This window comes from Nocardia sp. NPDC006630, assembly GCF_040611495.1.
Classification (GTDB): domain Bacteria; phylum Actinomycetota; class Actinomycetes; order Mycobacteriales; family Mycobacteriaceae; genus Nocardia.
Genome location: NZ_JBEXOK010000001.1, coordinates 173,015 through 229,557 on the forward strand (window position 1 = coordinate 173,015; position 56,543 = coordinate 229,557).

General features: G+C 66.5%; 52 protein-coding genes and 1 tRNA gene (2 of these 53 running past the window's edge). 22 read left to right on the forward strand and 31 right to left on the reverse strand.

What is annotated here, in order from left to right:
* Positions 1 to 183, reverse strand: the 5' portion of a protein-coding gene (locus tag ABZX86_RS00815) for an AraC family transcriptional regulator (RefSeq protein ID WP_355118698.1). The gene continues 663 nt to the left of window position 1, outside the view; the window shows 183 of its 846 coding nt (coding positions 1–183); its start codon is at positions 181 to 183; its stop codon lies off the left edge, out of view.
* 75 nt (positions 184 to 258) lie between these two features.
* Between ABZX86_RS00815 and ABZX86_RS00820 the strand changes: the two genes are divergently transcribed.
* Positions 259 to 1,071: an alpha/beta hydrolase gene (locus ABZX86_RS00820; RefSeq protein WP_355118700.1), complete on the forward strand. Its 813-nt coding sequence runs from the start codon at positions 259 to 261 to the stop codon at positions 1,069 to 1,071.
* Positions 1,072 to 1,775: 704 nt separating this feature from the next.
* Here ABZX86_RS00820 and ABZX86_RS00825 read toward each other — a convergent pair.
* A complete protein-coding gene (locus ABZX86_RS00825) occupies positions 1,776 to 3,656 on the reverse strand; it encodes a DUF222 domain-containing protein (RefSeq protein ID WP_355118701.1) in 1,881 nt (626 codons plus the stop codon).
* A 4-nt stretch (positions 3,657 to 3,660) separates the two neighbouring features.
* Entirely contained in the window at positions 3,661 to 3,858 is a 198-nt protein-coding gene (locus tag ABZX86_RS00830) for a hypothetical protein (protein ID WP_355118703.1), read from the reverse strand.
* A 279-nt stretch (positions 3,859 to 4,137) separates the two neighbouring features.
* On the opposite strand from ABZX86_RS00830, the gene ABZX86_RS00835 reads away from it, so the two are divergent.
* Positions 4,138 to 7,269, forward strand: coding sequence for an arabinosyltransferase domain-containing protein (locus ABZX86_RS00835; protein ID WP_355119771.1), 3,132 nt, complete (start codon positions 4,138 to 4,140; stop codon positions 7,267 to 7,269).
* Between the two features lie 87 nt (positions 7,270 to 7,356).
* Entirely contained in the window at positions 7,357 to 8,502 is a 1,146-nt protein-coding gene (locus tag ABZX86_RS00840) for a pyridoxal phosphate-dependent aminotransferase (RefSeq protein WP_355118705.1), read from the forward strand.
* A gap of 7 nt (positions 8,503 to 8,509) precedes the next feature.
* Here the strand turns inward: ABZX86_RS00840 and ABZX86_RS00845 are convergent, their stop codons facing one another.
* Positions 8,510 to 9,730: a trypsin-like peptidase domain-containing protein gene (locus tag ABZX86_RS00845; RefSeq protein WP_355118707.1), complete on the reverse strand. Its 1,221-nt coding sequence runs from the start codon at positions 9,728 to 9,730 to the stop codon at positions 8,510 to 8,512.
* Positions 9,731 to 10,110: 380 nt separating this feature from the next.
* Here ABZX86_RS00845 and ABZX86_RS00850 point away from each other — a divergent pair, with 380 nt between their 5' ends.
* Entirely contained in the window at positions 10,111 to 11,106 is a 996-nt protein-coding gene (locus ABZX86_RS00850; protein ID WP_355118709.1) for a helix-turn-helix transcriptional regulator, read from the forward strand.
* Positions 11,103 to 11,492, forward strand: coding sequence for a hypothetical protein (locus ABZX86_RS00855; protein WP_355118710.1), 390 nt, complete (start codon positions 11,103 to 11,105; stop codon positions 11,490 to 11,492). Before ABZX86_RS00850 ends, ABZX86_RS00855 begins: the two co-directional genes overlap by 4 nt.
* A gap of 24 nt (positions 11,493 to 11,516) precedes the next feature.
* Here the strand turns inward: ABZX86_RS00855 and ABZX86_RS00860 are convergent, their stop codons facing one another.
* Both ABZX86_RS00860 and ABZX86_RS00865 read right to left on the reverse strand, forming a co-directional pair.
* Complete coding sequence (locus ABZX86_RS00860; protein WP_355118712.1) at positions 11,517 to 11,888, reverse strand: DoxX family protein; 372 nt, start codon at positions 11,886 to 11,888, stop codon at positions 11,517 to 11,519.
* Positions 11,885 to 12,412 (reverse strand): nuclear transport factor 2 family protein, encoded by a 528-nt coding sequence (locus tag ABZX86_RS00865; RefSeq protein ID WP_355118714.1) that lies wholly within the window; start codon positions 12,410 to 12,412, stop codon positions 11,885 to 11,887. Before ABZX86_RS00865 ends, ABZX86_RS00860 begins: the two co-directional genes overlap by 4 nt.
* Before the next feature lie 106 nt (positions 12,413 to 12,518).
* On the opposite strand from ABZX86_RS00865, the gene sigJ reads away from it, so the two are divergent.
* Positions 12,519 to 13,409 (forward strand): RNA polymerase sigma factor SigJ, encoded by an 891-nt coding sequence (sigJ, locus tag ABZX86_RS00870; RefSeq protein WP_355118716.1) that lies wholly within the window; start codon positions 12,519 to 12,521, stop codon positions 13,407 to 13,409.
* A 92-nt stretch (positions 13,410 to 13,501) separates the two neighbouring features.
* On the opposite strand, the gene ABZX86_RS00875 is transcribed toward sigJ, so the two are convergent.
* A tRNA-Met gene (locus ABZX86_RS00875) sits at positions 13,502 to 13,575 on the reverse strand.
* A gap of 116 nt (positions 13,576 to 13,691) precedes the next feature.
* Here ABZX86_RS00875 and ABZX86_RS00880 point away from each other — a divergent pair.
* From ABZX86_RS00880 to ABZX86_RS00890, 3 genes are all read left to right on the forward strand, one after another.
* Positions 13,692 to 14,696 (forward strand): AraC family transcriptional regulator, encoded by a 1,005-nt coding sequence (locus tag ABZX86_RS00880; RefSeq protein WP_355118718.1) that lies wholly within the window; start codon positions 13,692 to 13,694, stop codon positions 14,694 to 14,696.
* A 142-nt stretch (positions 14,697 to 14,838) separates the two neighbouring features.
* Positions 14,839 to 15,960: an acyl-CoA dehydrogenase family protein gene (locus ABZX86_RS00885; RefSeq protein ID WP_355119773.1), complete on the forward strand. Its 1,122-nt coding sequence runs from the start codon at positions 14,839 to 14,841 to the stop codon at positions 15,958 to 15,960.
* 95 nt (positions 15,961 to 16,055) lie between these two features.
* A complete protein-coding gene (locus ABZX86_RS00890) occupies positions 16,056 to 16,709 on the forward strand; it encodes an SDR family oxidoreductase (protein ID WP_355118720.1) in 654 nt (217 codons plus the stop codon).
* Positions 16,710 to 16,885: 176 nt separating this feature from the next.
* On the opposite strand, the gene ABZX86_RS00895 is transcribed toward ABZX86_RS00890, so the two are convergent.
* From ABZX86_RS00895 to ABZX86_RS00930, 8 genes are all read right to left on the reverse strand, one after another.
* Positions 16,886 to 20,662 carry an ABC transporter ATP-binding protein gene (locus ABZX86_RS00895; RefSeq protein ID WP_355118722.1) on the reverse strand — a complete coding sequence of 1,259 codons (3,777 nt, stop codon included), beginning with the start codon at positions 20,660 to 20,662 and terminating at the stop codon, positions 16,886 to 16,888.
* A complete protein-coding gene (locus tag ABZX86_RS00900; RefSeq protein WP_355118723.1) occupies positions 20,659 to 22,011 on the reverse strand; it encodes an LLM class flavin-dependent oxidoreductase in 1,353 nt (450 codons plus the stop codon). The genes ABZX86_RS00895 and ABZX86_RS00900 overlap by 4 nt, the downstream gene beginning before the upstream one ends.
* A gap of 10 nt (positions 22,012 to 22,021) precedes the next feature.
* Positions 22,022 to 22,744, reverse strand: coding sequence for an ABC transporter ATP-binding protein (locus ABZX86_RS00905; protein ID WP_355118725.1), 723 nt, complete (start codon positions 22,742 to 22,744; stop codon positions 22,022 to 22,024).
* Positions 22,720 to 23,577: an ABC transporter permease gene (locus ABZX86_RS00910; RefSeq protein ID WP_355118727.1), complete on the reverse strand. Its 858-nt coding sequence runs from the start codon at positions 23,575 to 23,577 to the stop codon at positions 22,720 to 22,722. The genes ABZX86_RS00905 and ABZX86_RS00910 overlap by 25 nt, the downstream gene beginning before the upstream one ends.
* Positions 23,574 to 24,614, reverse strand: a complete 1,041-nt coding sequence (locus tag ABZX86_RS00915; protein WP_355118729.1) for an ABC transporter substrate-binding protein — start codon at positions 24,612 to 24,614, stop codon at positions 23,574 to 23,576. Before ABZX86_RS00915 ends, ABZX86_RS00910 begins: the two co-directional genes overlap by 4 nt.
* Positions 24,615 to 24,769: 155 nt before the next feature.
* Positions 24,770 to 25,921: an ROK family transcriptional regulator gene (locus ABZX86_RS00920; protein WP_355118731.1), complete on the reverse strand. Its 1,152-nt coding sequence runs from the start codon at positions 25,919 to 25,921 to the stop codon at positions 24,770 to 24,772.
* A gap of 67 nt (positions 25,922 to 25,988) precedes the next feature.
* Complete coding sequence (locus ABZX86_RS00925) at positions 25,989 to 27,488, reverse strand: sodium:solute symporter family protein (RefSeq protein ID WP_355118733.1); 1,500 nt, start codon at positions 27,486 to 27,488, stop codon at positions 25,989 to 25,991.
* Positions 27,485 to 27,781 carry a DUF3311 domain-containing protein gene (locus ABZX86_RS00930; RefSeq protein ID WP_355118735.1) on the reverse strand — a complete coding sequence of 99 codons (297 nt, stop codon included), beginning with the start codon at positions 27,779 to 27,781 and terminating at the stop codon, positions 27,485 to 27,487. The genes ABZX86_RS00925 and ABZX86_RS00930 overlap by 4 nt, the downstream gene beginning before the upstream one ends.
* A 210-nt stretch (positions 27,782 to 27,991) precedes the next feature.
* On the opposite strand from ABZX86_RS00930, the gene ABZX86_RS00935 reads away from it, so the two are divergent.
* Complete coding sequence (locus ABZX86_RS00935) at positions 27,992 to 29,584, forward strand: FAD-binding protein (RefSeq protein ID WP_355118737.1); 1,593 nt, start codon at positions 27,992 to 27,994, stop codon at positions 29,582 to 29,584.
* Positions 29,581 to 29,922, forward strand: coding sequence for a ferredoxin family protein (locus tag ABZX86_RS00940; RefSeq protein ID WP_355118739.1), 342 nt, complete (start codon positions 29,581 to 29,583; stop codon positions 29,920 to 29,922). The genes ABZX86_RS00935 and ABZX86_RS00940 overlap by 4 nt, the downstream gene beginning before the upstream one ends.
* A gap of 136 nt (positions 29,923 to 30,058) precedes the next feature.
* On the opposite strand, the gene ABZX86_RS00945 is transcribed toward ABZX86_RS00940, so the two are convergent.
* Positions 30,059 to 30,961, reverse strand: a complete 903-nt coding sequence (locus ABZX86_RS00945) for a LysR family transcriptional regulator (RefSeq protein WP_355118741.1) — start codon at positions 30,959 to 30,961, stop codon at positions 30,059 to 30,061.
* A 75-nt stretch (positions 30,962 to 31,036) separates the two neighbouring features.
* Between ABZX86_RS00945 and ABZX86_RS00950 the strand changes: the two genes are divergently transcribed.
* Positions 31,037 to 32,545 (forward strand): MFS transporter, encoded by a 1,509-nt coding sequence (locus tag ABZX86_RS00950; RefSeq protein WP_355118743.1) that lies wholly within the window; start codon positions 31,037 to 31,039, stop codon positions 32,543 to 32,545.
* A 76-nt stretch (positions 32,546 to 32,621) separates the two neighbouring features.
* Here the strand turns inward: ABZX86_RS00950 and ABZX86_RS00955 are convergent, their stop codons facing one another.
* Together ABZX86_RS00955 and ABZX86_RS00960 are read right to left on the reverse strand one after the other, a co-directional pair.
* Positions 32,622 to 33,041 (reverse strand): nitroreductase/quinone reductase family protein, encoded by a 420-nt coding sequence (locus ABZX86_RS00955; RefSeq protein WP_355118745.1) that lies wholly within the window; start codon positions 33,039 to 33,041, stop codon positions 32,622 to 32,624.
* 128 nt (positions 33,042 to 33,169) lie between these two features.
* A complete protein-coding gene (locus tag ABZX86_RS00960; protein ID WP_355118747.1) occupies positions 33,170 to 34,165 on the reverse strand; it encodes an endonuclease/exonuclease/phosphatase family protein in 996 nt (331 codons plus the stop codon).
* 357 nt (positions 34,166 to 34,522) lie between these two features.
* On the opposite strand from ABZX86_RS00960, the gene ABZX86_RS00965 reads away from it, so the two are divergent.
* From ABZX86_RS00965 to ABZX86_RS00975, 3 genes are all read left to right on the forward strand, one after another.
* Positions 34,523 to 34,783: a hypothetical protein gene (locus ABZX86_RS00965; protein ID WP_355118749.1), complete on the forward strand. Its 261-nt coding sequence runs from the start codon at positions 34,523 to 34,525 to the stop codon at positions 34,781 to 34,783.
* A gap of 165 nt (positions 34,784 to 34,948) precedes the next feature.
* Positions 34,949 to 35,932, forward strand: coding sequence for an NADP-dependent oxidoreductase (locus ABZX86_RS00970; protein WP_355119775.1), 984 nt, complete (start codon positions 34,949 to 34,951; stop codon positions 35,930 to 35,932).
* A complete protein-coding gene (locus ABZX86_RS00975) occupies positions 35,929 to 36,519 on the forward strand; it encodes a helix-turn-helix domain-containing protein (RefSeq protein WP_355118751.1) in 591 nt (196 codons plus the stop codon). Before ABZX86_RS00970 ends, ABZX86_RS00975 begins: the two co-directional genes overlap by 4 nt.
* On the opposite strand, the gene ABZX86_RS00980 is transcribed toward ABZX86_RS00975, so the two are convergent.
* A complete protein-coding gene (locus ABZX86_RS00980) occupies positions 36,516 to 37,133 on the reverse strand; it encodes a helix-turn-helix domain-containing protein (RefSeq protein WP_355118753.1) in 618 nt (205 codons plus the stop codon). The genes ABZX86_RS00975 and ABZX86_RS00980 overlap by 4 nt on opposite strands.
* Complete coding sequence (locus ABZX86_RS00985; RefSeq protein WP_355118755.1) at positions 37,120 to 38,592, reverse strand: MFS transporter; 1,473 nt, start codon at positions 38,590 to 38,592, stop codon at positions 37,120 to 37,122. Before ABZX86_RS00985 ends, ABZX86_RS00980 begins: the two co-directional genes overlap by 14 nt.
* On the opposite strand from ABZX86_RS00985, the gene ABZX86_RS00990 reads away from it, so the two are divergent.
* Positions 38,569 to 39,069, forward strand: coding sequence for a hypothetical protein (locus ABZX86_RS00990; RefSeq protein WP_355118757.1), 501 nt, complete (start codon positions 38,569 to 38,571; stop codon positions 39,067 to 39,069). The two genes, ABZX86_RS00985 and ABZX86_RS00990, sit on opposite strands and share 24 nt — an antisense overlap.
* A gap of 76 nt (positions 39,070 to 39,145) precedes the next feature.
* Here ABZX86_RS00990 and ABZX86_RS00995 read toward each other — a convergent pair whose 3' ends face one another.
* Genes ABZX86_RS00995 through ABZX86_RS01040 form a run of 10 tightly spaced genes read right to left on the reverse strand, consistent with a single transcriptional unit; the run spans position 39,146 to position 49,095 of the window.
* Complete coding sequence (locus ABZX86_RS00995; protein WP_355118759.1) at positions 39,146 to 40,483, reverse strand: lipase family protein; 1,338 nt, start codon at positions 40,481 to 40,483, stop codon at positions 39,146 to 39,148.
* A 52-nt stretch (positions 40,484 to 40,535) separates the two neighbouring features.
* The gene (locus ABZX86_RS01000) at positions 40,536 to 41,177 is read right to left on the reverse strand and encodes a hypothetical protein (RefSeq protein WP_355118761.1); all 642 of its coding nucleotides are present in this window, start codon (positions 41,175 to 41,177) and stop codon (positions 40,536 to 40,538) included.
* Between the two features lie 24 nt (positions 41,178 to 41,201).
* The gene (locus tag ABZX86_RS01005; protein WP_355118763.1) at positions 41,202 to 42,161 is read right to left on the reverse strand and encodes an MlaD family protein; all 960 of its coding nucleotides are present in this window, start codon (positions 42,159 to 42,161) and stop codon (positions 41,202 to 41,204) included.
* Positions 42,158 to 43,210, reverse strand: coding sequence for an MlaD family protein (locus tag ABZX86_RS01010; RefSeq protein WP_355118765.1), 1,053 nt, complete (start codon positions 43,208 to 43,210; stop codon positions 42,158 to 42,160). Before ABZX86_RS01010 ends, ABZX86_RS01005 begins: the two co-directional genes overlap by 4 nt.
* Positions 43,207 to 44,298 (reverse strand): MlaD family protein, encoded by a 1,092-nt coding sequence (locus ABZX86_RS01015; RefSeq protein ID WP_355118767.1) that lies wholly within the window; start codon positions 44,296 to 44,298, stop codon positions 43,207 to 43,209. Before ABZX86_RS01015 ends, ABZX86_RS01010 begins: the two co-directional genes overlap by 4 nt.
* Positions 44,299 to 44,309: 11 nt before the next feature.
* Entirely contained in the window at positions 44,310 to 45,371 is a 1,062-nt protein-coding gene (locus tag ABZX86_RS01020; protein WP_355118769.1) for an MlaD family protein, read from the reverse strand.
* Positions 45,359 to 46,363: an MCE family protein gene (locus ABZX86_RS01025; RefSeq protein ID WP_355118771.1), complete on the reverse strand. Its 1,005-nt coding sequence runs from the start codon at positions 46,361 to 46,363 to the stop codon at positions 45,359 to 45,361. Before ABZX86_RS01025 ends, ABZX86_RS01020 begins: the two co-directional genes overlap by 13 nt.
* Positions 46,360 to 47,370, reverse strand: a complete 1,011-nt coding sequence (locus tag ABZX86_RS01030) for an MlaD family protein (protein ID WP_355119777.1) — start codon at positions 47,368 to 47,370, stop codon at positions 46,360 to 46,362. The genes ABZX86_RS01025 and ABZX86_RS01030 overlap by 4 nt, the downstream gene beginning before the upstream one ends.
* Before the next feature lie 19 nt (positions 47,371 to 47,389).
* The gene (locus ABZX86_RS01035; protein ID WP_355118773.1) at positions 47,390 to 48,250 is read right to left on the reverse strand and encodes an ABC transporter permease; all 861 of its coding nucleotides are present in this window, start codon (positions 48,248 to 48,250) and stop codon (positions 47,390 to 47,392) included.
* Entirely contained in the window at positions 48,250 to 49,095 is an 846-nt protein-coding gene (locus tag ABZX86_RS01040) for an ABC transporter permease (protein WP_355118775.1), read from the reverse strand. The genes ABZX86_RS01035 and ABZX86_RS01040 overlap by 1 nt, the downstream gene beginning before the upstream one ends.
* Positions 49,096 to 49,414: 319 nt before the next feature.
* Between ABZX86_RS01040 and ABZX86_RS01045 the strand changes: the two genes are divergently transcribed.
* From ABZX86_RS01045 to ABZX86_RS01070, 6 genes are all read left to right on the forward strand, one after another.
* Positions 49,415 to 50,650 (forward strand): helix-turn-helix domain-containing protein, encoded by a 1,236-nt coding sequence (locus ABZX86_RS01045; protein ID WP_355118777.1) that lies wholly within the window; start codon positions 49,415 to 49,417, stop codon positions 50,648 to 50,650.
* A gap of 227 nt (positions 50,651 to 50,877) precedes the next feature.
* Positions 50,878 to 51,861 carry an alpha/beta hydrolase gene (locus tag ABZX86_RS01050; protein ID WP_355118779.1) on the forward strand — a complete coding sequence of 328 codons (984 nt, stop codon included), beginning with the start codon at positions 50,878 to 50,880 and terminating at the stop codon, positions 51,859 to 51,861.
* Positions 51,862 to 51,898: 37 nt separating this feature from the next.
* On the forward strand, positions 51,899 to 52,114 hold the full coding sequence (locus tag ABZX86_RS01055) for a hypothetical protein (RefSeq protein ID WP_355118781.1): 216 nt from the start codon (positions 51,899 to 51,901) through the stop codon (positions 52,112 to 52,114).
* A 7-nt stretch (positions 52,115 to 52,121) separates the two neighbouring features.
* The gene (locus tag ABZX86_RS01060; protein WP_355118783.1) at positions 52,122 to 53,096 is read left to right on the forward strand and encodes a hypothetical protein; all 975 of its coding nucleotides are present in this window, start codon (positions 52,122 to 52,124) and stop codon (positions 53,094 to 53,096) included.
* Between the two features lie 162 nt (positions 53,097 to 53,258).
* Entirely contained in the window at positions 53,259 to 54,836 is a 1,578-nt protein-coding gene (locus ABZX86_RS01065; protein ID WP_355119778.1) for an acyl-CoA synthetase, read from the forward strand.
* 18 nt (positions 54,837 to 54,854) lie between these two features.
* The gene (locus ABZX86_RS01070; RefSeq protein WP_355118785.1) at positions 54,855 to 56,099 is read left to right on the forward strand and encodes a serine hydrolase domain-containing protein; all 1,245 of its coding nucleotides are present in this window, start codon (positions 54,855 to 54,857) and stop codon (positions 56,097 to 56,099) included.
* A gap of 47 nt (positions 56,100 to 56,146) precedes the next feature.
* Here the strand turns inward: ABZX86_RS01070 and ABZX86_RS01075 are convergent, their stop codons facing one another.
* On the reverse strand, positions 56,147 to 56,543 hold the 3' portion of the coding sequence (locus tag ABZX86_RS01075; protein WP_355118787.1) for a Uma2 family endonuclease. Its footprint extends 95 nt past the window's final position; 397 of the gene's 492 nt are visible here — the last part of the coding sequence; the start codon falls outside the window, past its right edge; the stop codon is at positions 56,147 to 56,149.

Below are 56,543 nucleotides of genomic sequence, written 5' to 3' on the forward strand. Positions count from 1 at the left end.
GTTGCCGTCGGTACAGCTCGCCAGTACATGGAAGTCAGCCCTGATCACTGGGGAGGATTCAGTACCCGCGCGCATAGTGCGCAGCTCCTCGAAGGTCAGTATCTCGAGGCCCAGGGCAGATAGCGCACCGGACTCATACCGCATCGGCAGGATCTGCCGTTCCTGTCCATTTTTGACCGTCATCAGTCATGAATGTACCTCGTCGGGATCACACTTTCCGAATAGCGTCGACATAGAGCGAAAAGAGAGGTCGACACCATGATCATCAAGACTGAAACTATTGTGGTACAGGGTGGTTCACTGGAAATCCAGTTGCAAACCGGTGATCCCGAGGTACCGACACTGATCTTCCTGCACTACTGGGGCGGCTCCCACCGCACCTGGCGCCCGCTGATCGGGGAACTGAACTGGGCAGGCCCGGTGGTAACTTATGACCATCGCGGCTGGGGCCGATCCCGAGACCTTCCCGGCCCCTACGAAATCGACCAGCTGACAGACGATCTGGAACGCATAGTCACCGAACTCGGTGCGCGCCAGTACGTCCTGATAGGCCACTCGATGGGCGGAAAAGTCGTGCAGCTCTTCGCCGCCCGCAGGCCCGCAGGATTGATCGGCGTCATATTGATCGCCCCGGCTCCCGCGCACCCGGCCATCAGCGAGCCGGAGCAGCAGGGACTCTCACACGCCTACGACAGCGAAGACACCATCACAGCAGCCCTCACCCACGTACTCACCCACCACCCACTCCCCCCTGACCTGCAAGCCCAGGTAGTCACCGACAGCCTCGCCACCACCCCACCCGCCCGCTCCGCCTGGCCCCTACATTCGATCGCCCAGGACATCACCACAACCGTGGCCTCCACAGCAGCGCCCGTCCTGATCCTCGCAGGCGAACACGACCAGGTAGACCCACCCGCAACACTTCTCGAACACCTCCTCCCCCACCTCCCCACCGCCGAACTCGAAACACTCCCCGAAACCGGCCACCTCTCCCCCCTGGAAGTCCCCACCACCCTCGCCACCCGCCTACACAAGTTCCTCAGCGAAAAAGCCAGTCCCGCAACCCCCTAACTCCCGAGCGACCATCACAAAGACCGCCGGGAAGGCGGCCATCGACAGGCAGTAGCGGGAGATGTTCAGCGCTCGACCACCAGCAGTCTTCATCGTTGTGTTCTATCTCGAGAACGCAACCACAGCCGGTCGACCCAGCTGGAACCGCAGGTACCCCTCCCAACCGCGGAAGGTAACTCGGGTACCCCTCCCAACGCGCCCAGCACGGCCATCTCGGGCTTTGCCCGCACCCCCTGCTGACCAACCCTGTCCGGGAAGCAAGAAACCCAGGTGCACCGACCGTTTCGGCATAGAAACCGTCGGCCACCGAGGACGGAATAGCGGGTGTCTCTGCGGCACAGCGGATATGGGGTCTGTTGCCGTGCGGACACCTGTTGTGTGGTCGCGGAGAAGGGTGGTGTGGTGCCCGCTTCGGGGGAGAGATTCGAGGCCGAGGCGAGCCGGTGCACCTGGGTTGCTTGCGCCGAGGAGAGGTGTTGGGTCACCGGGTGCGGGCAGGGCCCGAGATGGCCGTGCTGGTGACGTCGGGTGGGGTACCCGACCTTGGCTCCCCAGCAGGGGAGGAACCTGCGGTCCCGGACGGGGTGACCGGCTGTGGTCCCGTTTCAAAGACAAACCCCGAAATACCCACCCGCGCAACGACCTGTAGCACCGGCGGGCAGGAGCCCCGGCGGTGGAACAGGTGTTAGCGGGTGGGTGGCGGCCTATTGTCGGTTGTGCTGCCACTCTCGTTCATTGCGGTCCCGGATCCGCACCAGTGCAGCAGCTTTCAGCTCGAGCGGGTGGTGCAGGTGGTTCACCTGTGGTTCCCCGGTCGGGTTGATGTGCGGGGGCCCGATCCACCCGGTCCTGCCCGCGAACTCCGAATCCGGTCCCATCACCACCGTTTTCCACCCACCGGGCCCGTCGTGAACCTGCGCATGGCAGTGATCGCAGGCCAGGGTGAGGTTGTCGATATCGGTCGGCCCACCCTGAGCCCACTCATCGATATGGTGCACCGCGCACATCGTCGCGGGCATATCACACCCGGGCCGGGTACAACCCCGCTCCGAGGCGATGAGTGCCAGTCGTTGTGCGGCACTGGCCAACCGGGGAACCCGGTCGGTACCGACCGTGCGCGGACCGAACACCAAGCACGGGGGTCGAGTGCCTGCGCCGAGGCTCGCCGACCCAGACCTGAGCTGGATGCCACTCTCGGTGCTCGAGGCGTGGGAGTCGTGGTCGAGGGTGGCCGAGCCGGACTCGCGCTCGGTGCCGGTCGAGCGGAAGCCATTGCTGGAACCGGCCGGACGTGAACCGAACTCGGGACCGGCAGGGCCAGGCCCGTCGCTGAAGCTCGCCGACACGCAATCACCCTCGTCGCCGAACAAGCACAGGTCGAGATCGGAACCGCCTGCCTGCGAAACAGGCTCGGGGCTCGCGGAGCGAGCGCCGGAATCGAGGCTCCCCGAACGGGACTCACACACGAGGCCGCTCTCGATACCCGAGGAGCTGCGGAGGTGGTCCAGATCCGCCGACCGCTCACCCCGACCCAGATACAGGGGCAACCCCACCGGATTCAACACCGCCAGATACTTGTTCGACTTCACCGCCAACTCCAGAGCCTCGGGGATCGACACGATCCCACCCGAAGCCTTCGTCGCCACACCGGCTTCGGCTTCCAGATCGGCCACGCTCATCGTCACGATCACCGACACCGGCAACCCCCGATGCTTACCCAGCTTGGCCGGGCCACCGAACTCCGGCCGCAAAAACGCCAGCAACGCATCATGATTACGCTGCGCGGGGGTACGGGTATCACGCTCGACACACGCCGCCAACTCCTGCGCGGTGAGCTTGTGGTCCGACACCCACGGACTCTGCGGGTCCTTCGGGTTGCACATGCCCGGGCGGGCCAGCTTGGCGAACACCGGCTCGAGGACCGAGCGCAGTTTGCGGTTGATCTCCCCGTTCCACGGCGACATCCCGTCGGCGCGCTCGGCACCGAGGGTGAGTCCGCGCATGCGTTCGCGGTCGGCGTCGGAACTCAACGAACCGTCCGGGTCGAGGCCTGCGAGCAGCACTTCGCCCATGACGGGCAGCCCTTCGGGGTAGCCGGTGGGGGCGAATTCGGTCAACTGCAACTCCGTGGCCTCGCGCACGTCCAGGTCGAGGCTGCCGGGCAACCGGTTCATCACCGTCATGATCCGACGCACATGATCGACACCGATCACCCCGTCGCGATGCGCGGCGGCCACGTGCGCGAGGGTGGGTTCGAGTTCGACCCCGGACACGATGCGCGGACCGGTCTCTACCGCGACGCTGACCCGGGAGGCGGCATCGGCGCGGGAGATGCCCAGGGTTTGACGCAGGAACACCTTCGGAGAGGCGACACCACCACGCTGGGCCAGGCCGCGGCTGGTGGTTTCCACGACGAAACGGGTTTTGACTGCTTCGAGCTTGCGCGTGCAGGTCTCCACTTCCCGCATGAGGGCAATGAATTCATCATCCTGCAACGGAACCAAGGACGCGTTCAGGAGGTGATCGACCGCCACCGACAGTGCGCGGGCACTGTCGGTATTCGCGGATTCTCCCCCTGAATTCATACCCCTATTCTACCGCCGCAACATAGGTCGGGAAAGGCGAATCATGTTGTGATATCAGGATATTCAGACTGGCGAACCGACCAGCCTCTTTCACATCCTTGTTCTTTTCTTGTTTTGTTCTTTTGTCGTTTTCTCTTCTTCTCGTCCAGGCGTCTTTTATCTCTTGCACTTCGCTCTTCTTGTTTCTGTAGAACGGGACCACAGCCAACCTTCCCGCCGGAAGCCCGGCCCCGCCTCCCAGGCCGGCGGCAGCGTAAGCCGGGTACGACTCCCAGGGTTCTCACACCTCTTCCCGGTCTTGCATGCCACCACCGAACCAACACCGTTGCTAGTATCCGAAAGCGTGACCTTGGTGCTCAGCCGAAGACAGCCGCCCGACGATCAACCACTGGATTCCCAAGTCGAGCAACAAAATTCTGCCCGATTATGGCGAATTGTCGCGATCGTTGCGGGTATTTTCGGTGCGCTACTAGCGGTGGCAGTGCCACTGCTCCCGGTTCAGCAGCAGCAAGCGTCGTTCTCTTGGCCGCAAGGCGGACAGGCAACAGGCGTGACGTCGCCATTGGTGTCATATTCACCGGTCAGCACGAATATCGACGTCCCCTGCGCAGCAATTTCCACGCTGGGACCTCGCGGCGGCAACCTACTCTCGACCGTCCCGCCCGCATCCGGACAGGCATGGCATTACGGCCTGAATGTGCTTGTCGCTCCCGCTGACGCCGGTAACCGACTCCAGGTGGTGCTGCGCGACAAGGTGCTCGTCGATACCGCCATTGCCGACCTGCCCCAGGGCTGTCAGGTATCGATCGCCTCCGACAGTGCCCGCACCACCGTGAATGTCAGCGGCGCCGCTCCCGTCGTCCAGGATGGCGACCATCGGCCCCAATTGGTAGGCGTATTCACCGACCTCACCGGCAGCGCACCCGCGGGAATGCGGGCCGACATAGTCATCGACTCCCGCTTCACCACCTCCCCCACAGCCCTGAAGCTGGCTGCGATCATCGGCGCTCTGGCCGCGACAGCATTGGCGCTGTTCGCATTGCACAGGCTCGACGGCCTGGACGGTCGCCGTAATCGCCGAGTGCTGCCGCACGGCTGGTGGCGGCCGCGGGCGGTGGATAGCGTGGTTATCGCGATCCTGGTCCTCTGGTACTTCATCGGGGTCGGGACCGCCGACGACGGATACATCTTCGGTATGGCTCGGACAGCCGGGCACGCAGGGTATCTGGCGAACTACTTCGCCTACTTCGGAGTGCCGGAAACACCGATCGGGATTCCCTACGACAATGCTTTCGAACTACTGTCGCGGATTTCGCCGGCGAGCATTGTGGTGCGACTACCGGAATTGGTCTTCGGCATTGTGTGCTGGCTGTTGATCAGCCGCGAGGTGGTGCCGCGACTCGGAGTCGGCGCACGGCGGGAGCGGGCCGCGATCTGGGCCGGGGGGCTGGTGTTCCTGGCTTTTTGGCTGCCCTACAACAACGGTATGCGGCCCGAACCCGCAGTCGCGCTGGGTGTATTGCTGGTATGGGTCTCGATGGAACGCGCGCTCGCGACCCGTCGCCTCGCGCCCGCTGCACTCGCTTTGATTCCGGCGGCGCTGGCGGTGGTCACGAACCCGGCGGGCCTGATCTGCTTCGCGGCGCTGCTGGCCGGGGCTCGGCCGCTGGTGCAGATCATTGTCGAGCGGGCACGCAAGGTCGGATACACGGCATTGATCGCCCCGGCCGCCGCCACCGGACTGGCGATTCTCGCGATCGTCTTCGCGGGCCAGCCGATCGCCGAAGTCAGCGCTATGAGCCAGGCGCACAATGTGGTCGGCCCGGATATGCCGTGGTACGACGAGTCACTGGTCTATCAGGATCTGTTCCAGGCCACCCCGGACGGCTCGATGGCGCGCCGGTTCGCCATGCTGATCATGTTCCTGGCCTTGGCATTGTCGGTGCTGGCGTTGCTGCGCGGCAGCGGGCGGATTCCCGGTCTCGCGGCCGGACCCACTCGGCGCATTGTGGGGACCACGCTGGCCGCGCTGCCGCTGATGGTGCTCTCACCGACAAAGTTCACCCATCATCTGGGGGTATTCGCGGGGCTCGCCGGTGTGGTCGCGGTTGTGGCGGCTGTTGCGGCGGGGCCGAGAGTCATGCGGTCGCCGCGCAATCGGGCGCTCTTCGCGGCCGCCGTGTTCGCCGTGCTGGCGGTGTCGTTCTCGAGTTCGAACGGCTGGTGGTATGTGGCCAGTTATCGAATTCCCTGGTGGGACAAGCCGATATCGGTGCACGGCATCGCGGCGGGCACGGTTCTGCTGGCTGTCGCGGTGCTGCTGGTCGGAGTTGCGGGGTGGCTGCACATTCGGGAACCCTTCCGCCGCACCGAGTATCGGCCGCGACGGCGCATTCCGATTCTGACGATTGCCGCGGCGCTGGTGGTGACCTTCGAGTTGGCCTCCTTCGTCAAAGCCGGAGTCGAGCAGTATCCGGCGTATTCGCTGGCGAAGTCGAATCTGGCCGCGCTGGCGGGCAAACCGTGTGGGCTGGCGAACGATGTGCTGGTCGAGCCTGATCCGAATGCGGGGATGCTGCAACCTGTTTCGGGAGATCCCGCAACCACCCTGGGCGCGGCGGCCAGCGGATTCACACCCAATGGCGTCAATCTCACCGACCTGACTCCGGACGCCTCGGACGCGGCTTCTGCTTCCGTCGGCCAATCCCTCGGCAGTGCGGGCACCACCACCAAGGCCGGGACCACGGACAACAGCGCTGAGCACGGGGGCGCGGGGGCGCACGGCAGCAATGGCAGCACGGTTCCGCTGCCCTTCGGATTGAATCCGGCCACCACACCGGTGCTCGGCAGCTACGGCAGCCCGGGCGCCACGAAAACACTCACCTCCGGCTGGTACCGGCTGCCCGCCCCGGACGCGCACGGCGATCGGGGCCGGATCATCGCCATCGCCGCCGCCGGGCGCATCGCCTCGACCGATATCGACAATCTGCCGGTGCCCGGTCAGAGCGTCCAGGTCGAATACGGCGCGACCACCGGCACTGACGTGCAGCCGCTCGGACGCGTCACACCCGATGACGTGAGCGTGCTCCAGCCGTCCTGGCGGAACCTGCGAGTTCCCCTGCAGCAGTTGCCATCTCAGGCGACGGCCGTGCGGATTGTCGCCACCGTCGACAGCTCCGATCCAACGCAGTGGGTGGCGGTGACCCCGCCACGGGTTCCGCAGTTGCGCACCCTCGACGATCTGGTCGGCCACACCACCCCGGTCCTGCTGGATTGGCTTGTCGGCCTGCAGTTCCCGTGCCAGCAGCCGATGCTGCACCGCTACGGGGTCGCCGATGCCCCCGGGTACCGCATTCTGCCCGACCTTTCCGGCGCGACCATGACCAGCAACTGGGAAAGTCACACCTCCGGCGGGCCCCTCGGTTACATCGGCCTGGTGTCCCGTGCCGATGTGCTGCCGTCCTATCTGGCGGATGACTGGAAACGCGATTGGGGCGAAATCGAACGGCTCGTCCCGTTCGATCCGGGCGCGTCCCCGGCACGGCTCGACACCGTCACCGTGCAGCGTTCGGCCCGGTGGACTCCGGGACCGCTGAATTTCGGTATCCGGTAGGCGGGACAGCGCGGTACGTATTCGGGCGGGTGTACTGCGCTGTGCGGTCATATCGGCAAAGATGTTCGCAACAACGGTGTAAGGGCGATGGTCGAAATGCTTGTCGAACGGCTGCGGCCCTTTCACTCCTCGGTTTTCGGGGAGATTTCACAGCTGGCGGTGGTGCACGGGGCAATTGACCTCGGGCAGGGTTTCCCCGATTACGGGGGTCCGCAGGCGATGCTGGATATCGCCAGGGCGGCCATCGCCGACGGGATGAACCAGTATCCGCCGTCGAATGGGCAACCCGGATTGCGGGAAGCCATCGTGACCGAGCACGCGGAGCGCGTCGGCAGCGATTACGACGTGGACACCGAGGTGCTGGTCACCTCGGGCGCCACCGAGGCCCTGACCGCCGCCATCCTCGGGCTGGTGGAACCGAGCGATGAAGTGGTCCTCATCGAACCGTTCTACGACTCCTACGCGGCCGCGGTGGCAATGGTGGGAGCAACTCGGCGCACGGTGGCAATGGTTCCCGACGGTGACGGATTCACGCTCGATCTCGATGAATTGCGGCGGGCGATCACACCGCGGACCCGGCTACTGGTGGTGAATTCACCGCACAATCCGACAGGTTCGCTATTGACCGTGCCGGATTTGCACACCATTGCCGAATTGGCTTGTGCGCGAGATTTTCTGGTGGTGGCCGACGAGGTCTACGAGCATCTGGCCTTCGATCCGCATCCGCATGTATCGATCGCCTCGCTGCCGGGAATGCGGGAGCGGACGATTGTGGTGTCCAGTGCGGCAAAGACTTTCAATGTCACCGGTTGGCGGATCGGCTGGGCGCTCGGGCCGGCGGAATTGATCGAGGCGGTCCACGCGGCCAAGCAGTATCTGGCCTTTGTCGCCGCGGCGCCGTTCCAGCCCGCTATCGCGTATGCGCTCGAATATGAGCGGGAGTGGGTGGCGGCCAGTCGTATCGAACTCCAGCGCAAGTATCAGCTGCTCTCGAGCGCGCTGGACGATCTCGGTTTCGACGTGAAGCGCAGTGCGGGTGGATATTTCGTCTGCGCGGATATCGGTTCGGACGGTACGGCGTTCTGCCGGGAGCTACCGGCTCGCGTGGGAGTCGCGGCGATTCCGGTGTCGGCGCTGGCTGACCGATCGGACTGGAACACGCTGGTGCGCTTCGCCTATTGCAAACAGGATGCGACGCTGCACGAAGCGATTTCGCGGTTGAAGCGGGTCTGAGCGAGTATCAGCCGACCGGACCGGTTCCCAGCGCCACCTGTCCCTGCTGTGCTCCCGATTGCGGATCGGTCCACTTGAAAGTGACCCGGTCGCCGGGCTTGTACGAATCCATGCTGTTGGTCAGCGCCGTAGCGGAATCGATGCGGTTGCCGTCGGCAGCGGTGATCACGTCACCGGCCGCCAGGCCCAGCTGCGCAGCCGGGCCGCCGCTGACCACCTGCTGCACAACGGCTCCCACGCCATCGGAGGTACTGACGGAGACGCCGAGGAACGGTGTGGCACCGATGTGCACGGTGGCCGACTTATTGCCCGAATCGATATCGTGAGCGATCGAGAGCGCCTGATTGATCGGGATGGCGAAGCCCTGCCCGCCGCCACTCTGCGCACCGCCGCGCTGCATGCGGAAGCGATAGTTGGTCGATGCGGCGGTATCCATGCCGATGACCTGACCGGAGCTGTCGATCAGCGGGCCACCGGAGTCGCCGGGCTGAATGTTCGCCGCGATCTGGATGAGCCCCTGCAGCTGCTCGGAGCTGCCGCTCGACTCGTCACTGGCGGTGATCGTCTGTCCCAGCGCGGTGACCTGGCCCGCCGCCACGCTCGGCTGTCCGGTGCCGCCCGCATTGCCCACGCCCGCGATCTGCTCGCCCACCGTGGCGGAGTCCGAATTACCGATCGGCGCGGTCTGCAGGCCGGAAGCCCCGGAGAGCTTGAGCACAGCCACATCCTGGGAGCGGTCGTATCCCACCACGGTCGCGGGGTAGGTCTGCCCATTGCCGAGATCGGTGACCGAGATATCGGTCGCGCCCGTCACCACGTGATTGTTGGTGAGTATCTCGCCGTCCGAGGTGAGCACGATGCCGGTGCCGGCGGTTTCGGCGCCCTGCATCCCCAACTCCGAGTTCACATTCACCAACCCGGGGATCACACCCTGCACCGCGGTATCCATCGCAGCCGCATTGGGTTGGGTGGCAGCGGTTTTCGAATTGCCGACCGGCTGCACGAGCGGAGCGGGCCATCCGGCCTTCCCAGCGGCCGGCTGCGCGTGCTGGGCACCAAGCCCGAAACCCATGGTGCCGAGCCCGACCGCGCCCACACCGACCGCTGCCGCGGCAGCGAGCGCGAGCACTGCCGTCCGGCCGCGATGCGGCGATCGCGGCGGTTGCGGCGGAAGGGGTTGCCCGTACTGGGGCCACTGCTGCGGGTCATCTGGTCGCTGCGCGCTCATGTTTCCAGGAAACCCCGCGGACCTGAGAAGTCGCTGACTGTCAGGTTGCGCTTTGCTGACAGTGCTCGTCCGAGGCAGGCCGCGGCACCGGACGCGGGTGGGGGTCCGACAGCAGGGACCCCCACCGGATGGCGTCGCCGACCGGGCGAAATCATGCGGAACCCAGCCTGCTGTCGACCGTTGCTCGGTCCTCCCCTCCTCCGTTCAGACCGAGAAACGTGTTTTCGATAACTCTGTGCGGGGGCTCATTCGCCCGGCGTTCGAAAGCCTGTCTCGCACAGTAGATTCCATCGCTGCAGCGGCTCTACCTTTTTCCTGCCCGTTCGCGGTCATTTTCTGCCCACCGGACATGCCCGCCGTCTGCTTGTAGGCTTGCCGTGGTGCGTGAAAGGGGCGGTGTGATCGATGCGGAATACGGGAAAGAGACCTTCTCGACCGACGATGACGACCCGGCCGCGTCGTGGTACGAGTACCTCCAGCAGCGGCAGGGATCGGTTCGGCTGGGATTCGGCTCGGACCACTTCAGCTCGGATGCGTACGCCCAGAACGTCGGCCCATTCCAGGTCGTAAGGTTCACCTCCGGCGCACTGGATTACCAGCGCTCACATCGCAATGTCCGATCCGATGGCGACAACAGCTATCGGCTGCTCATCCCGCTGCAAGGTCGGTTCAAGTTCGAGCAGGGTGATTCCAGGGAAATCTTCCAACCCGGAAAAATCTGCTTCTTCCATTGGGGCCGCCCGCTGTGGATGACCCATACCGGGACGCTCAGTGCCTTGATCATGACCGTCCCCGAAAGATCGGTCGATTCCGTACGCGCCGAGCATGCCGCACTCGCACTGGATGAGAAGCGGCCGCTGGTACGTGCTTTGGAGGCGCAGGCTCGAATCCTCGTCGAAGCCGAGGACTGGACGGCAGCGGATTTCAGCATTGCCTTCTCCAGCGCCCTCACGCTGCTCGATGGAGCGCTGAACCCCGCTCCCGCCATGAAGTCCGGTAAGCGCGCGATAGACGCCGAACGCGCACGACGTCTGATCGAGCATCACGCGAACGATCCCCGGGTGACTCCGGCCACCATCGCCGCGATGTTGAACATCGGCGAGCGGACGCTGTACAAGGTGCTCGAGAGCGCCGGATACCCGTCGCCGGGCGCGCTGCTGCGCACGATCCGCGTCGAGCGCGCGCATCGGCGATTGTCCATCGCACTGCCGGTCGATATGGACAGGATCGCCTTCGAGGAGGGCTTCCCCAGCACCCGCAGATTCCGAGAGGCCTATCGAGAGCACTACGGCCAGACCCCGGCCCAGATGCGCGAACAGCTTTTCAGCGCCCGAGTGCCGCGTGACAGGCCTCTCGTGAACAGCAGGTGGCGATGACGTCGGCGCGTGAGGTTCCCGATCCCTCCTCCGCCTTCAGCGGCACCCGCCACTGGGTGCCCGCCCGCGGCCTGTCCAACGGACTGGATGGCCGCGCCTGGGGAATCCTCGCCGACCTGAGCGAATCGCAGGTCTACAGGGTGCTTTTCGCGCTGACCGATGCGGGAATCGCGGGCTACGTCCTGCCGGTGCGCGCGACGACCAAGCTGGAACCCAGCGATCCCGATTTCGTGTGGCGACTCTGGGTCGACATCCAGAGGTACGGCGCGGCCCAGGATCTGCTGATGGACTTGCTGCGCTACGGCCGCGAGCGACGCCGTTCGGCCCCGGTGCCCGGGCGTCGCCGCCGTCGAATGCGCGTGCGCCTGATTCGCAAGTCACCGTAATGCCGGCCGATCTTGCCGGCGGGGTCACCAGCCGTAGGGGCCGAATCGGCCCCAGGCGACGAACGCGGCGAGCAGGAACAGGACGAGCGAGACCACGATTCCGCGTGACTCCCTTTCGCGGATATGCAGGGCTGCCGCCAAGGCCATGACGATCGCCAGTCCGGTCGCGGCGAGCGGTGTCAGGATCGGTGCGATCCCCGTGGCGGCCGGTGCGATCAGCCCGATCGCGCCGAGCAGTTCCACCGCGCCGATGAATCGCACCGCCGCCTGGGAAAAGTTGTGCATCCACGGATACTGTTCGGTCAGTTTGTCCTTCGGCTGGGCAGCTTTGGCCAGGCCTGACATGAGGAACAGAGCGGCCAGGAGCGCCTGGACGATCCACAAGAAGACGTTCACCGCGCTTCTCCCGCGGGCTCTAGGTCGACCACGCCCTTGCCGCTGACGATGTCCAGCGGCACCGAGACCTGGTCGTGCGCGATCAACCACGTGCCGTCGATCTTCCGGAAGCCGTAGGTGACCCTGACCCACATTCCGCTCGTCGCCGTCCCGTCCTGCAGCGTGCCGCTGATACGAGCGAAGCCGTGGCCGAATGCCACATCGGCGCCCACAGTGAGCGTCAGGTCACGAAGCTCATAGGTCACATTCTCGAAGACCGTGAACACCTTCGCCCAGTTCGCGAGTTTCGCCGCTGCGCCGACATGCTGGAGCGGTGGCTCGACATCGAAGGACACGACGTCCGTTGTGTAGAGCTGCCGCACGGCGTCGAGATCCTTGGCTCGGAGTCCTTCGATCACCTTGTCGATTTGCCGGCGAATCCGGGCCGCATCTTCCTCGCGTTGCGTCGGGATACGGTCAGCGAGTGACTGAAAATCGTTGGGTATCGTCATGATTGGCTCCTTCGGGGTTGCTGAAAGCGTCACGACCTTCCGACGACGCAGCCGGCCGGAATGTCAGGCCGCCTCACAATCCGGGTCGCTATTTCGTCAAATGCGGTGAGGGACGCATCGATCGAAGGAGCCGCACACCATGACTGATCCGCACCTGCCCTCCGTGGTCAGCGAACGCCGTCAGCTGATCAATCTCGCCTACCGGCTGCTGGGCTCGCTGGCCGAGGCCGAGGACGTGGTGCAGGAGACCTACGTGCGCTGGTACGCGCTCTCCGAGCGGCAGCGGGAGGATGTGGTGGTGCCCGGCGCCTGGTTGACGACGGTCGCCGGCCGTATCTGCCTCGATCTGCTCGGCTCGGCGCGCGCCAGGCGGGAACGCTATGTGGGCGAATGGATTCCGGAACCGGTACCCGACCGCTCCGAATGGCTCGGTGATTCCGCGCCCGCCGATCCCGCCGACCGGGTCACCCTCGACGAGTCGATCAGCATGGCCTTCCTCGTCGTGCTCGATTCCATGACACCGGCCGAGCGGGTGGCGTTCGTACTGCACGACGTCTTCCGCTACTCCTTCGCCGAGGTCGCCGACGTGGTCGGGCGCACCCCCGCGGCGTGCCGCCAACTCGCCTCCAGCGCCCGCCGCCGCATCCGCACCCGGCAGGGCCCGTCGAGCACCCAGCGCGCCGAGGTGGTCAAGGACTTCAAACGGGCCTGGGAGACAAGCGATATCGCGGCCCTGATCGGTCTGCTCGATCCCCAGGCCACCGCAACCGCCGACAGCGGTGGCCTGGCCGTGGCCTTCCTCCACCCCATCACCGGCAGCGAGCAGATCGCCCGCGCCTGGATCGAAATCGCCGCCCGGGGCCCACGGGTGACACTGCTCGAGCGCACGGTGAACGGCCAACCCGGCCTGGTGGCCCAACTCGGCGACACCATCGTGTCGGTCTACGCCTTCGACATCGCCGACAACCGGATCACTCGCATCTGGGCGATCCGGAATCCGGAGAAACTGCGGACCTGGACAGCCGGGTGAGCTGCTGCGAACGCGCACCGGGAATGCCAGCGTAATGCCGGACCAACGCGAAAACGGCCCGGAACCAATTGGTTCCGGGCCGTTCTGCCTAGTAGCGGGGACAGGATTTGAACCTGCGACCTCTGGGTTATGAGCCCAGCGAGCTACCGAGCTGCTCCACCCCGCGTCGGGTAAACAGAACAGTACACGGGGGTGGCGGATACACCAAAACGGCTGCGGACCTCGGTGGTTCGGTGTGCCGCCAGGGGTGGGTGGCGGGGGGATTGATAGCGTCAGGGCGATATGTCCCCTACCGATTCCCGAAGTACGCTGCCCATTCAGCGGGTGCGGGCGATTGTCGAGCTGGCGCAGCAGCGCGGCTGGGATGTGACGGGCATGCTGGACGATGCGGGGATTGCTCCGGAGCTGTTGGCGGAGGGGCGATCTCGGGTCACCCTCGAGCAGGTCGTGGAGATGGTGCAGCGGCTGTGGCGGGTCACCGATGACGAATTGCTCGGGCTGGGGCTGCATCCGATGCCGCGCGGCACGCTGCGGCTGGTGTGCTTCGGGCTGGTCGGGGCCTCGACACTGGGCGGGGCGATTCGCCGGTTCGAGAGTTTCCGCCGGTCGCTGCCGGGTTTACCGCCCATCACCCTGATCGAGCACGACGGTGAAGCGCGGGTGACCTTCGATATCAGCGAGGTCAGCCAGCCGGTCGGCATTGTCATCGACACCATGCTGACCATTACGCATCGGTTCATCGCCTGGGCGATCGGCGGGCGGCTGCGGCTGCGGCGGGTCGAGGTGCCGTATCCCCGGGACCCGGAGGTCGATGATTACGAGTTGATTTTCGGTGCGCCCGTGGTCTTTTCGGCGCCGGCGCCGATGCTGGTCTTCGACGCCGCACTCTTGGATCATCCGGCCACACGCACCGAGGACGAGCTGCTCGGCTTCCTGCAAAACGCCCCGGCCGGCGTCCTCGGCCCGCGCGACTATTCGGTATCGCTCGCCTCGCGGGTCCGGCGCATTCTCGAACAGGGACTCACCGGCGCGTGGCCGAGCATCGAGGATATTGCCGCAGCCCTGTCCATGAGCCCGCAAACGCTGCGGCGCAAGCTGCGTGAGGAACACACCTCGCCCCGCGAGATCCGGGAACACATTCTGCGGGACGCCGCCATCGCCAGTCTGGTGCGCGGCGACGAGACCGTATCGGCGCTGTCACGACGACTCGGCTTCTCGGAGCCGAGCGCCTTCTCGCGGGCCTTCCGGCGCTGGACCGGCAGCGCACCGGGCTCCTACCAACGCTGACGTACCAACGCTGACGCTCGAGCATTCCGGTCAAGAAGTCGAGCGAGCCGGTCATAGGCGTACCGGACAAATCGCCTTACCGTCACGGCAGAGCCGATTAGAACAGAGGAGTTCACTCGTGGCCCTGCACCGCTCGCCGTGGATGGATGAGGACCTGGACGCGCTGTCCGATCTTGCGCGCAAGTTCTTCGAGAAGGAATGCGCCCCCAATGAGGACCGGTGGGCGCGCCAGCACCATGTCGACCGCGAACTCTGGAACCGCGCAGGCGAATTGGGCCTGCTGTGCCTCAGCATTCCCGAGGAGTACGGCGGTGGCGGCGGCACCTTCGCGCATGAGGCCGTCGTGCTGACCGAACAGGTTCGCGGCCTGTCCCCCAGCCTCGGCAATCCCGTACACAGCGGGATCGTCGCGCACTATGTGAACGCGTACGGCACCGAGGCGCAGAAGCAGCACTACCTGCCGAAGATGGCGTCCGGCGAACTGGTCGGCGCGATCGCCATGACCGAACCCGGCACCGGCTCCGACCTGCAGGGCATCAAGACCAAGGCGGTCAAGGACGGCGACGACTACGTCCTCAATGGCGCCAAGACCTTCATCACCAACGGCTATCTCGCCGACCTGGTGATCGTGGCCTGCAAGACCTCCGAGGGCAAGGGCGCCGACACCGTCTCGCTGGTGCTGGTGGAGACCGAGCGCGAGGGTTTCCGCCGCGGCCGCAATCTGGAGAAGATCGGCCAGCACGGGCAGGACACCTGTGAGCTGTTCTTCGACAATGTCCGTGTGCCGCAGTCGAATCTGCTCGGCACCGCCGAAGGCATCGGCTTCATCCAGCTCATGCAGCAGCTGCCGCAGGAGCGCCTCATTCTGGCCGTGATCGCCGCGGCCGCCATCGAGAAGACCGTCGAGGTCACCCTGGCCTACACCAAGGAGCGCGAAGCCTTCGGCAAGCCGATCTTCGCCTTCCAGAACACCCAGTTCACGCTGGCCGAATGCGACACCATCAAGACCATCGCCTGGAGCTTCACCGACGACTGCGTCAATAAGCACCTACGCGGTGAACTCGACGTCCCCACCGCCGCCAAGGCCAAGTGGTGGCTCACCGAACAGCAGTGCAAGGTCGCCGACGAATGCCTGCAGCTCTTCGGCGGCTACGGCTACATGGCCGAATACCCGATCTCCCGGATGTACGCCGACGCCCGCATCCAGAAGATCTACGGCGGCACCAACGAGATCATGAAGCTGATCATCGGCCGCACGCTGTAACCAGCACCGGCAAGAGGGCGGCCCCGGAGAAATTCTCTCCGGGGCCGTCCCTGTGCAACGGCAGCACCGCCCTGGGCCGCCGTAGACTCGGCATCATGCGAATCGCCATTATCGGAGGACATGGTCAGATCGCCTTGCAGCTCACGCGCTTGCTCAGTGAGCGCGGGAATGTGGTGCAGGCCGTCATTCGGAACCCGGCGCACGCGCGGGATGTGGAGGCGGTGGGCGGGCAGCCCGTTGTGCTGGATCTCGAGGGGCCGGGGGCGGATGAACTCGCCGCGGCGCTGAGTGGGGTGGACGCGGTGGTGTTCGCGGCGGGGGCTGGGCCGGGCAGTGGTGTGCAGCGCAAGTACACCGTTGATCGGGACGGGTCGGTGCGGCTGGCCGAGGCTGCGGAAAAGGCCGGGGTGCGGCGGTTCTTGCAGATCTCGACCATGGGCGCGGGGAAGCCTGCCGCCGGGGGCGATGAGCAGTGGGTTGCCTATATCGATGCGAAGACGCAGGCGGAGAACGACCTTCGGGCTCGGGACCTCGAGTGGACCATTCTGCGGCCGGGACGGCTCACCGACGAGTCCGCGACGGGAAAGGTGCTGCTCGCGGAAAGTGTTGCCGCCGGCAGCGTGCCGCGCGCCGATGTGGCGGCGGTCCTCGCCGAGTTGCTGATCACCGGAAGTGCGGCCGGCCGGGTTCTCGAATTGATCAGTGGGGATACCCCGGTCGAGGCGGCGGTCGCCGCCATCCCCGACTGACACAGCTGCCGAAACAGCCTCGGCCACAGCGAAAATGCAGCAGGGCCCGGCGGCGATCAGCGCACCGGGCCCCACGCACCGCTGACGGATTCAGAGCAGGATGGTTGTCCGGACTCTGCGGGGAGCTCACCTGAAGCGTGAAAACGGCTCCCGGAGAACAATTCCGGGAGCCGCCGTCACCGCCCGCCGAGACTGGCCGCGGCCTCGTCGCCGACGTACGCCGCCCAGAGCCGGCGGTACGGGCCCTCCGTTGTGAGCAGGTCGGCGTGGCGGCCGGTCTGCAGCAGGCGGCCCTCGCCGACAACGACGATCATGTCGGCGTCCGCGGCGGTGGCCAGGCGGTGCGCCACGACAATGGTGGTGCGTCCTGCGGTCAGCAGATCCACGGAAGCGCGGACGCGGGCGTCGGTCGCCAGATCCAGTGAGGCGGTGGCCTCGTCGAGAATGAGGATGTCCGGCTCCACCAATTGCGCACGCGCCAGCGCGAGCAGCTGACGCTGGCCCGCCGAGAGACTGTCACCGTGCGCGCCGATCGGCTGCCGGTAACCGTGTTCCAGGGCGGCGATCATCTCGTGGGCGCCCACTGCCCGGGCAGCCCATTCGATATCGGCGGGCGTGGCATCGGGTTTGCCGTAGGCGATGGCCTCCTGCACGGTATCGCCGAACAGGAAGGGTTCCTGTGGCACCACCCCCAGCCGCTTACGGAAGTCCCGCAGCCGATAGTCCCGAATGTCGACGCCGTCGACGAACACCGCGCCCGCGGTCGTGTCATACAGGCGCGCAAGCAGTTTCACCAGGGTCGACTTGCCCGCGCCGGTCTCACCGACCACCGCGACCTTCTGCCCCGGCGCGATACGCAGATCGATGCCCGACAGCACCCGTGCGCCCGCGGGGTCGTAGGCGAAGCCGACATCACGGAACTCGATCTCGCCGGTAAGGCTCCGCACCGGACGAGCATCGACAGCGTCCGGCGTCGCCACCGATTCACGCATCAGCCCGCCGAGCCGCTCCACGCCCACGACCGCCTGCTGATAGCTGTCGAAGACCTGCGACAACTGCTGGATGGGTGAGAAGAGCAGATCGGTGTAGAGCAGGAAGGCGATCAATGTGCCTGCGGTGAGCGCACTTTCGCGCACCTGGTGCACTCCGAAGGCCAGGACCAGGGCCGTGGCGAGGACCGACATGAACTCGATGAACGGGAAGAACAGCGCCATCAGAGTCTGGCTGCGCAGCCGCGCATTCCGGTAACCCCAGGAGCGGCGCTCGAATTCACGCTGGTTCACCGCCTCCCGGCGATAGGCCTGCGTGACCGCGATATTGTCCACGTTCTCCTGCAGGTAGGCATTCGCGGCGCTGACCTGTTCGCGCGCCAGGTTGTACGCGGGTACCGAGGCCCGCCGGAAGGCGATGGTCGCGGCCACCAGCACCGGCATCAGGGCCAGGACCACCAGGGCCAGCCGGGCGTCGATGACGATCAGGGCCACCACCACGCCGCCGATGGTGAGCGTGCTGGTCAAGGCCACCGAGAGCCCGGTCTGCAGGAAGGCCGACAGTCCGTCCACATCGGTGATCATGCGAGTCATGATGCGGCCGGCCAGTTCTCGCTCGTAGAACTGCAGACCCAGGCGCTGCAATTGCGCGAACACCTTCACCCGCAGTCCGTACAGCAGACGCTCACCGGCCCGCCCGGACACCCGCACCTGCGCGACCGTGATCGCCCAGTCCACGATCACGACCGCGAAGGCCGAGGCGGCGGCGATCAGCAGCACATCCCGCGCACCGGCCAGCACGCCGTGGTCGATGCCGTAGCGCACCAGGACCGGAATCAGGATCTGGGCCAGCGCGTCCAGGAAGACCAGGCCGAGTCCGGCCAGCAGCGGCAGCGCGAAAGGCCGCAGCAGGCGGGCCAGCGAGAACTCGGCGTCGGGGGTGTGCGAGAAGTCCTCGGGCACTTCGGGTTCACCGGTGAGCGCGGGTAGCCGGTCGATCAGCGCGCGCACATCACCGGAGGGGGGCGCACTCGACATCATGCCCCCGGCCATCGCGCCCGGGGAGCCCGCGGCACGCTGCGAGAATGCCTTCGCCATCTGTTCGAGGGCGCGCGATTCGTCCCCGTCGGCTTCGGCCGCCACCCACAATCCGGCCGTGGGCACCGTATCGGCCGCCACACCCGCATCGTCGTCGAAACCGGTCGGATCCGGTGGGGTGAACAGCGCATTGAAGAGCTCGCCGGAACTCTGCAGCTCGCGCAGGGTGCCCAGTTCGGCGACCCGGCCGCCGTCCAGGACCGCGACCCGATCCGCCAGCGCCAGCGTCGAGATCCGGTGTGCCACCACAATGGTGGTGCGCCGCCGCACCTCGGCGGTGATGCGCGCGAAGATCTCCTCCTCGACCTGTGCGTCGATGGCGGAGGTGGCATCGTCGAGCACCAGGATCGGGGCATCGGTGATGAGCGCCCGGGCCAGGGCGAGGCGCTGGCGCTGCCCGCCGGAGAGCCGCTGCCCACGGTCTCCGATCATGGTGTCCAGCCCCTCGGGCAGCGCGGCGACGAATTCATCGGCGGCGGCCAGATGCAAAGCGTGCCACACCTGTTCGTCATCGGCGTCCGGACAGCCGTAGGACACATTGGCGCGCACCGTATCCGCCATCAGCGAGGTGTCCTCGAAGACCATGGCCACGCGCGAGCGCAGGTCCGGGAGCTCCTGAATATCGGTGCCATCCAGCAGAATCCGCCCCTGCTCCGGCTCGAACAGGCGCGGCAGCAGCAGCGTCAGGATCGATTTCCCGGAACCGGCCGCGCCCGCGATGGCGATGGTCTCACCCGGCTCGATACCGAGATCGAGCCCGTCCAGCACCGGCGGCTGACCATCGAATCCGAAACGCAAACCCTGGAATTCGAGGCGTGGCGGGTTATCAGGCCAGTGCACCGGTTCGGTGTCCGGTAACGGCCCCTCGACCGCGGCCGAACCCTCGATGACCTCACGCACCCGATCCAGCGAAGCCTTGCCCTGCTGGCTGACCGTCAGCAGCATCGAGAACATGCGAATGGGCGTGACAAACGACCCCAGGTAGGTCATGAACGCCAAAAATGTTCCCAGCGTGATGGATTGGTGCAGCGCGAGCAGACCGCCGACCACGAGGATCAGCGCCTGACCGGCCGCGGGCACCGCCTGCATGACAGGGGTGAACCGGCTGGTGATCCGGGCAATGCGCAGCCGGGACCGGTACAGATCACGCGTGGCGGCGGCCATCTGGTCCAGCTCGTGCGATTCCTGGCCGAAGCCCTTCACCACCCGCACGCCCGCGACCGCGGCCTCGACCCGCATGGCGACATCGGCGGCCCGGGCCTGGGCATCCCAGTTGGCCGGGAACAGTTCCCGCTGACTGCGCGAGATGATCAGCCACAGCGCCGGAACCACCAGCAGCGCAATCACACTCAGCAGCGGCGACATGAAGGTCATCAGCACCAGTGACGCGGCCAGCAGCACCACATTGCCGGTGACCAGCGGAACCAGCTGCAGAAACATCTGAATGAGCGTCACATCGGTGATGGCGCGGCTCACCACCTGCCCGGTGTAGAGCCCGGATCGCTGCCGCCCGTTCATACGCAGCAGCGAGGCGAACAGATCACGCCGCAGATCGTGCTGCACATCCAGCGACAGCCGGGACGAGCCGACCCGCCGCACCCGGCCCGCCACGAAGCGCGCCGATCCGAGTGCGAGCAGTACCAGCACCCACGGCAGTACCGAGGTGGCGGTGACCGTCAGATTGTCGACCACATGCCGGACCAGCAGCGGCAGCAGTGCGGTGAGAACTCCGGACACCACCGACCCGATCGCGGCCATGAGCGCCGTGCGGCGGTGGGATGCACAGCGCCGCAGCAGATATCGGACCCAGCCGTCGGCGCGGTCGGCATCGACCGCGCCGGCGGAGGAGAGGGAAGTGCGAGTCATCCGGCGACCACGAGCTCGGCTGCCGCCGAGAACTGGTTTTCGGGGCGGGTCAGGCCGTAGTGCCCGCGCAGGGTGGTCTCGGTGTACTCGGTGCGGAACAGCCCGCGCTGCTGCAGAATCGGCACCACCTCGTCGACGAATCGGTCCAGACCCGAGGGCAGTACCGCGGGCATGATGTTGAATCCGTCTGCGGCGCCGCGGGTGAACCACTCCTCGATGGTGTCGGCCACCTGCTCCGCGGTACCGGCGAAGGTGTGGTGCCCGCGCCCGCCGCCGAGCCGGCCGATCAGCTGGCGCAGCGTAAGCCGTTCGCGCCGTGCGAGATTCACAATGAGGGTGAACCTGCTCTTGGCGCCCTGGATTTCGTCCTCGGAGGGCAGATCCTCGGGCAGTTCGCTGTCCAGATCCAGATTCTCGACCGGAATGCCCCAGACCCGGGCCAGCTGCCGCTTGGCGTACTCCGGCGAGATCAACCGCTCCAGTTCGGCATCCAGCTCCCGGGCATGGGCCTCGGTATCGCCGATGACGGGCACGATGCCGGGCAGGATCTTGATGGTCTCCGGATCCCGGCCCAGCGCGACCGCACGCCGCTTCAGGTCCGTGTAGAACTCGAGACCGTCCTCGATGGTCTGCTGCGCGGTGAAGACCGCCTCCGCATGCCGCGCGGCGAACTCCCGGCCGTCCTCGGACGAACCGGCCTGCACCAGAACGGGATAGCCCTGCGGGGAGCGCGGCAGGTTCAGCGGGCCCGCCACCTTGAAGAACCGGCCCTCGTGGTCGATCGCGCGCACCTTGCCGGGGTCGGTGTGCAGGCCCGACTCCTTATCGGCGACCACCGCGTCATCGGCCCAGCTGTCCCACAGCTTTGTCGCCACCTCGACGAATTCGCCGGCCTTCTCGTAGCGCAGCCGGTGGTCCGGCACATCGTCGAGCCCGAAATTGCGGGCCGCGTCCGCACCGGCGGTGGTGACGATATTCCAGCCGACACGGCCGTTGGACACCCAGTCCACCGAGGCGAACCGCCGAGCCAGATTGAACGGTGAGTTGTAGCTGGTGGAGGCGGTGGCAATGAGGCCGATGCGCTCGGTCTGCACGGCGATGGCGGTGAGCAGCACGGTCGGATCCAGCTTGCCGCTGGGCCGGCGGCCGGTATCGCCGAAGAGCACCGGGCTGTCGGCGAAGAAGATGGAGTCCAGCTTCCCGCGCTCGGCGATCTTCGCGAGATTCACATAGTGGTCGATCTTGGTGTTCGCATACGGATCCGATTCCGGCAGCCGCCACGACGCCTCGTGGTGGCCGGTCGACATGAGAAATGCGTTGAGGTGCAACTGCTTCGGTGATTCAGACATGGTTTTCCTTTCAGACCGCGACCGGGGCGACGCCCAGCGCGGTCAGCAGAGTGCGGCGGATGCGCTGGAATTCCGGGGCGCCCGGATCCCGCTCGGCCGGTAATTCGATGGGCAGATCGACGGTGAGGCGGCCGGAATCCAGCACCAGCACCCGCTGTGCGAGCGTGATCGCCTCGTCGACGTCATGGGTGACCAGCAGGACGGTCGGGGTGTGCCGCTGCACCAGTTCGCGCAGCAGTTCGTGCATCTTGATGCGGGTCAGGGCATCCAGCGCGCCGAAGGGCTCATCGGCCAGCAGCAGATCCGGATCCGCCACCAGCGCCCGGGCCAGGGCCACCCGCTGCTGTTCGCCGCCGGACAGTTCCGCGGGCCAGGCCCGTTCGCGTCCGGCCAGGCCGACCTCCGACAGCAGGGCCCGGCCGGCCTGACGGCGCGAGCGGGGTTGTCCGTAGAGCACATTGGTGAGCACGCGCTGCCACGGCAGCAGTCTCGAATCCTGAAACACCACAGACGTTTTCGCGGGCACCCGGAAGACACCGGAGCCGCGCACATCGTGATCGAGTCCGGCCAGCGCGCGCAGCAGGGTGCTCTTCCCCGAGCCGCTGCGGCCGAGCAGGGCGACGAACTGCCCCGGCGGAATGGTCAGCGTGATGTGGTCCAGGATGGTGCGATCGCCGAAAGACCGGGCCAGCTCCCGGGTGTGGACGCCTAGGTCGCGATTGTGCGTCGCCATGACAGCACCTTGCGTTCGACGAGACGGATGGCGGCATCGGAGATCAGGCCGAAGATGCCGTAGATGCCCAGGCACACCAGAATGACGTCGGCCTGCCCGTAGTTCTGCGCATCGCTCATGAGTTTGCCCAAACCGTCTGTGGCATTGACGGATTCGACCACGACCAGCGCCAGCCACGATCCGGTGATGGACAGTCGCAGACCCAGGAAGAAGCCGGGCAGCGAACCCGGAATCACCACTCGGCGCAGGAAGTCCAGGCGCGAAACGCCCTGCACCTCAGACAGTTCCACCAAGCGCTTGTCGATGGTCGTGAGCGAGGCGTGGGTCTGGATGTACATGGTGATGATGACGCCGAACGTGATCACCACGACCTTGAACGTCTCGCCGATGCCCAGCCACAGGATCATGAGCGGGATCAGGCCCAGTGTAGGAATGGCGCGCTTCACCTGCAGCGGCCCGTCGACCAGCGATTCACCCAGCCGCGACAGGCCGGATACCAGGGCGAGGGCGGTGCCGATGAGGACACCCAGCCCCAATCCGGTCGCGGCCCGGCGCAGCGAGGCCTCGACATTCCCGGTCAGGCTGCCGTCGCGCAGCAGGTCCCAGCCGGTATCGAGCACGGTCCACGGCGCGGACAGCTTGCGGGCGTCCAACCAGCCGAAATGGCTTCCGGCCGACCAGGCGGCGAGCAGCAGCGCCACACCGAGCAGCCGGGCGAACGGGATCTGCTTGCGCACCCCGAGGCGGCGGACGCGACGCCGTTCGACAAATCCGTCGGGCGCGGCGGCAGCCCGGTACGGCAGTGCCGCGAGGCGCGGCAGGGCGACCGTCATGATTGCACCTGCGTCCGATACTGCGCGGGCACGGCGGCCGACGCGAGTTGTTCGAAGCGCCGATCGAACAGTGCGGCGACATCGAAGCTCTTACCGAAATAGCCGTCCTTGGTGACCAGGTCGACGGTGTCCTGCTCCCACTTGATGGCCGCATCCCAGTTCTCGGGATAGTAGGGGCGATCCGTGGCCGCCAGAATTCGCCGGCCGTCCTCGGCCGAAACCTTCTGGTCCTTCACGTAATACGCGTCCAGCCACTGATCCGGATGCTCCCAGGACCAGATGTCCGTGCTCGCCCAGGTCTTCACGAATTCGGCGACACCGGCCAGTTTCGAGGAATCCTGGAGCACCCTGGTCGGCGCCCACAGAATCGTCAGCGCGTCGACGGCGGGTGTATCCACCGCTCGCGCGCCCTGACTGCCGTACTGCGCCAGGTATTTCGTGGTCTGCGGCTCCGCCAGCGGAGCGACGTCGATCTGCCTGCCCTGCAGCGCGGTGAGGAATTGCGGACTGTTCAGCTCCACGAGTTTGACCTCGTTCAGCCCGATGCCCGCCGCCTGCAGCGTGCGCAGCACGATCACGCCCTGGGCCTGCCCCGGTGAGAAGCCGATGCGCTTACCGCGCAGGTCCGCGAGCGAGTTGATATTCGAATTCGCGGCCGTCGCGAGTTTGTACAGCGGTGTCGAACGCACCTTGACGCCAACGATTTTCGCGTCCACACCGGTGGCATGCGCCTGGATCGGCGGAATTCCGGCATTGGTGGCGATATCCAGTGCGCCGCCACGGAAAGCCTGAATCACATCCGGACCGGCTTGGACTACCGGCCAATCAGTCACGGTGAACGGCAGCGAATTCAGTTGACCGGAAGCCTCCAGGGCGACCCGGGTGGTATTCACCGAAATCGACAATTTGGTGCCGGGTGGTACCGAAGTAGGCAGTGCGGCCGAGAGATCGGTATCTCCGCCCTTGGTGGCGCAACCGCTGACCAGCAGCACCGCCGCGGCCACCACCAGTCCTACTCCGTAAATAGTTGAACGCATTCTTTACTCCTCGCTCGAATGTGCCGGACAACGGCATGAGAATCCGAATAGCGAGGACAGGCTGAGCTCCCGGACCGGACCGCGAATGCGTAGTCGTTCATGTCAAGACTCTCGCGGAAAACATTGCGATCGGGCAACATTCGTTCGACTTAAAATTACTGGGAATCGAAGGCGAGCTGCCGCGGCGCCGCGGCGACCACCGCCAGCGGATCGGTGAAGAGCTGGTGCAGCACCACGGTGCCAGCGGCGGTCTCGAGCACCCGGCCCAGGAACGAGGAGCCGGTGACCACCTCCTCCGGTCGCTCGCAGGCCGAGAAGCGGCGCACCACATCGAGATACGTCGCGCGCACCCCGGGCACCCGCACCATGGCCTGGTCGACGACGACCACCGTGTCCGGGTCCAGCAGGTCGATGACGACCGCGATCACCCGGCCCAGGACTTCGGCCCGGTCCACGAACAGTGCGCGGGCCCGTTCATCGCTGCTCGCGGCGGTGATGAGATCGGCAATGCTGCGCACCGGCAGCGATGCGAGTTGCGCCCGGGCCACCAGGGCTCGATCGGCGCAGTCCGCCAGCGCATCCTCCGCCGTCTCTCCGCCCACCAGGCGGGTGATCGCGCCGGCGGCCGAACGCGGGCCGTAGTGCACCCGGCCGTGCACCGCGAATGCCACATCGATGACATTGCCGACGAACAGCACCACCGTCGCCGCGGCATCGCGGGCGTGGCCGAACAATTGTTCCGCGTGCACCATGGCGCGGGTATGGCTGTCGAGGGTGACCGGCAGCCCGGTCTCGTCCGAGAGGTACTGCCGCACAGCGACATTGTGCCAATGCAGGGTGCCGTGATCGACGACCGAACCGGCCTGAGTGTCCACCCAGCCGCCGATCGCCACTCCCACGCCCAGAACGCGCTCGGTCAATTCATCGCGCAATCGCCGGACCTCCGCGGCGGCGGACGCCAGAATCCGATCAGGGTTCAGATCGATATGCGGCACGCGATGCGAAAGCCGCACCGCCCCAGCGATATCGAGTGCCGCGACGGTGGTGTGCTCGGCCGCGATGTGCACACCGATCACCACATTGCCCGCAATATTCAGCACCAGCGGTGAATGCGGCCGCCCCATTCCGGCGGGGCCCGCCGTCTCCGGCAGTTCGAGCAATAGCCCGGCCGCCACCAGCGCCCGCACGTGCGCGGTCACCGTCGCCGGCGACAACCCCGCCAACTTGGCGATCGCGCTGCGCGGCGCACTCCCCTGCTCCAGCACCGCCCGCAATACCGCCCCGGCACTATTACCTCCAGTTGCCACCGCCATCTCACCTCGATCGATCGGTGCCATCATCCGCACCGGGACCGGCCCGCCGGAACCCTTGCGATCAGGGCGATTCTGGGGCCGCTCGGCGCACCGGGTTCGCCATGTCCGCCAGGCGAGCCCGCGAAGTAGTCGTGCCGCCCGCTGCGAAAGAGACCGCGGTGGCGACGAGAAGATTCGCGAGGAGGGCGATCAGTCCGCCATTGACGCCGAGGAGAGGGTCACGGCCGAAGAGATGCAGCAGCAGGACTACTGCGGTGCCGGTGATCAGGCCCGCGGTTACTCCGGCGGTGGACAGACGGCGCCAATAGAGGCCCAGGAGTACGGCGGGGACCAGTTGCGCCATGCCCTCGTAGGACAGGACCGAGAGGTTGACCAGGGCCGACGGGTAGAGCAGGGCTCCCGCCAGGGCCAGTGCTCCGACGATGAGGCAGACCAGTTGGGAGCGGGTGCGTTGACGACCGGCGGAGAGCGGTGTGGAGCCCTGCAGGCCGCCGCCGAGGATTGTTCTGCCCCAGAGGGTTCCGATGGAGACCAGGAAGACGCTCATCGGGACGATGGCCGACAGGGCGCCCGCGATGCCGATCACCGCCACCACGACGGGCGGCAGTGAGTCGGTCACCAGATCGAACAGCGCCAGATCGGGATTCGACAGGTGCGGGACCACGAACAGCGCGGCCGCGCCGATGAACATCGGGATGACCAGCAGCAGTTGATACCAGGGCAGGAATATCGAATTGCGGCGCAGGGCAGTGGGATTCGCGGCGGAGAGGTAGCCCGCCACGGTCGTCGGGAAGATGCCGATGGTCACCGCGTTCAGCACCACGGTGGAGACGAACCAGGCCGCGCCGAAGGTGCCGCCGCCGGCTCCCGGGAAGGTCAGCCACTGCGGCTTCTCGGCGACCATGCGGTCCAGCAGCTCACCCGGACCGTCGAAGTAGTGCCAGGGCACATAGATCGCGAGGAACGCCACCGACAGTACGGCGAGGCCGTCCTTCAGCACGCTCACCCAGGCGGAGCCGCGCAGGCCCGAGGTGAGCACGAACGTCTCGGCCACCACGAACGACACCACGGCCGCGACCTTCAGATCGACGGAGCCGTAGGACATGGCATTCACCACCACACCCATGCCCTGAATCTGCAACTGCACGTAGGGGACCAGGAAGATCGTGCAGATCAGCGCCACCACGATGCCCAGCCTGCGCGAGGAGAAGCGATGCTCGGCGATATCGGCGATCGACATCAGGTGGTGCCGGGCGCAGTAGGTCCAGATGAGCGGGGCGAGAAAGTAGGCGGCGACCAGCCCCGTGCTGAGGTAGGCGATCAGATAGAAGATCGGGACGCCGTACCGGTACGACCAACCGGCCGCGCCCAGAAACGAGAAGCTCGTATACGACTCCCCCGCCATGAGCAGCAGTACGAACAGCGTGCCCAGGCCCCGCCCGGAGATGGACCATTCCGACATCGAACGCTCCCGTCCGCGCCCGGACAGCACGCCGATCACCACCGTCGCGAGCATGGCCACCGTGAACAACGAGACCGCCACCACGGCCCGGCCGGTCACGAAAGCGCCTCCGGCGCAGTGGTGTTCTCATCGGCGGGCACGAATTCCTCGGCGCCCGCGCGATAGGCCGGATCGAAGCGGGCGACCAGCGCGACCAGCGGACCGCTCAGCACCGTCACCACCAGCAGGTACGCGATCAGGAACGGGATGCCCAGCAGGCGCGGCTCGATGCGGTTGGCGATCACCGGCGTCAGGCAGTACAGCACCGCCGGCAGTGCCAGCAGCCATAGCACCGGCCCCCGGCGGCGCAGCGGAATCGCCGGTGCAGGTCCGGACGGTGCGGGTTCAGCCATGGACGTGCCTCTCCTGTGGTCCGACATCGCTTACCACCCACCCTTGCCGATCACCGGGCCGGCGACCAGTCACGCCCCTGCCGTGTCGCCCCGAACCTCGCGGCGCCCACCGACTGGCAGTCAGGATCGCCCTGATCGCAACCATTCGGCGGAAGCGGTTGTCCGCCTTACGGTGTCCGGACACTCCTTCTCGTGTGAGGACCATGTCCCATGAACGACACCTGGCAGACCAGTACCGACGTCCTGGTGATCGGCGGCGGGCCGGCGGCCTGCTGGGCCGCGATCCACGCACGCGAAGCCGGAGCGCGGGTGATCCTGGCGGACAAGGGCTACTGCGGAACCAGCGGCGCCACAGCGCCTTCCGGCACCGGCGTCTGGTACATCGCTCCCGAGGCCACCGCCCGCGCCAATGCCAAAGCCAGCCGGGAGGCGCTCGGCGGGCATCTGGCCGATCACTACTGGATGGACCGGGTGCTGGACCGGACCTATACGAATATGAATCGCCTCGCGGTGGAGGGGCGGTATCCGTTCCCGATCGATCCGCAGACCGGGGAACCGCTGCGCACCGGGGTGCAGGGTCCGGAGTACATGCGCCGGATGCGCGCCTGGGTGCAGCGGCTCGGTGTCGAAATCCTGGACCACTCACCGGCATTGGAGCTGCTCACCGATTCCGACGGGGTGGTGCGCGGGGCGGCCGGCTATCAGCGGCAGCTCGATCGCGACTATCGCATCGCCGCGGGCGCGGTGGTGCTGGCCAGCGGCGGCTGCGCCTTCCTCTCGCGCGCGCTGGGCACCAATGTCGACACCGGCGACGGCGCGCTCATGGCGGCCGAGGTGGGTGCGCGGTTCTCGGGCATGGAATTCTCCAATGCCTACGCCATCGTGCCGAAGGGTTCGACCGTCACCAAGACCGCCTACTACGGATACGCCACCTTCTTCCACGAGAACGGAGAGGTGGTCGAGGGCGCCGGATCCACCAGCGGCCGATCGGTCATCGCCCGAACCCTGTTGACGGAGAAGGTGTTCGCGCAGCTCGATCGCGCCGATGCCACGGTGCAGGCGCAGATGCGGGTCGGGCAGCCGAACTTCTTCCTGCAGTTCGACCGGCGCGGGATCGATCCGTTCACGGACCGGTTCGAGGTGGATCTGCTCGCCGAAGGGACCGTGCGCGGGACCGGCGGCATCGATATCGTCGACGACGAGTGCGCCACCACGGTGCCCGGGCTGTACGCGGCCGGTGATGCGGCCACGCGGGAACGCATCTGCGGCGGCTTCACCGGCGGCGGCAGCCACAATTCCGCCTGGGCCATGTCTTCGGGCAGCTGGGCGGGGGCGGGGGCCGCGACCTTCGCGCTGAGTTCGCCGCGACCGGACCAGGCGGCGCTGACCGGCGCGGGACGCGTCGGATTGCGGCCGGAGCACACCGAATCGGTGACCGCCGAAGAGGTGGTGGCCGGTGCACAGGGTGAGCTGATTCCGTTCGAGAAGAACTATCTGCGCCACGGGGATCGAATTCGGCCCGCGCTGGATGCGCTGGACGAGGTGTGGGAGCGGGCGAAGGGACTCGGCGGCGGCGCCGGTGATGCGCGGGTTCGGGCGCGGCAGGCCGCGGCGATTACCGCCGTCGGACGGCTCATGTATCGATCGACCCTGCAGCGCAATGAAACTCGCGGCATGAGCAAGCGTGCCGATCATCCGGATCTGGATCCGGCGCAGCACCACCATATTCTGTCCGGCGGCCTCGATCAGGTATGGACCTCCACCGCCGCGGCCACCAATACCACCGTGGCGGTGGCGTCATGATCGAACTCGTCCGCGCCGCCGATTGCATCGGCTGCGATAAGTGCGTCGATGTGTGCCCGACCAATGTCTTCGACCGCACCGACAGCGGAATTCCGCTCATCGCAAGGCAATCCGATTGCCAGACCTGTTTCATGTGCGAGGCCTACTGCCCCACCGACGCGCTGTATGTCGCACCCGATGCCACACCGCTCTCGGATCCTGCCGCGATTCCCGAGAGCCACATCGGCCGCTACCGCAAGGAAATCGGCTGGGGGCACGGACGCAAGCCGGGCAGTCTACTCGCTGTCGGGCCCCGGCTCCCCCATGGTGCACCACCCCCGCGGCTGTCCGAGCTCTGATCTGGGGACGCCCGCACGGACAGTGCCGGCCCGCCTTCGAACGGCTGCGTGATCACATCGATCGGCCACTGTCGCGCGTTCGCAAGGTGGGTCCGCACTACTCTGAACCCTGTTCGGCTCCACTGTGTTTCGGCGATCAGTCCGACGGCTCGAGCGCGGCGATAATCGTCTCGCGGAGCCAGCGCTGGGCCGGATCGGCGTCGAGCCTGGCATGCCAGAGCAGTCGCACATCGATCTCCGGCAGGTCTGCGGGGATCGGGAACCAGCGAATGCCGAGGGTTCGGCCGTACTGCTCGGCGAGGCGCTGCGGGACCAGTCCCACGTAGGGGCTCGACGAAACCAGCAGGGCGGCAACGGCGGTGGTGGGGACCACCGCCGCGATGTGGCGCTGCAGGCCGGCCGCTTCGAGGGCATCGTCGAGCGGTCCGCGGGCGCGGCCGCGACGCGAGGCCGAGACGTGCGGATGGCGGCACAGCTGCGCCAGGGTGGGGCGGCGCCCGCTGCCCAGCGGACTGTCGGCGCGGACGATGCCGACCATGCGTTCGCGATACAGCACGGCTGTCCGGATATCCGGTGCCACAACATCACTGGGGCCGATATCCAGATCGACGGATCCGTCGCGGAGCGCCTCGATGCTCTCATTGCCCTCGCCGACGAAGCGCAGGATCACCCCCGGTGCGACCGCCGCCGTGGCTTCGACGGCCGCCGTAGCCAGGGTCGCGGCGAGACCGTCATTGATGCGAATCGTGAAGGTGCGCTTCAGATCCGCGATGCCGCCCTCGCGGTCGGCGCTGATCAGCGCCGCCGCCTCGTCGAGCAGGGATCGCACCCGCGGTGCGGTGCGCAGCGCGAACGGCGTCGGGGCCATCCCGCGACCGGCGCGCACCAGGATCGGGTCGTTCATCGCCCGCCGCAGGCGGCCCAGCGCCCGGCTGGTCGCCGGGATGGACAGGTTCAGGCGCTCGGAGGCCGCGGTGACGCTGCCGTCCTGCAGCAGTGCGTCGAATACACGCAGGAGATTCAGGTCGAGCTCGGGCATAGTTGCACCGTACACAATTGATGATTGTCAAAGTTGCGTGGCACGCACAACCTCGATCTCCCTAACGTCGATGCCATGCCACTCACCGATCTGATTCGCGCGCCGGAGGCGCGCAGCCTCTCCTCTCCCCCGGCCTCGCCGCGCAGCCTGCTCGCGGCCATGTGCGCGTGCGTCGTACTCGTTGTCGGCATGGTCGCCGCGATCAATCTCGCCGTCCCCATGCTCGCCGCCAGCGCGCTGCATCCCTCCGCATCGGCGCTGGTCTGGATTGTCGACACCTATGTCATCTTCTTCGCCTGCCTGGTGATCCCCGGCGGCGCCGCGGGCGATCGCTTCGGGCGCAAGGGCGTGCTGATCACCGGGCTACTGCTGTTCGCGCTGGGCGCACTGCTGTCGGCGGTGGCGCCGAACGTCCCGCTCCTGCTGATCAGTCGTGCGATCACCGGTGTCGGCGCGGCCGCCGTCCTGCCCAATACCCTGGCCGTGCTGCTGCACGCGGTTCCCGCCGAGCGCAAGGGTCCGACCATCGCCGTCTGGGCCTCGATGACGGGGATCGGCGGGGTCATCGGCAATGTCGGCGGGGGCGCGGTGCTCTCGGGTGGATCATGGCGGTGGCTGTTCGTTGCGGCCGTGCCGATCTCACTGCTTCTCGCTCTGGTTGTCGGGCGTATCGCGCCGGTGTCACCGCGCCACGACCGCCGACTCGACGCACCGGGTGCACTGCTGCTCGTCGGCGCCTCGGTGGCGCTGCTGGTCGGCGTCGTGCAGGGCCCCGAGGCAGGCTGGGACAGTGCGCTCGTCATTGCCGGATTCGTGTGCGCCGCAGTGCTGTTCACGGTATGGACGATTGTCGAACTGAAGGTCGAACATCCGCTGCTCGATCCCCGGCTGTTCCGCCTGCCCGGCCTACGCAGCGCCTGTCTCGGCATGACGGCGATCTTCTTCGGCATGTTCGCGCTGTTCTATGTGAACGCCTCATTCCTGCAGTACGGCAAGGGATTCAGTGTGCTGCGCACCGGGCTGGGGATCATCCCGCTCACCGTGCCGATCATTCTCGGCGCCCGGCACGTCGGACGGCTGTCACAGCGCATCGGGATCGATGCCACCATCGCGCTCGCCTTCGGATTTGTCGGCTGCGGATTGCTCGGCCTGTCCACCAGCAGCGCGCAGACTCCGTACCTGGCCTACGCCGCCTGGCTTATTGTCACCGGAATCGGTGTGACACTGGCACTTCCGACGCTCTCGGGCGCCATCGCCGGATCGCTGCCGCCCGCACAGGCCGGGGTCGGCGCGGGTCTGCAGGCCACCACCCGGGAATTCGGCAGCGCCCTCGGGGTGGCTGTCATCGGCACGGTGCTCACCGCGCGATTTGTCGCCGCCCTGCCGCAGGACGTCCGGGACGGCCACCATCCGCACACCGTCGCCCAGGCCCTGGCCACCGCGCCCGGACGCAGCCACGACATCATCACCGCCTTCATAACGGCGGCGGACGCCGGACTGCGGGTGGTCGGGGTGACCGTGCTCGTCCTCGGCGCACTCGTCCTGCTGCAATCGCTGCTCTCGCGGCGCGGCAGCACCGCATAGACGGCCCCGCTCAGTGGTGGCACTGCCCGCCCTTGCGACGGCATTCCCCGTCGCAAGGGCGGTCGGCGGCGGAGACTCAGGCCCGGCGCAGGGCGAGGACCGGGATCGTACGGATGCCCTCGGTCTTGACGGCGTATTCAGCGAAACCCGGGTAGCGGCGCGCCTGCTCGGCGTAAATCGTATCCCGTTCGGGGCCGGTCACTTCCGCGACAGTGACCGGGTACTGCTCGGTGCCCACCTCGACCTCGGCCTTCCCGGCGGTGGTGAGGTTGTAGTACCAGTCGGGGTTGGTCGGAGCGCCGGCCTTGGAGGCGAACACGTAGATGGTGGCCGGATCCTGCTCATCCTGCATGTACATCATCGGACTGACGGTTTTGCGGCCGGACTTGCGGCCCACATGATGCACCAGCACCATCGGCGCACCCTCGAACGGACCGCCCACCCGGCCCTCATTGGCTCGGAACTCGGCAACGATATTGGCATTCCAGTCACTCATGCCGTGCTTCCTCCTGGTCTCGACGGATAGGCCCGTGCAAGCCTATGACGCCGCTGGAAATCGCGGGTGTCAGGCGGTGCGTGCCATCGAAGGAGAGTCCAGCTCGGTGAATTGCGACAGTCTTCGAGTCAGACAGTGAGTGCGGCCCAGATGCCGCGATGATCGGAGCCGGGCAGCTCGACCGTATGTACCTCGTGCGCGAGGGCGTCGCGCACGAGGATGTGATCGATGGCAATGACGGCCGGGTACCAGCGATCGGCGGCATAGGTGGGCAGGATCCCCGCGCCGACCGCTACCGCCGCATCCCGATAGGACCCGTCGAGGAGGACGCGGTAGGGCCGGTGGTCCATGGTGGCGTTGAAATCGCCCGCGACGATCACCGGACCGGCGCCGTCGGGGATCTTCGCCAGCAGCTGGCGCAGCAACTCCAATTCGCGCAGCCACTCGGCGGGCTTGCGCGGCCAGGGCGGCACCGGGTGGACAGCGAATACCAGTGGAGCCGGGTCATCGGGGAGTTCGACACGGGCGGAGAGCAATTCGGTGACGAAGGCGTCGTGGCGGCGGGTGTCAGAGAGCGGATAGCGGCTCCAGATTCCGGTACCGTCCCCGTACTCTCCGGTGCTGCAGTAGTGGTAGGGCAGCAACTGCGGCAAGCGCGATGCCATCATGCGCTCGAGGCCCGGCGGCGTCAGTTCGCAGACCGTCAGTACGTCGATGTGCAGCCTGTCGACGGTCGCCGCCAGCGCAAGCGAATCCGCGCCGCCTATAAGGATATTGGCCTGCATCACCCGTAGAGGTCGCCCACCCGCCGGTCGCAATCGCGGCTCGGCGGATTGCCGCACCCGGTGCCGCGGCCGCCGCACCGCCCGATATCGCGCCCGATACAGCGGCCACTGTGTCACCACGGCTGCCCCGAGCAGGACGGCGCTCGCGGCCACCGCGACCCACTGCTGCGCCACGGCGGCCAGGACCGCCGCCGGAAGGGCCGCGGCCATCAGCCACGGGGCGAGCGCCGCGGCGACGATCACCGGCTGGCGTCGCGAGTTCACGGTCCGCGCGACCAGCCCGGTCGACGCCATCAGCAAGAGGGCTGTCGAGGCCGCGAGCATCAGTGTCGAGAGCAAATTCTGCACACTACCGATCGTTCCGCCGAATGCTGTGTCTCACCTGAACGAAACCTGCGAACAGCCTTCGATCGGCATCACCGGTGGTCAGGACTGAAATAGCGGAATAACACGAGACACAGGGATCACAATTGCTGTGACTAGACGCATAATTCCTTGGGAAAATCCTGGGACCAGGCATGATTCACGATCACTCCGATTTGCCATTCGATCGCAAGAACAGGTCGGCACGCCCGGTGTGCATGGCTGGCAATGTGCCTAGAGTTCAATGAGTTTCATTGAATCGAGCGCTTATCTGTATTGGAATTGTCGTGGCCACTTTCGGCCTTCAGAAGAAGTAGAAAGGTTTGTGCCGTAATGAAGAAACTCGTAGGAACAGCGGCGGCGACGTTCGCCGCGGGCGCATTGCTGATCGGCCCGGCGGCGGGTGCGGCCTCGGCGGACATCCCGGGTGGCGGCATGCCGGCCGCGGCGGATTGGGCCGGCTTCAACCATCCGGGCTGGGGCGATCCGCATGATCCCTGGCGCGACGACTGGCATTGCGACCGAAACGGCAACTGGCACAACGACGAACACGACCAGTGGGGCCATCACGACGGCCGCTGCCACCTGTGGTGAGCCCGTAACCCGAACCACTCGGCCGATGCGCTCCGACCGGCGCCGATCCGGTACCCGGCCAATACCCTGACGGCCCTTGACGATCGGTCAGTTCGGCTTGCATAGTGTTATGCACTGACCGATCGGTCAGGCCGTGGGTCGAGAGGTGTGGTCGCCGTGACGACAATGCAAGCCGTGGTGGTATTCCAATCGGGCGGACCCGAGATGGTGCGCATCGAGGAGATCGACCGGCCGGCTCCGGGCAGCGGCGAAGTCCTGCTCGAAGTGCATGCGGCCGGGGTGAATCCGTCGGATTTCCGCGGGCGCAGCGGGTTCGCGGATCTGCCGCCGCAGTACCGGCCCTCGATCGCGCGACCGTCCGTTCCCGGCGCGGACGTCTCCGGCGAGGTGATCGCCGTGGGTGCGGGCGTGACCGATATGGCCGCCGGGGACCAGGTCTACGGCCTGGTGCGGTTTCCGCCGTTCGACGGCCGGGGCCACGGCCGCACCCATGCGGAGTACGTCACCGCGCCGGTTGCCGATCTCGCGCCGAAACCGCAGCGGCTCAGCCATATCGAGGCGGCAGCGGTGCCGATGGCGGCCCTGACCGCCTGGCAGCAGATACACCGATACGGGGCGGTCGAGCCGGGCGAGCGGGTGCTGGTCGTCGGCGCGGCGGGCGGGGTCGGTCATTTCGCCGTGCAACTGGCACGGCTGCGCGGCGCCGAGGTCGTCGCGGTCGCGTCCGGCCGGCACGAAAAGTTCCTGCGCCGGTTGGGAGTTGAGAATTTCATCGACTACACCGACGGGGATCCGGTCGAGGCGGCCGGTACCGTGGACGTCGTGATCGATTGCGTCGGCAGCGTCGGCGGGGTCGATTCCGCGCGGTGGGTCTCGGCCATCGCCGACGGCGGCCGCCTGGTGCCCATCACATTGGGTTTCTATCCGCCGGAAGAGCTTTCGCGGCGCGGCATCACGCGCGTCGGCGGACAGGTGCAGTCCAGCGGGGCGGATCTGCGCGCGCTCGGCACACTGTTCGACAGCGGCGCCCTCACGGTCGCCATCGATAGCGCCTACCCGCTACAGGACGCCCGCGGTGCGCACGAGCGCGGAGAACGCGGACATCTCCAGGGCAAGATCGTCCTGACCATGCCCGCGAGCGCCCGGTGACCACCGGACGCCGCGCCGAGATCCTGTCTGCGGCTCGGGAACTGTTCCTGCGCAAGGGATATGCCGCGACCTCGATCGCCGATATCGCCGCGGCGGTGGGCGCCAGCAAAGCGGCGGTGTTCTATCACTTCAAGTCGAAGGAGAGCATTGCCGCCGAACTGCTGGAATCCCCGTTCACCGCGGTGAGCCAGCTGATCGAACGCGCCGAGGCCGAACAGCTGACCCCGGCCCAGATACTCACCGACTACATCGACGGCGCAGCCGAAACCGGCGCCCTGTTCATCGCCTTCGCCACCGACCCCTCCGTCGCCGGCCTCATCCCCCAGCACGACGCCGACGCCGCCTGCCGCCGAATCATCGAACTACTCGCCGGCCCGACCCCAACCCCGGCCGACCGCGTCCGCAGCCGCGCCGCCTTCGCCGTCGCCCAAACCATCGTGCCCGCACTACAGGAACACGCGGGCCTGCTCGATGACGCACTCCGCCAGGAGATCCGGTCCGCCGCCCTGCGCGCGCTCGGTGCGGCGGGGCAGGCCGGTACGGCGGAGCAGGTCAGTGCGCCGCAGCGGCGGCCGAGCGGAATCTAGCGGCTGCTGACCCGCCTGGCGAGCCGTTCCGCGAGCGGCGCCTCGACGAGTTCCTCTGCGCCGGGCCGCATTCCGGCGATAGACAGCGCCAGATGCCGCTTCCAGGCGGTATCGGTGACCCCGCGGGTTGTTTCGATCACGCCGCGCATGGCCCAGAACTGCACCTCGATATCGGTGTCGGTGAGATCCGCGCGAATGCGGCCCGCCGCTTTGGCCGCGATCAGCAGTTCGGTCATGATGCGCCAGTACTCGGCCTTGAGCGCCTTGGTCTCCTCATCACTCCACAGGCGCGGCAGACAACCGCGCTGCGAGGCGATGACTTCGCCTGTCCCGTAGAGCAACTGCTCCAGCCCGCGGCCGTCGGTACGGTCGCGGGCCGTCTTCGCGATGGCCACCAGATCGTCCATCAGTTTGCGGACCAGCGCACTGATCAGCGCTTCCTTGGTGGGAAACCGGCGGTAGAGGGTGCCCATCCCGACACCGGCTACCCGCGCGATCTCATCGACACTCGCATCCATCCCGGATTCGGTGAAGACTTGCTCGGCCGCGTCCAGGAGCCGCTGCCGATTCTGCGCGGCATCCCGGCGCAGCACCTTGGGCTCATTCGGATTCATCGCCGACTACGGTACCGCCCGCGATCAGCGCCATCTCGCCGTGTGCGAGCTCAGCCGGATCCTCGAGCTGCGACTGCTGGTTCCGCTTGATCGCGGGGATGAACAGTGCGGCGAAGGCGCCCAGGACAACTGCGATGCCGAGCATGACGAACCCGTTGGTGTAACCGGACTCCTTCGGCAGGCCCGAGGGCGCGGCCCCGCTGCTCACAACACTGGCCATGAAGGCCGCGCCGAGCGAACCGCCGATGGTCCGGATATTGGCGTTCATCCCGCTGGCGACACCGGTCTGCGCCGGAGAGACCGCGGCGACAACAACATTGGACATGGCCGAGAAGGCCAGACCGAATCCGACGCCGACGATGGCCATCGCGATATAGATGTCGATCTCGTACTGGTGCAGGAACGCCAGCATGAAGTAGCCCACCGCACCGATCAGCGATCCCACGAACAGCACGTTCTTGGAACCGAAGCGCGCGGCCATCGGCCCGGAGGCCAGACCGAGCAGGAACATTCCGATGGTCATGGGCAGCAGCATCAGGCCCGACTGGGTCACCGAGGCGCCGAAGCCGTAGCCGGCCGAGGTCGGCGTCTGCAGGAACTGGGGCAGGAAGCCGAAATTCGCGTACATGCCGACGCCCATGAGCAGGGCCACCAGGTTCGCCGCCCACACCGTGCGAATGCGCATCATCTTCATATCGATGAGCGGATTGGACGAGCGCGTCTCCGCGATCACCCAGATGACCAGGATGACCACCGCGGCCGCCAGCAGCCCGAGCACCTTGAACGAGCCCCAGCCCCAGCTCGGCGCCTGACTCACGGACAGCAGCAACGCGACCAGCCAACCCGACAGCAATAGCGCGGTCGCCCAATTCACCTTGCCCTCATTGCGAATCTGCGATTCCGGGACCAGGAAATAGGCGGCCACCGCACCGATGGTGATCATGATCAGCGGGATCCAGAACAGCCAGTGGTAGCTGAGCACATCGACGATCGGACCGGCGAACACGATCCCGAGTCCCGCGCCCACCGCGGTCAGGGCGGCAATGATGCCGACCGCGCCGGGCACCTTGTCCCTGGGGAATTCGTCCCGAATGATGCCGAATGCCAAGGGCAGCACACCACCACCGACACCCTGGATCACCCGCGCCACAATCATGACGGACAGGCTCGTGGCCAGCGCAGCGAGCAGCGAGCCCGCCCCCAGCGCGACAAGCGCGATCACGAACAGCCGCTTCTTACCGTGCATGTCCCCCAGGCGGCCCATGATCGGCGTGAAGATCGACGCAGACAACAAATAGGCCGTCAGCACCCACGTGACATTGGTCTGACTGGTACCCAGCGACTCCTGAATGGTCGGCAGCACCGGCATCACCAGCGACTGCAACAGCGCATAAGCACCCACACCGAGCGCAAGAACTCCGAACGTCACCCGATAGTGCGCTCGACGGGCGGTTTCCATATTCAACTCCTCGTCGAACCGGAGGGCAGACTCCGGATACGACAAAAAAATAGCATCTCAAGCGGAGAGTCCGCTCCGCATAGGAGGTGGATCACAACGTCACGGGCACGGTATGAATCCCGCGAACGATTCACCACCTGGTTCAACAACCTGGCCATCGACGATGGCGAAACCACCGGCGGATCACCCGCCGCATTGAGATTCCTCGCGGACTACACAACGTCCGACACGCTGACCATCCCGACCGACCCGCGCTACCCCATCCACATCGCCGGACAAGCCCTACTCGACGACGGCCTGGTCATCGGCGGAGTCCGCCACCAATTCCTCGATCGCGGCGGCACCCTCGAAGCCCTGCTGACAGTAGAGTTCCCAAATACCCTGCCCGCCAAAATGATTCACCAGCACCAGTGGCACCTGGCAGTGGAATTCAGCAACTGGATCATTGCCGCCGCCCCAATCGCCGGGACGCCGTGACAACAACCGGGCGGCACCTCATTCGGTGCCGAGCACCTCGAAAAAATGAGTAGCGGGGACTGGACTTCGCCGTGCATCAACTCGCGGTATTCGACCGGCGTACGCGGATCGTTCGGCCGAGGAGCATCCGGGTGGTGAGGTGGATGAATCGGGCAAGCTCGAGACAAGATCGGCGGGAGGACAATACGGTCCAGACGGTGCGAGTTCCGGCCTCCGGCACCGGGTGGCCCTCGAAGCGGTCGCCGAGCCAGTCGAACATCAGTGGTGCGGCGAATACCGCCAGGGTGAGGTGTTCGCTGAGCTTGTCGCGCAGATAGGTCACGTGGGCGCCGCCGGCGGTGTAGCGCTGCACCGCACCGTCGACATCGCCGACCGCGATCAATTGATCATGGACACTCTGCACCACGAGCATGGGCATCGACGGAGCGTTTCCGCCCAGTTGCAGTGTGCGGAACAGTTCGACGATCGCGGGGCGGGCGAGCACATCGGCGAGTGGTTCGGTGAGGAAGTCGTCCCAATCCGTGCGCACGGAACGCAGTACGGCGCCGACGGTGGCCTGACTTTCGAGCATTCGTAGCCTGCGGTGGCCTTCCGGAGTGCCGAATTCGGTGATCACGGCATCGAGTTCGGGCGAAACTCGCCGCAGGCCGGCAATGACCAGACTGGGCAGGCCGGCGAAAGCTGTCGCGTTGAGGCGCAGGAAGGTCGAGGCCGGATCTCCGACCGGCGAGCCCGCGGCCGCGCCGACGATATTCAACTCGGGGGCGTAGGCATCGGCCATCTCGGCGGTCCAGGCGGTCGCCATGCCGCCGCCGGAATAGCCGAACAGTCCGGCCGGAGTGTCGCCGGCCAGCGCGAGCGGTGCGAAATTGATCGCGGCACGGATGCCGTCGAGCGAACGATAGCCGGGCTCGCGAGGCGCACCGAAGGCGCCGAGCATCCCTTCGTGATCAGCCGCGCAGACGATCCAGCCCCGTTCCAGTGCGGCGCCGATCAGGAACAGTTCGAACGGCGGCACCGCCCCGTTTACCTTGGCGCCCTGTTGAAGTGAGTACGACGGGAAGCAGCGCGAGGCCACGGCATCGGTCGCGCACTGGAAGCTCAGAATGCGCGGGCGAAGCTCGGTGCCGGAGGCCGGGGGAATGAGGATCGTCACCACGGTGGTGTCGGCGGCGCCATTGAGATCGGTTGTCCGATAAAGCAATTGCCATGCGGTGAGCGATTGCCTGATACGGCCGAAAGCGCTGATCGTGACGCTGCGCCGGTGCAGGATCGTGCCCGGGGCCAGGCGCTCCCAGCCCTTCGGCGGTACATAGAACGGATCGCTCTCGGGCAGTACGGCGACGCGCGGACGGTCGAAAACTATCGGCTCGGGTACGGCGGTCTCATCCGCGAAGTCGGCATTGACGGACACCTGGGACTTCCTTCCTGGTCGGCGATGCAGTTCGGGAGGCGACACTTCGCGATCATTTGGCGCGCAGTGCACCGTCCATGCCTCCGACGTCGGTGATCTTCCAGTCTGCACCTCGGTCCACCGTCACCGTATAGGTGACAGTCGTCTGGCCGCCCTGCGGTGACTGCGCGTTGGTGGAGGTCACAGTGACGAACACGTCGACCTTGTAGACACCGGCGGACTCGGAGATGGCACGGGCGGCGACCGGCTGCGCGGTCGAGTTCCATTGCAGGGGGCCGAGAACCTCCTGCAGTTTCGGCGCTGTGGCGTCGAACTTATTTGCCAGGGCGGGGGCGGTATTGGCCTTCAGCCGGGTGAGCCAGGACCCGGCGTCCTGGTAGTTCACCGTGGCCGCGCCGACCGCGTAATCAGTGGCGACCTGTTCGGCGTGCCGCTGGTCGGCATCGCGCGCCGCCCGGTCGGACAGTTCGCTGCGGGAGGACAGCCACAGCACACTCAGCGTGACGATGGCCACGGCCGCCGCGACGGCGGCGACAGCTGTCGCCACGGTCGACAGCCGGATCGACAGGGTACGGGCACCCCGACCGGCCATGAGCGGGCGCTCGGACGCCGGGGCTGCCGCACTCGACGTGGCCGTGGTGGCGGTCACGTCGGGCGCGGATGATCCTGTGGGGCTTTCTATTTCGGTCTTCATAGCGGACTCCTTGGTCTGCGGCGGTTACTTGACCTGAACGCGTAGGTGAATGGCGCCCTCGGGCTCGGTCGCGGCCAGGGCCTGGGTGATGAGCGCGCTGAGATCCAGTTGCGGCGCCGGGTTCGCCGCACTGTCCGCGAGCGGCTGGAGGACCGGGACGAGTTGTTTCAGGCCGGGGCCCAGCTGCTCGATCCGCTGAGTGAGGTTGCCGAGGAAGGGCACCAGGCCATTGCCCTGCAGATACATCTGCGGGGTGTCGCCGGTGTCCATCAGGCGGCCGATAGCGGCGGCGATCTGATCGACCCGCTGACCGAACTGGATGAAGTTGGGGGCGGCCTGCGACATCGACGGTCCGGCCCACGCCATATCGGGGACGATCGATTGCAGATCGGTCAGCATCGGGCCGATCTGCGGTGAACGGGACATGATGGTCGCCGCCAAAAGTCCGGTGGCGCGGGAGAGTTCGGGTACCACGGTGTCGGTGCCGGTCAGGGCGGTGCCGAAGGTGCCGACCAGCGAACGCATGGCGGCGGGGTCGAGCTGCGCCAGTACCTGCGAGACCTGCCGAGCCACCTCCGGAATGGAGGGCGGCGTGTGCACCGTGCGGGCATCGAGTCGCTGACCCTCGGACAGATAGGGGCCGCGCTGATCGGCGGGGGTGAACTCGACGTAGGGCTCACCCAGCGCCGACAGGCTTTCGATCACGGCCGGACTGGCGGCCGGGATGCGGTAGGCGCGGTTCAGCCGGAGTGCGACTTCCACACTCGTGCCGCCGTGGGTCACCGAATCCACCTTGCCCACTTGCACCCCTCGCAGCAGAACCGGCGAATGTGGTTGCAGACCTGCGGAATTCGGCAATTCAAGGGTCACGGTGAACGACTCGGCGAACGGGTCCGCGCGCACCACCCCGAAGGCCAGGTAGGCCGCGCCCAGGACGGTGACGGCGAGAATGCCGAACAGCGACAGCCAGCCGGAGCGTTTCATCGAACCACTCCGATCATGTGCAGTGACTGGATGATTCGAGCGATCTGATCGTCGGCGGACAGCCCGTTCACACTGATTCCGGTGACGTTCACCGCCGGTCCGTGCTCCACCATCGGGATGATCTTGTCGCGGAGCAGTGCCACCAGGGCATTGAGATTGGAGGGCGCGCCGAGATCCAGTGGGCGACCGGTGAACAGCAGTGGCGCGAAGGCACGGGCGGCCGCGTCCCCGGACTGCGCCAGCGGGGCCAGCCACGCCAGCGAATGCGCGACTCCACCGAGGGCGCCGACCACACCGATGGTCGACACGATGGAGTTCACCGAGTCCGTAACCTGCTGCACCGCAGGCTTGGTCAGCAATTCCGCGAGATCGCCGGAATTATCGTCGACCGCTCCCGACACCGCACTGAGCCCGTTGAGAAAAGCTTCCGCCTGGTCCAGGTTGTTCGCCACATCGATGGCATTCGCGCTGAGAACGCCTGCGATGCGGGCGGTGTCGCGCGGGTCGGCGGGTAATACGGCATTGAGCCGGTTGACGATGTCCTGGAACTGGCTGATCGCGCCGCCCTGCACGAAGGTCGCCATCCCGGCCATGGCGTCTTCGATCTGCATGGGCGGGTGGGTCTGGCTCAGCGGAATCACGGCGTCGGCGTGCAGCAGTTCGCCGAAGCCGTCCGGCGGCGTGGTCAAGGCGAGGTGGATATCACCCAGCAGCGTGTTCTGGCGCAACTCGGCCGTCGTCTTCATCGGCAGCCGAACCGATTCGGCGATATCGGCATCCACGATCACGTAGCCGCCGTGGACCGCCGGATCGGTCGAATCGACCACCCGTACGCCCACCACGGTGCCGACCCGAGCGCCATTGGCCACCACTTGGGCGCGCGCCGGCAGATTGAGCGCGTTGCTGAACTGAATGTGCACGCGGTAGGTCGGTTCCGAGATCCCCGTTCCCGGAACCGGGATCTGCGCGGGGTCGAATGCGCAGCCGCCGGCCAGCAGTATTGCCGCTGCGGCCGGTGCGAGCAGCGTGTGCCGCCAGCGCCGCGTCATCGCGCACCCGCCAATCCGAGGACCAGGGGAACCAGTGCCACACCGGTCAATCCGTCCGAGGTGGTCCCGCAGCGCCCCGGCGCCAGCGCGTCGACGGCCGCGCAGACCCGGTCCACCGCTGCGGCGGGCAGTGCCACCCGAGGCGAGGCATAGGTGAGGCCCGGCGCGCCGGTAGCCGGGTCGAGGACGGTGGTGAACGCGGAGGTGATATTCGGGATCATCGTGATGATGTCGCGCAAGGTCGCCACGTTCGCGCCGGCGAAGCGGGCCAGCGGAACGGTCGCGTCCAGGACGGCGAAGATCGGATCGCCGAACAGTGTGGTGATGTCATTGAGCATCGGCAGCACCCGTTGGAAGCCGTCGATGATGTCGATGGTCGTGGAGAACAGTCCATTGTTCACGTCATCGAGTACCGAGGTGAGGCGCAGCAGCATGGACTTGATATCGCTCCACTGCCCGGACACGCTGTGCGCCAGCGAGGACAGTGCGTCGATCACGCCCGCCAGGTGACCGATCGCGGCGTCCGGAGAGTTGAGCGCGGTGCCCAGTTTGGTGATGATCTCGTTGATCTGCGGTCCCGTTCCCGCGGTCGCGGCGTCTAGCGCCGTCAGTCCGCGTTGCAGAGCGTCGGCATGCCCGGGATCGGGTCCCAGCGTTTCGGACGCCAGATCCGCCAGGGCAGTGAGGGTTTCGGTCATGCTCTTGGGAGTGAGAGTCTTGGTGATGCAGTGCGAGTGATCCCAGCGCGTATTCGCCGCACCGGTGTCGATCAGGGCCAGCTGCCGGTCCGCGACAATGGTGTCGGACTCGGTGGTGGCCGAAACATCCTCGCCCAGTGGGTAATCGGCGTCGACCGTGAAATCGACGCGTACCGTCCCGCCCTGTGGCGTGATGGCGGTGACATCGCCGACCGGCATACCGCGCACAGTCACATGATTGCCGGTGTAGAGCCCCACCGTGTCCGGCATCAGCGCGCAGTAGGACTCGACCTTGCGTAGTGGATCGAAGGCGACCAGATAGGTGCCGGCGGTCAGCATCGCGATCACGGCGGCGCCCGCGAGCGACATGAACACTCGGGAGGACAGCATGCGGATCAGCATCAGCAGACCTGCCCGAACACCGGGACGCACACCGGAGACAGCGCGGCCGGATCGAGCGCCGTGGCGGGCACCGTCTGCTGCGACTGGTCGACGGTGACGCCACCGCCGGACGGGAGCATGGCGGTCAGACCGGTGGCGAGGCCGTGTACCGACGTGAGCAGCGAATCCAGCTTGGTACCGAGCTTTTCCAGCTCCGGAACCGCATCGGCGAGCCTTTGCGCCATGGGTTTCAGCGTGGTCTCCCAGGCGGGCTGCAGCCCCGCCAGCCGGTCGATCACCCGGTTCAGGGTGATCAGCGCCGTCCGAGTTTCCGAGCGTTTGCTCGACAGGACCGTTTCGAGCACATTGATCTTCGCGACGAGGCGGCCCAACTCGCCCTTGGCGGTGTCGACACCATTGAGGTACTCGTCGGCGATGGAGATCGCCTTCGACACATCGGCTCGCTGCCGGTTGAGCAGATCGAGGAAGTGATCGACACCGCCGAGCGTGTCGCGCAGGGCCTGCGGGCTCGCGTCGAGTGAGTCAGTCAGGGAGTTCAGGTTGCGGCGCAACAGGTTTCCGTCCACGGCCGCCACCGGGGCCGCGGCATCCTGGAATGCCTCGGCCAGGCTGTAGGGCAGCCGCACTCGGTCGGCCGGAATGCTGTTGCGGCCCAGCGGCTTGCCCCCCGCTGGAAAGACGGCGACATAGTGACCGCCGACCACGGTCAGCATGCGCACATCCAGAGAGGTCTTGTCGCCCAGGAACACCGAACTGTCGACGGTGAAGGTCATCGACACTCGATCCTTGTGCAGTGTCAGGGATTTCACCGTTCCGACCGGTACGCCGGCCACTCGTACATCGTCACCGGTGCGCACCGACTGCGCCTCGCTCAGGTCGGCGGTATAGGTCGTCTTACCGAAGGGCACCGCGTACAGCACGCCGACCGCCACCAGCACTGCCGCCACCAGGAGCGAGCCGATGAGACCCAGCCGCAGCTCTCGCCGTCGTTGTGCGGCGCCGTCGCGGCGAGGCCGGTCACGGCGGGACCGGAGCGGGGAGAAGGTTGTCATCGATTGCATACCGTCACCCGCTGCCCGGAGACGAGAACCTTTAATGCCGAGGGCAATTCGGCCGCCCCGTGGCCGCAGACGGCCGCCGGACCGCCCGGCGCGGGGACCGCAGCGTTCAGCGCGGCCAGCAGGGCCGGAGTCTGCCCCAGGATGTCGATCACCTCTTGCGGATTCGGGAACAGGGTGCGAATGATGTGGTCCAGATCCGGATTCGTGTTCTCGGACAGGCCGAGCGTGGCCAGCAGGTCGTCGATGGGTTCGAGCACCGGCGGTGCGGTGAGCGCGAAGTCGATCAAACCGTCGATCTTGGTTTGCAGCGTCTGGAAGACATCGGCGAGCTTGCCCAGCAGCGTGACCAGTTGTGGTGAGCGGCCGCCGATCTTGTCCGAGATCTCCGACATATTCTGGATCAGGGTCGAGATCACCAGCTGCCGGTTGCCCACGTACTGACTGAGCCGGCCGATCGCGTCCAGCGCCGGACCGACTCCATTACCGTCGCCCTCGATCACCGCGAGCATGCTCTCGCTGAATGTGTTGATCGCCTCCGGCGAGAGCGTCGCCAGCACGGGTTTCAGACCGTTGAACAGGCTGGTCACGTCGAAAGACGGGATGGTGCGATCGACTCCGAGGGTGGCGCCCGGTGCGGTGCGGGCCGCAGGCGCGGTATCGCGCTGGATGTCGAGATACCGCTGCCCCGTGAGGTTCTGGTATCGGATTGCCAGTCTGGAGTTGTCGTAGATCGCGGAGCTGCGGCGGACCGTCAGCCGAACCACCGCTTGATCATGTTCCAGCGCAATGGATTCCACCTTGCCCACGCGAACGCCGTACATGCGGACGTCGTCACCGGTATGCAGGCCGTTGGCATCGGTGAAAATCGCGCGGTAGCCATCGGTGCTCCCGGATACCGGTTGCCGGATCGCGATCACCACCATGCCCAGCACCACCAGCATGACCGTCGCGAAAGCCGCCAGGCGCCAGGCCGAACCGAGGATCGACCTCATCGCGCACCTCCCGGCGTCGCGCCGAGCACCGGAACCAGACCGAGGTCGACATCGACATCGAGCACCGGGCCGTTCGGAGTGTCCGGCAGGGCGGCGCGCAGGCGATCGAGCAGCGCGCGCAGGTCGGCGCCGGAGCGCTCCGGCGTCGGCACCGTGCGCGCGGCGGCGGACAGCATCGGCGCCAACATGGCCGTGTATCCGGAGAATTCGTCGCTCGCCCGGTAGAGGGTGTTCTGCAGGCCCGGGAACAGTTGGTCGACGACCATGGCGATGGTGGCGTCGAAACGGCCGCGGTCGGTGCGCAATACGTCGATGTGATACACCTCGTTCATCACTTTGAAGAGCGCGTCGGCGAATCGAGCGCCGCCGGTGAGGGCGGTGCCGTATCCGCCCAGTAGCTCCGACGGTGCGACGGTGCGGGTGTCGGCGACCGTGCGGCCGAGTACCACGATCGCCTGTGCCAGCGGCGTGAAAGCTCCTACGTCGGTGGCCAATTGCGTCAGCGTGGTCGTCAGCTCGGGGGTGAGCACATCGGTGGTGACCTCGGTGAGGTTGCGCATCAGATTGCTCATGGTGGCGTCGTAGATCAATGACGAGCGTGGTCCGGTGAGGTCGATGACCGTGTCCGGAAGCAAGGGTGAACCACCTGTGCCCCTGCGCAATTCGAGTTCCGATATACCGAACAGATTGGATGGTGCGTAGTCCAGTCGCAGACTGCTGTCCAGACCTGCCAGCTGAGATTTGTTCAGCTGCACCGTGATTCGCTGTGTGCCCTGCTCATCCGGCGCTATGCCGACGACCTCGCCGACCGTGACGCCGTCCAGCATCACCTGGGTGCCGTCCACCACGCCGTCGCCGATGTGCTCGGTGTGCAACGCGATTCGCAGTCCATCGGCTGATCCGGGGGCCGGGCGCAGGGCCCAGCCCCCGGCGAGCACCACTGCCAGCGTCAGCAGTACCGCGCCGGTCTTGATCGCCCCGCCGCGACTCACCTGCACGCCTGGCATTCCATACTCGGGCACGCCGCTACCCCGGAAAACTGATCGCGGAGTCGAAGCCCCACAACACGATAGAAAGCACCATGTCGATGGCGATGATGGCGACGAAGCTGGCCCGGACCGCGCGCCCCGAGGCGATGCCGACCCCTTCGGGGCCACCGGCCGCGAAGAATCCGTAATAACTGTGCACGAGAATCACCACCGTCCCGAACACCGCGACCTTGATCACCGCGGCGATGACGTCGAACCCGGATACGAATTGAAAGAAGTAGTGGTCGTAGACGCCGCCGGCCTGACCGTGCACCAGCGTGATCAAGCCACGGCAGGACAGATAACTCAGGATCAGCGCGATCAGAAAGGTCGGCACGATCGCCACCGCGCCGGCGATCACGCGGGTGGTCACCACGAAGGGAACCGAACGCAGTCCCAGCGACTCGATCGCGTCGATCTCCTCGGAGATGCGCATCGACCCGATCTCGGCGGTCATCCGGCAGCCCGCCTGCGCGGCGAACCCGATGGCAGCGGCGATCGGCGCCAGCTCCCGCGTGGTCGCGAAGGCCGAGACCAATCCCGTCACCGGGCCCATACCCAGCATGTTCAACGTCGTGAAGGCTTCGACGCCGACCGACCCGCCCATGGCGAGGCCCAGCACGATCATCATCGGCACGGTGCCGCCGCCGACGATCACCGAACCACGGCCCCAGGTCATATCACTGACGATTCGCATCGTCTCCGCGCGATAGTGCCGCAGCGTGAACGGCACCGCCACCAGGACCTGCCAGACGAAACCGGCTACGAAGCCCGCGATTTCGACTGGCCGCAGCAGGTGCGCACGGCGTACTCGCCCGATCCAGCGAAACCCTTTGGGCGCGTACGGCGCAGCGGTCATCAGGCGATCCTCATCGGCAGGAACAGGGCGGTTACCTGAGTAATCACCAGGTTCACCACGACAATCGACACCACCGACAGCACCACCGCCGCGTTCACCGCATCGGCGACACCGCGCGGGCCGCCCTTGGCTTCCAGACCGCGCTGGCAGGCGATCACCACCACGATGAATCCGAAGATGACAGCCTTGATCAGCGACACCCCGACATCGGCCACCGAGGTGAACGCACCGAAGGTGGCCCAGTAGCTGCCCGGTGTCACCCCCTGACCACCGATCGCGACCGCGTATCCGGCGAGCACACCGACGAAGATGATCAGCACGTTCAACAGCGGAGCGACCACGAGCATGGCGGTCATCCGGGGAATCACCAGCCGGTTGATCGGCGAGATGCCCATGACATGCAGCGCGTCGATTTCCTCACGGATGGTGCGCGCCCCCAGATCGGCCGCGATCGCGGAGGCCGCGGCCCCGCCGAGCAGGAATCCGGTGGCCATCGGCGCACCCTGCTTGATGACCCCCAGCCCGCCGGTCGCGCCGAGCAGCGAATCGGCGCCGAGAGTGTGAATAAGATTGCCGACCTGCACCGAGACGATGACGCCGAACGGGACCGCCATCAAGATCGCGGGCAGCGCGGTGACGGTGATCATGCGCCAGGCCTGATGGATCGCCTCACGCCACTGGAAGCGCCCGGCGATCAGATCACGGGCCCCGCCACCCGTTGCGGCACCGGCCATTTCGACAGCGCGGCCGAAGGTCCGCAGGGCGGACAGCACGGTGTCAGCGAAATTGTCGCGAACCGCATGCGCGGCCGCTGATACGCCCGAAATCCGGACCGCCGACCCCATCGGCTTCGGTTCGTTCTGAAATCCCGCCCGCAATGCGATACCTCTGCCCCTGCGTTCAAATTGTGACTCGAGCCATATGCGGAGCCGGTGTCCGAATCTATGGCGGCGACGCATCTGGTGTCACTGCACGGAGAGGAAAAGTTGCCACGTCAGATTTGTCTCGAAGAACAAACCGTCCATAAGAGCGCCCGACCCTGGCCGAATACCCGGTTTCCAGCGCACCGTGGAAGGTGCAGCGCAAGCCGCTCGCGGGCAGCGGTCACCATGGACAGACCGTGGGGAACTTGCCGCAAACGTTGGTGGCAGTGACAATCGGGCAATGTTCGCGCCGCTGCCCGCCCTCGCGCCCGACTCGCCGATCCTGACGCGGCTTGCGCAGCGGCTTCCCCAGATCATCGAGGAGTTGTACCGCGCATCGCTGGATATGCTGCCGGAAACCTCGACGCTGCCCAAAGACCACTTCGAAGAAATCCTGGTGCCGAACGTCTATGCCGGTGCGGTGGGTTTCCTGCGTGCTCTCGACGAACAGCGCCCCTATCGGATCGACGAGGTCCGGGAGTTCGTCACGCCCATCGTGGAGACGCTGGCCGAGGAAAGGCTGCCGCTGCAGCCGATTCTCACCGGCTTCCACGGATCGGTCCGGCGGCTGTGGAACGAAACCCTGGCGCTCACCGAGAACGAAGATCTGGCCGACCTGGCCGCATTCTCCAATCACCTACTCGAGTTGCTGATGAACGTCACGACTCTGGTCACCGCGACCTATGCCGCGGTGGAGCAATCGGTGTACGGACTCGAACGAGAAGCGCGGCGAAGTCTGTGTGTCGCACTCCTGCGAGGTGCGCCGGCGGGTGAGCTCGCGGCGCGCGCCGACCATGTACTGGCCGAGCACTACGACGTACTCGCTGTCACAGTCGCCGTTCCCGCGATGCCCGGATCGGTGGCGCTGGCCGAAAACGCGGTGGCCCGGCGCCGTGTTCGGATCATCCAGCAGGTGCTGGACGAGATCGCCGGCACCACCGCACTGAGCACCTTCGACGGGGCCAGCGGTATCGCCCTGCTCCCACGGGGGTCGACGCCCGGCCCGCGACCCGAATACGACCGTGCGGCAGCGAAACTCACTGGATGCCTCGACGGTGCGGTGCACATCGGGGAATGCGCGGTCGTCTCGCGTGCACTGATCCCCGAGAAAGCGACGCAGGCAATGGAACTCGCGCAGCTGGCAGAGGCACTGGGCCAACCAGCTGGGATATATCGCCTCGACGATCTACTGCTCGAGTATCAACTGACCCGGCCCGGTGAGGCCCGAGATCGACTGGCGCAGCGCATCATCCCGATCCTGGACCAGCCCCACCTGCTCGAGGCGGTGGACGTGCACATCAAACATGGCGCCGATCGCAAGGCGGCCGCCGCCCTACTGCATGTGCACCCGAACACTCTCAGCTACCGGTTGCGCCGGGTCACCGAGATCACCGGTATCGACCCGAGCGATCCACACGGCTCCCGGTTGATCGCTGCGGCGCTGATGGTGCAGCGGCTCTACCCGTCCACCGACTGAGCCGGTAACGACTTCTCCTGATCAACCCATTTGGTTCCGGAGACAATTCGGGCCTCGGCGATTTTCCTGTTGATGCAGTGACTTTCGCTGTCTCGGACACCAATACTTGTTATCCGATCACATCGCAGGCGTTCGGAGTCGCCGCCGACTCCCACCTGCCGCACAGCGGCGGGGCCCTGTGCGGTGCGCTGTGATCGGTCGCAATGGGTATTCGAGAGAGGCCGACAATGCAGTCACCTACCACCGGCAATGCGAACCAGATCGTCCGTACCGAGTTTCCCGGTGGCAGCGTTCGCTCCCGATTGCTGAATCTGACCATCCGCGTCACTGTGCGGCCCTTCATCGCGGCGTGGATTCGCTTCCCCGAGGCGGGATGGCCCTTCCATATCGTCGATCAGGTGGGCCGGGTGCTGACCGTCCCGCGCGGGATGACCAGGCGCCCGGCACCGCTGGAACACTGTGCGGCACACCTTGTTACGCCACCGAATGCCCGAGACGACCGATTCATCGTGTACCTGCACGGCGGCGGCTTCCTGGTCGGCGGAAACCACCTGCACAAGCAGATGATCGGACGCTTCGCGGCGAGCCTGAGCGCTCCCGTTCTGGCCGTCGATTACCGCAAGCTGCCCGAGCACGCTGTCCTCGATTCGATCGAGGACAGCGTCAGCGCGTACCGGTATGCCCTCGAATCGGGTTACCGCCCGGAGCAGATCGTGATCATGGGAGACTCCGCCGGCGCCTACCTGACTCTGATGACCGGTATCGAGATCAAGCGCAGGAACCTGCCGAATCCGGCTGCACTGGTGTCGATTTCACCGCTGACCGACTGGGATCCGACCGCGAAACTCGCCGCGCCCACCACCGGCAGCTGCGCGTTGTTCCCGCGCCGCACTCTCACAGAACTCGCCCGGTTCTCTTCCCGGCGCAACCGCGCCGAGGCCCTGCCCTCGCCGGTGAACTTCGATCTCTCCGGGCTACCGCCGGTACTGATCCAAGCCAGCTCCTCCGAAGCGCTCTATCCCGATGCCGAATTGATGGCCGATCGTCTGGCCGCGCATGGCGTCCCTTGCGAATTGCAGTTGTGGCCTGGGCAGGTGCACGTTTTCCAAGCTGCGGCGAGCATCGTGCCGGAGGCGGCGGTCGCCGTCGGCGCGGCGGTCGACTTCGTCGAGCGCGCCTGGCAGCGGCAGGCCCGCCAGCGCAGTGCCTGACTCGAACTCACACCACCGACCAGAACGGAGAAACCCGATGGCCGATGCGAGGCAACAACTTCTCGCGGAACTGCACGAGCCGTCCGGCGTGCTGACAGCGCTCGACGACAAGCAGGCCGGCGACCTGCTGCGGCTGCTGCATCGCCGGGCTGCCGCCGAGCGCGCTGCCCTGGACACAGCGATCACCGCCGCGCTCAGTGCCCTGCCGCGCCTGGTGCGCATCCCCGCCCGTGCCGTCCTCTTCGGAAAGTGACCGCTACATGACAGACCTGTTGGCGCAGAGCCAGATTCGCATTCTCGCCCGGGCGCTCGGCGCCGATCCGGCCGAGCTGACGGCCTTCGAAAGCCTCGATGCGGCTGATCTGCGCGCACTGCACGAGCGGGTCTCCGACTTCCTCTGTGACAGTCAGGCCGAAACCTTCGGGCGGGTCAGCCGACTCGCCACCCTGGTTCCGGACGCGCTGGCCGCCAAGGTCGCACTGAGCGCGATCCCCGCCGAGGTCGCAGGACGCGCGGGCGGTCCCCTCAGCACGGACCACCCGCAGCGGGTGGCGGGCGTTCTGCGCGGACTGACCCCCGGCTATCTCGCCGACGCCGCACCATTTCTCGACCGGCGGGCGACAGCCGCACTGACGAGACTGCTTCCGGTGTCGATTCTCGTACCGACCGCACTGGAGCTGATGCGGCGGCGCGACCACCTGACCGCATCGCTGTTCGTCGAGCACTCCACCGATGAGCAGATCAGCGGGTACGAGTCCGGCATCGACGACGATGCCGGATTGCTGCAGACCATCGCGTTGATCTGGCCGCCGGACCGGCTCAACCACACGGTCCGTCTGATATCGGAAGTGCGGCGGCATCGGATCGTCGGCACCGCCGCCGACGGTGGGCCCGAGGTAGTGGCGGCCACGCTCTCATTGCTGTCCCGCCTGGACGCAGACCACGCGAATCTGCTGGGTAACAAGCTGTTCGCGGCCCTGGACGCGGCACAGTTCGAGCGGATCGTGGCCGTCGCCGCCGCTCGTAATGCGTGGCGGGAACTGCTGGGCGTACTCACCGCACTCAACGATTCGGTACTGACAGCACTGGCGACTCATCCGGCGCTGACCGCCGAACCGACGCTGTCCGCGTTGTCCGCCGCGGCGGACACCGCGCGTACCCGCAGCACAGTGGCGATCGTACGCACCCAGATGGCCGGAAACCTCGGCTCCGCGGAATATGCCGGCAACGCCTAGCAACACCTATTGTCCTGCGCCGCTGGTGTTTCCGATCGCGGCTTCCGATCGACCCAGCCGCCATCAGCGCCCTTACGGAGAGCATAGTCAATGAAGTTGTCCCCGAACGCTATTCGCAATCGACTCGCATACGCGGCGGACGAGCTGAAGTCTGTCGCCGTCATGCACCGCGCCGGAGTGATCGACCTGACCCGGCCGGACCGGATACTGCGGATCTCTCGGGAGACGCGAACCTATGGACCGCATTCGGCGATGATCATGCGTGGCGCGCGTGAGCATCCGGAGGCCGCGGCCCTGACTGACGAGCGGGGCACGCTGACCTATCGCGAGCTGGACCGCCAATCGAATGCCCTGGCCAATGCGTTGAAGGCGGCGGGGTTGACTCCTGGTTCGGTCGTCGGCGTCCTGGCTCGCGATCACCGCGGCCTGGTCCTGGCGATCAGCGCTGCGGGCCGGGCCGGACTACGCCTGGCGATGCTGAACACCGGCTTCGCCAAGCCGCAGTTCGCCCAGGTAGTCGAGCGCGAACAGGTACGAGCCGTATTGCACGACAGCGAATTCGGCGATCTGCTCGACGCCCTACCGCCCGAACTGCCGCGCTACCTGACCTGGGTCGACAAAGAGCATCGAATTCCCGTCGGGTCGCGCACTCTCGACGAGGTCATCGCCGCGGGCGACCCCCGCACACCCCCGCCTCCCCCGCATCCGGGCGGCTTCATCATCCTGACCAGCGGCACCACCGGACTGCCCAAGGGCGCACCACGCACCAGGGTCAGCCCGCTGGTGAGCGCGCTGTTCCTGGACCGCATTCCGGTGCCGCGCCTGGGCACCGCGGTGATCGTGTCGCCGCTGTTCCACGGCACCGGCTTCTCACTGTGGGGTATCGCGACCTCGCTGGCGAACGAGACGGTCGTCATGCGCCGGTTCGACGCCGAGGCCACACTGCGTGCGCTGGCCGAGAACCGCGCGCACATGCTGGTCGCCGTGCCGACCATGCTGCACCGCATGGTTTCGCTCGGGCCCGAGGTGATCGGCAAGCACGACCTGTCCGCGCTGCGGGTGATCGTGGTGGCCGGATCGGCGCTCTCCCCCGAATTGGCCGTGCGGGCGCAGGACGCGTTCGGCGATGTCCTGTACAACTTCTACGGTTCGACCGAGGTGAGCATCGCGTCGGTGGCACAGCCGCACGAGCTGCGCGCGGCACCGGGCACGGTCGGCCGCGCACCGGTAGCGACCCGGATCGCGCTCTTCGACGACGAGGACCGCAAGCTCGACGGTGTCGGGGTACGAGGGCGGGTCTTCGTACGCAGCACAGCCCCCTTCGAGGGCTACACCGACGGCCGCACCAAACAGATCCTCGACGGCTACATGTCCACCGGCGACATGGGCCATTTCGATGTCACCGGACTGCTCTTCATCGACGGACGCGATGACGACATGGTGGTCTCCGGCGGCGAGAACGTCTACCCGCTCGAGGTCGAGAACCTGCTCGCCGAACTACCCGGGGTCGACGAGGTGGCCGTGATCGGCGTCGATGACGAGGACTTCGGAAAACGCCTGCGCGCCATCATCGTTCGCACACCAGACACCGACCTGGACGCCCAGGCGATCAAAGACCATGTCAAGGCGAATCTCGCACGGTACAAGGTCCCGCGCGACGTGATCTTCACCGCGGAACTCCCCCGCAATGCCACCGGCAAGATTCTGCGCCGCGAACTGCCCGCCGTCGGCGCGCACTGAGACAGAAGGACTTCCGACATGTCCGACCAGTCCACACCAATATCCGGTCCCGGAATGCTCATCGACCACCGATTCGGTGCAGTCGCCGGACAGTTCTTCCGCACCTTCCGGCGCCGCCCGCAGGGCGGTGGCGCCCTCACCATCCACCTGAACGGCCAACCGGTACTGGACATTTGGACCGGCTGGGCCGATACCGGGCGCCCCTGGGAGTACGACACCATGGCGCTGTCGTACTCGTCAGGCAAAGGTGTGGCGGCCACGGTCGCGAATCGGCTCATCGAACGCGGCGCCCTGGCACTGGACGAACCGGTCTCGACGTATTGGCCGGAGTTCGCGGCCCACGGTAAGCAGGACATCACCGTATCCGACGTGCTGCGCCATCGCGCCGGTCTGCAACGCATACGCGGACTGTCCGGCAACCCTCAGGACATGCTCGATCACGACTACCTCGCGGCAGCCCTGGCCGCGCAGGCGCCGGACCCGTGGCGCGCCCGGGCCAGCGGTTACCACGGCCTGACCTTCGGCACCCTGGTAGCCGAGATCGCACAGCGGGCGACAGGGGCGAAGTTCGACGAGCTGCTGCAATCCGAACTGCGAGACCCAGTTGGCGACAACGACTTCTGGTTCGGAGTGCCACCATCACAGCGCCACCGGATAGCCAGACTCACACAGCGCCTGAACATCGCCCGAATTCCCTTCGACCGCCTGCTGGCACCGATCGGCGCACTACCGAGCTCGCTATTGCGTTCGGCCACGAGCGCGGCCTACGACGGCTGGGCCGACCTGAGCCGGGGCGAACGCGCCTACGACACCATGATGCCCAGCTGGAACGGCGTATTCACCGCCCGATCCCTGTCCAGGATGTACAGCGCGATCGCCAACGACGGACTGACCGAAGGACGCCGGCTGTTCCGGCCCGAAACCACCCGGGCACTCGCCGAAATGCCACCCAACAGCACATTCGACTACGTTCTCGGCGTACCACCCCACTTCGCACGCGGCTATCACCGCGCCCCCGTAGGCACGAAGATCAGCCGACATGCCCTCGGGCACTACGGCATCGGCGGTTCCGGCGGCCTCGCCCTCCCCCACCTGGGCCTATCCCTCGGCTTCGTCACCAACCACCTGGGCAACCATGCCAACTCGATCGGCGACGCCCGCCTCCCGCACTTCGCACACCTCGCCGTGCGCGCGCTACGGGCGACGCAGTACCCGGCGCCTTGGGGCAGCACCGCCCTCGTAAGCAGCGGGGACAGGACTTGAACCTGCGTCCCCGGGGTTATGAACCAGCGGGATACTGCTCGGCACCGTCACAACTCGAACTCGATACCGGCGACGTGAACCGGAGTATTGATCGGCTTCGTATTCGTGATCTGATAAGCACCGTCCGCAGGGCCGGTATGCAGTGTCCACATCTCGCGCGCCGGATCAACGATCAAGTATTCAGCGACCCCGGCCGCAGCATAGATGCCAGCTTTGTCGATGTAGTCGGCTTCGATACTGCTCGGCGAGACAACCTCGAAGAACGCCAACGCATTGCGCGCATGCAGGACATCACCTGTGCGGAATATCGCCACGTCGGGGGCTTTGTCGTTGTCGCCAGTGCCCGCGATCTTCACATCCGATGTCGTGATCAGCGCCGAGTCTGCCAGCCTGACCCGAAACGCGATCTCCAGGATGAGATTCCAGTGCTCAGGCCGTTGCGAG

Excerpts from the sequence above, each read along its gene's own strand:
- ABZX86_RS01045 (WP_355118777.1), top strand. The coding sequence starts at position 49,415 with ATGTTCGCGCCGCTGCCCGCCCTCGCGCCCGACTCGCCGATCCTGACG.
- ABZX86_RS01005 (WP_355118763.1), bottom strand. The coding sequence starts at position 42,161 with ATGAAACGCTCCGGCTGGCTGTCGCTGTTCGGCATTCTCGCCGTCACC.
- ABZX86_RS00940 (WP_355118739.1), top strand. The coding sequence starts at position 29,581 with ATGATCGAACTCGTCCGCGCCGCCGATTGCATCGGCTGCGATAAGTGC.
- ABZX86_RS00840 (WP_355118705.1), top strand. The coding sequence starts at position 7,357 with ATGGTCGAAATGCTTGTCGAACGGCTGCGGCCCTTTCACTCCTCGGTT.
- ABZX86_RS00825 (WP_355118701.1), bottom strand. The coding sequence starts at position 3,656 with ATGAATTCAGGGGGAGAATCCGCGAATACCGACAGTGCCCGCGCACTG.
- ABZX86_RS00980 (WP_355118753.1), bottom strand. The coding sequence starts at position 37,133 with ATGAATCCGAATGAGCCCAAGGTGCTGCGCCGGGATGCCGCGCAGAAT.
- ABZX86_RS01065 (WP_355119778.1), top strand. The coding sequence starts at position 53,259 with ATGCACCGCGCCGGAGTGATCGACCTGACCCGGCCGGACCGGATACTG.
- ABZX86_RS00855 (WP_355118710.1), top strand. The coding sequence starts at position 11,103 with ATGACGTCGGCGCGTGAGGTTCCCGATCCCTCCTCCGCCTTCAGCGGC.
- ABZX86_RS00950 (WP_355118743.1), top strand. The coding sequence starts at position 31,037 with ATGCCACTCACCGATCTGATTCGCGCGCCGGAGGCGCGCAGCCTCTCC.
- ABZX86_RS01020 (WP_355118769.1), bottom strand. The coding sequence starts at position 45,371 with ATGCAATCGATGACAACCTTCTCCCCGCTCCGGTCCCGCCGTGACCGG.
- ABZX86_RS00910 (WP_355118727.1), bottom strand. The coding sequence starts at position 23,577 with ATGACGGTCGCCCTGCCGCGCCTCGCGGCACTGCCGTACCGGGCTGCC.
- ABZX86_RS00895 (WP_355118722.1), bottom strand. The coding sequence starts at position 20,662 with ATGACTCGCACTTCCCTCTCCTCCGCCGGCGCGGTCGATGCCGACCGC.
- ABZX86_RS01040 (WP_355118775.1), bottom strand. The coding sequence starts at position 49,095 with ATGGGGTCGGCGGTCCGGATTTCGGGCGTATCAGCGGCCGCGCATGCG.
- ABZX86_RS00915 (WP_355118729.1), bottom strand. The coding sequence starts at position 24,614 with ATGCGTTCAACTATTTACGGAGTAGGACTGGTGGTGGCCGCGGCGGTG.
- ABZX86_RS00955 (WP_355118745.1), bottom strand. The coding sequence starts at position 33,041 with ATGAGTGACTGGAATGCCAATATCGTTGCCGAGTTCCGAGCCAATGAG.
- sigJ (WP_355118716.1), top strand. The coding sequence starts at position 12,519 with ATGACTGATCCGCACCTGCCCTCCGTGGTCAGCGAACGCCGTCAGCTG.
- ABZX86_RS00820 (WP_355118700.1), top strand. The coding sequence starts at position 259 with ATGATCATCAAGACTGAAACTATTGTGGTACAGGGTGGTTCACTGGAA.
- ABZX86_RS01025 (WP_355118771.1), bottom strand. The coding sequence starts at position 46,363 with ATGAGGTCGATCCTCGGTTCGGCCTGGCGCCTGGCGGCTTTCGCGACG.
- ABZX86_RS00885 (WP_355119773.1), top strand. The coding sequence starts at position 14,839 with ATGGATGAGGACCTGGACGCGCTGTCCGATCTTGCGCGCAAGTTCTTC.
- ABZX86_RS01010 (WP_355118765.1), bottom strand. The coding sequence starts at position 43,210 with ATGACGCGGCGCTGGCGGCACACGCTGCTCGCACCGGCCGCAGCGGCA.
- ABZX86_RS01050 (WP_355118779.1), top strand. The coding sequence starts at position 50,878 with ATGCAGTCACCTACCACCGGCAATGCGAACCAGATCGTCCGTACCGAG.
- ABZX86_RS01015 (WP_355118767.1), bottom strand. The coding sequence starts at position 44,298 with ATGCTGTCCTCCCGAGTGTTCATGTCGCTCGCGGGCGCCGCCGTGATC.
- ABZX86_RS00905 (WP_355118725.1), bottom strand. The coding sequence starts at position 22,744 with ATGGCGACGCACAATCGCGACCTAGGCGTCCACACCCGGGAGCTGGCC.
- ABZX86_RS01060 (WP_355118783.1), top strand. The coding sequence starts at position 52,122 with ATGACAGACCTGTTGGCGCAGAGCCAGATTCGCATTCTCGCCCGGGCG.
- ABZX86_RS00930 (WP_355118735.1), bottom strand. The coding sequence starts at position 27,781 with ATGGCTGAACCCGCACCGTCCGGACCTGCACCGGCGATTCCGCTGCGC.
- ABZX86_RS01000 (WP_355118761.1), bottom strand. The coding sequence starts at position 41,177 with ATGAAGACCGAAATAGAAAGCCCCACAGGATCATCCGCGCCCGACGTG.
- ABZX86_RS00985 (WP_355118755.1), bottom strand. The coding sequence starts at position 38,592 with ATGGAAACCGCCCGTCGAGCGCACTATCGGGTGACGTTCGGAGTTCTT.
- ABZX86_RS00900 (WP_355118723.1), bottom strand. The coding sequence starts at position 22,011 with ATGTCTGAATCACCGAAGCAGTTGCACCTCAACGCATTTCTCATGTCG.
- ABZX86_RS00945 (WP_355118741.1), bottom strand. The coding sequence starts at position 30,961 with ATGCCCGAGCTCGACCTGAATCTCCTGCGTGTATTCGACGCACTGCTG.
- ABZX86_RS00890 (WP_355118720.1), top strand. The coding sequence starts at position 16,056 with ATGCGAATCGCCATTATCGGAGGACATGGTCAGATCGCCTTGCAGCTC.
- ABZX86_RS00970 (WP_355119775.1), top strand. The coding sequence starts at position 34,949 with ATGCAAGCCGTGGTGGTATTCCAATCGGGCGGACCCGAGATGGTGCGC.
- ABZX86_RS01035 (WP_355118773.1), bottom strand. The coding sequence starts at position 48,250 with ATGACCGCTGCGCCGTACGCGCCCAAAGGGTTTCGCTGGATCGGGCGA.
- ABZX86_RS01030 (WP_355119777.1), bottom strand. The coding sequence starts at position 47,370 with ATGCCAGGCGTGCAGGTGAGTCGCGGCGGGGCGATCAAGACCGGCGCG.
- ABZX86_RS01070 (WP_355118785.1), top strand. The coding sequence starts at position 54,855 with ATGTCCGACCAGTCCACACCAATATCCGGTCCCGGAATGCTCATCGAC.
- ABZX86_RS00965 (WP_355118749.1), top strand. The coding sequence starts at position 34,523 with ATGAAGAAACTCGTAGGAACAGCGGCGGCGACGTTCGCCGCGGGCGCA.
- ABZX86_RS00880 (WP_355118718.1), top strand. The coding sequence starts at position 13,692 with ATGTCCCCTACCGATTCCCGAAGTACGCTGCCCATTCAGCGGGTGCGG.
- ABZX86_RS00845 (WP_355118707.1), bottom strand. The coding sequence starts at position 9,730 with ATGAGCGCGCAGCGACCAGATGACCCGCAGCAGTGGCCCCAGTACGGG.
- ABZX86_RS00935 (WP_355118737.1), top strand. The coding sequence starts at position 27,992 with ATGAACGACACCTGGCAGACCAGTACCGACGTCCTGGTGATCGGCGGC.
- ABZX86_RS01055 (WP_355118781.1), top strand. The coding sequence starts at position 51,899 with ATGGCCGATGCGAGGCAACAACTTCTCGCGGAACTGCACGAGCCGTCC.